At 68.6% G+C, this 54,373-nt stretch carries 58 protein-coding genes and 1 tRNA gene (2 of these 59 only partly in view); 23 read left to right on the forward strand and 36 right to left on the reverse strand.

The annotated features are described in order from the left end of the window. Nucleotides 1–257, forward strand: the 3' end of a protein-coding gene (locus HMPREF1529_RS14695) for a polyprenyl synthetase family protein (protein WP_016465369.1). It extends 832 nt beyond the left edge of the window; 257 of the gene's 1,089 nt are visible here — the last part of the coding sequence; its start codon lies beyond the left edge, outside the window; it ends in the stop codon at nt 255–257. Nucleotides 258–269: 12 nt separating this feature from the next. On the opposite strand, the gene HMPREF1529_RS14700 is transcribed toward HMPREF1529_RS14695, so the two are convergent. Further along, on the reverse strand, nt 270–617 hold the full coding sequence (locus HMPREF1529_RS14700) for an Rv2175c family DNA-binding protein (RefSeq protein ID WP_005049107.1): 348 nt from the start codon (nt 615–617) through the stop codon (nt 270–272). Nucleotides 618–783: 166 nt separating this feature from the next. Between HMPREF1529_RS14700 and HMPREF1529_RS14705 the strand changes: the two genes are divergently transcribed. Next, nucleotides 784–1,797, forward strand: coding sequence for a LysM peptidoglycan-binding domain-containing protein (locus HMPREF1529_RS14705; RefSeq protein ID WP_016465370.1), 1,014 nt, complete (start codon nt 784–786; stop codon nt 1,795–1,797). A gap of 90 nt (nt 1,798–1,887) precedes the next feature. After that, entirely contained in the window at nt 1,888–3,813 is a 1,926-nt protein-coding gene (gene pknB / locus HMPREF1529_RS14710; RefSeq protein ID WP_016465371.1) for a Stk1 family PASTA domain-containing Ser/Thr kinase, read from the forward strand. A 90-nt stretch (nt 3,814–3,903) separates the two neighbouring features. Here pknB and HMPREF1529_RS14715 read toward each other — a convergent pair whose 3' ends face one another. From HMPREF1529_RS14715 to HMPREF1529_RS14725, 3 genes are all read right to left on the reverse strand, one after another. Further along, on the reverse strand, nt 3,904–5,241 hold the full coding sequence (locus tag HMPREF1529_RS14715) for a class II 3-deoxy-7-phosphoheptulonate synthase (protein ID WP_005049099.1): 1,338 nt from the start codon (nt 5,239–5,241) through the stop codon (nt 3,904–3,906). Between the two features lie 51 nt (nt 5,242–5,292). Then, on the reverse strand, nt 5,293–5,976 hold the full coding sequence (locus HMPREF1529_RS14720) for a lysophospholipid acyltransferase family protein (protein WP_016465372.1): 684 nt from the start codon (nt 5,974–5,976) through the stop codon (nt 5,293–5,295). A 66-nt stretch (nt 5,977–6,042) separates the two neighbouring features. Next, nucleotides 6,043–6,981, reverse strand: a complete 939-nt coding sequence (locus tag HMPREF1529_RS14725) for an ROK family glucokinase (RefSeq protein ID WP_005049094.1) — start codon at nt 6,979–6,981, stop codon at nt 6,043–6,045. 191 nt (nt 6,982–7,172) lie between these two features. On the opposite strand from HMPREF1529_RS14725, the gene HMPREF1529_RS14730 reads away from it, so the two are divergent. Beyond that, nucleotides 7,173–9,008: an AMP-dependent synthetase/ligase gene (locus HMPREF1529_RS14730; RefSeq protein WP_005049092.1), complete on the forward strand. Its 1,836-nt coding sequence runs from the start codon at nt 7,173–7,175 to the stop codon at nt 9,006–9,008. 61 nt (nt 9,009–9,069) lie between these two features. Here the strand turns inward: HMPREF1529_RS14730 and HMPREF1529_RS14735 are convergent, their stop codons facing one another. Genes HMPREF1529_RS14735 through HMPREF1529_RS14745 form a run of 3 tightly spaced genes read right to left on the reverse strand, consistent with a single transcriptional unit; the run spans nt 9,070 to nt 14,498 of the window. Further along, nucleotides 9,070–9,561 (reverse strand): peptide deformylase, encoded by a 492-nt coding sequence (locus HMPREF1529_RS14735; RefSeq protein ID WP_016465373.1) that lies wholly within the window; start codon nt 9,559–9,561, stop codon nt 9,070–9,072. After that, nucleotides 9,561–11,057, reverse strand: a complete 1,497-nt coding sequence (locus tag HMPREF1529_RS14740; RefSeq protein WP_016465374.1) for a MinD/ParA family ATP-binding protein — start codon at nt 11,055–11,057, stop codon at nt 9,561–9,563. The genes HMPREF1529_RS14735 and HMPREF1529_RS14740 overlap by 1 nt, the downstream gene beginning before the upstream one ends. 33 nt (nt 11,058–11,090) lie before the next feature. Next, nucleotides 11,091–14,498 carry a pyruvate carboxylase gene (locus tag HMPREF1529_RS14745; protein ID WP_016465375.1) on the reverse strand — a complete coding sequence of 1,136 codons (3,408 nt, stop codon included), beginning with the start codon at nt 14,496–14,498 and terminating at the stop codon, nt 11,091–11,093. 116 nt (nt 14,499–14,614) lie between these two features. Here HMPREF1529_RS14745 and HMPREF1529_RS14750 point away from each other — a divergent pair, with 116 nt between their 5' ends. Then, complete coding sequence (locus HMPREF1529_RS14750) at nt 14,615–15,421, forward strand: ParA family protein (protein ID WP_005049082.1); 807 nt, start codon at nt 14,615–14,617, stop codon at nt 15,419–15,421. 66 nt (nt 15,422–15,487) lie between these two features. On the opposite strand, the gene HMPREF1529_RS14755 is transcribed toward HMPREF1529_RS14750, so the two are convergent. From HMPREF1529_RS14755 to HMPREF1529_RS14765, 3 genes are all read right to left on the reverse strand, one after another. Beyond that, entirely contained in the window at nt 15,488–16,033 is a 546-nt protein-coding gene (locus HMPREF1529_RS14755; protein WP_005049079.1) for a MerR family transcriptional regulator, read from the reverse strand. A 103-nt stretch (nt 16,034–16,136) separates the two neighbouring features. Beyond that, on the reverse strand, nt 16,137–16,820 hold the full coding sequence (gene ftsR / locus HMPREF1529_RS14760; protein WP_016465376.1) for a transcriptional regulator FtsR: 684 nt from the start codon (nt 16,818–16,820) through the stop codon (nt 16,137–16,139). Then, nucleotides 16,817–17,311, reverse strand: coding sequence for an FHA domain-containing protein (locus tag HMPREF1529_RS14765; RefSeq protein ID WP_183043632.1), 495 nt, complete (start codon nt 17,309–17,311; stop codon nt 16,817–16,819). The genes ftsR and HMPREF1529_RS14765 overlap by 4 nt, the downstream gene beginning before the upstream one ends. Before the next feature lie 206 nt (nt 17,312–17,517). Here HMPREF1529_RS14765 and HMPREF1529_RS14775 point away from each other — a divergent pair, with 206 nt between their 5' ends. Continuing rightward, nucleotides 17,518–17,862: a hypothetical protein gene (locus HMPREF1529_RS14775; protein ID WP_005049071.1), complete on the forward strand. Its 345-nt coding sequence runs from the start codon at nt 17,518–17,520 to the stop codon at nt 17,860–17,862. Between the two features lie 22 nt (nt 17,863–17,884). On the opposite strand, the gene HMPREF1529_RS14780 is transcribed toward HMPREF1529_RS14775, so the two are convergent. After that, nucleotides 17,885–18,286, reverse strand: coding sequence for a hypothetical protein (locus HMPREF1529_RS14780; protein WP_016465377.1), 402 nt, complete (start codon nt 18,284–18,286; stop codon nt 17,885–17,887). Nucleotides 18,287–18,387: 101 nt separating this feature from the next. Here HMPREF1529_RS14780 and HMPREF1529_RS14785 point away from each other — a divergent pair, with 101 nt between their 5' ends. Together HMPREF1529_RS14785 and lpdA are read left to right on the forward strand one after the other, a co-directional pair. Beyond that, the gene (locus tag HMPREF1529_RS14785; RefSeq protein ID WP_005049066.1) at nt 18,388–18,966 is read left to right on the forward strand and encodes a copper resistance CopC family protein; all 579 of its coding nucleotides are present in this window, start codon (nt 18,388–18,390) and stop codon (nt 18,964–18,966) included. A 9-nt stretch (nt 18,967–18,975) separates the two neighbouring features. Continuing rightward, on the forward strand, nt 18,976–20,376 hold the full coding sequence (gene lpdA / locus HMPREF1529_RS14790) for a dihydrolipoyl dehydrogenase (protein ID WP_016465378.1): 1,401 nt from the start codon (nt 18,976–18,978) through the stop codon (nt 20,374–20,376). Nucleotides 20,377–20,566: 190 nt separating this feature from the next. Here the strand turns inward: lpdA and HMPREF1529_RS14795 are convergent, their stop codons facing one another. From HMPREF1529_RS14795 to HMPREF1529_RS14810, 4 genes are read right to left on the reverse strand one after another with little or no spacing between them, the layout of a single operon-like run. After that, nucleotides 20,567–21,211: a CYTH domain-containing protein gene (locus HMPREF1529_RS14795; RefSeq protein WP_005049059.1), complete on the reverse strand. Its 645-nt coding sequence runs from the start codon at nt 21,209–21,211 to the stop codon at nt 20,567–20,569. Continuing rightward, nucleotides 21,208–21,435 (reverse strand): hypothetical protein, encoded by a 228-nt coding sequence (locus HMPREF1529_RS14800; protein WP_005049057.1) that lies wholly within the window; start codon nt 21,433–21,435, stop codon nt 21,208–21,210. Before HMPREF1529_RS14800 ends, HMPREF1529_RS14795 begins: the two co-directional genes overlap by 4 nt. A 53-nt stretch (nt 21,436–21,488) precedes the next feature. Continuing rightward, a complete protein-coding gene (locus HMPREF1529_RS14805) occupies nt 21,489–23,018 on the reverse strand; it encodes a CoA-acylating methylmalonate-semialdehyde dehydrogenase (protein ID WP_005049056.1) in 1,530 nt (509 codons plus the stop codon). A 39-nt stretch (nt 23,019–23,057) separates the two neighbouring features. Continuing rightward, nucleotides 23,058–23,993: an NAD(P)-dependent oxidoreductase gene (locus tag HMPREF1529_RS14810; RefSeq protein WP_016465379.1), complete on the reverse strand. Its 936-nt coding sequence runs from the start codon at nt 23,991–23,993 to the stop codon at nt 23,058–23,060. Nucleotides 23,994–24,193: 200 nt separating this feature from the next. Here HMPREF1529_RS14810 and HMPREF1529_RS14815 point away from each other — a divergent pair, with 200 nt between their 5' ends. Continuing rightward, nucleotides 24,194–25,045: a LysR family transcriptional regulator gene (locus HMPREF1529_RS14815; protein ID WP_016465380.1), complete on the forward strand. Its 852-nt coding sequence runs from the start codon at nt 24,194–24,196 to the stop codon at nt 25,043–25,045. After that, a complete protein-coding gene (locus HMPREF1529_RS14820) occupies nt 25,042–25,773 on the forward strand; it encodes a glutamine amidotransferase (protein ID WP_005049048.1) in 732 nt (243 codons plus the stop codon). The genes HMPREF1529_RS14815 and HMPREF1529_RS14820 overlap by 4 nt, the downstream gene beginning before the upstream one ends. 222 nt (nt 25,774–25,995) lie before the next feature. Here HMPREF1529_RS14820 and HMPREF1529_RS14825 read toward each other — a convergent pair whose 3' ends face one another. The 4 genes from HMPREF1529_RS14825 to HMPREF1529_RS14840 form a co-directional block, all read right to left on the reverse strand. Beyond that, nucleotides 25,996–28,500 carry a glycogen/starch/alpha-glucan phosphorylase gene (locus HMPREF1529_RS14825; RefSeq protein WP_016465381.1) on the reverse strand — a complete coding sequence of 835 codons (2,505 nt, stop codon included), beginning with the start codon at nt 28,498–28,500 and terminating at the stop codon, nt 25,996–25,998. A 93-nt stretch (nt 28,501–28,593) separates the two neighbouring features. Then, nucleotides 28,594–29,610, reverse strand: coding sequence for a YihY/virulence factor BrkB family protein (locus HMPREF1529_RS14830; RefSeq protein ID WP_016465382.1), 1,017 nt, complete (start codon nt 29,608–29,610; stop codon nt 28,594–28,596). Nucleotides 29,611–29,670: 60 nt separating this feature from the next. Further along, nucleotides 29,671–30,150, reverse strand: a complete 480-nt coding sequence (locus HMPREF1529_RS14835; RefSeq protein ID WP_016465383.1) for a prepilin peptidase — start codon at nt 30,148–30,150, stop codon at nt 29,671–29,673. Beyond that, complete coding sequence (locus HMPREF1529_RS14840; RefSeq protein WP_005049039.1) at nt 30,143–30,439, reverse strand: DUF1905 domain-containing protein; 297 nt, start codon at nt 30,437–30,439, stop codon at nt 30,143–30,145. The genes HMPREF1529_RS14835 and HMPREF1529_RS14840 overlap by 8 nt, the downstream gene beginning before the upstream one ends. Before the next feature lie 204 nt (nt 30,440–30,643). On the opposite strand from HMPREF1529_RS14840, the gene HMPREF1529_RS14845 reads away from it, so the two are divergent. After that, nucleotides 30,644–31,384, forward strand: coding sequence for a hypothetical protein (locus tag HMPREF1529_RS14845; RefSeq protein WP_016465384.1), 741 nt, complete (start codon nt 30,644–30,646; stop codon nt 31,382–31,384). Here HMPREF1529_RS14845 and HMPREF1529_RS14850 read toward each other — a convergent pair. Together HMPREF1529_RS14850 and adhE are read right to left on the reverse strand one after the other, a co-directional pair. After that, entirely contained in the window at nt 31,375–32,283 is a 909-nt protein-coding gene (locus tag HMPREF1529_RS14850; RefSeq protein WP_232212139.1) for a hypothetical protein, read from the reverse strand. The genes HMPREF1529_RS14845 and HMPREF1529_RS14850 overlap by 10 nt on opposite strands. An 82-nt stretch (nt 32,284–32,365) precedes the next feature. Further along, entirely contained in the window at nt 32,366–35,086 is a 2,721-nt protein-coding gene (gene adhE, locus HMPREF1529_RS14855) for a bifunctional acetaldehyde-CoA/alcohol dehydrogenase (RefSeq protein ID WP_005049030.1), read from the reverse strand. Between the two features lie 193 nt (nt 35,087–35,279). Here adhE and nrdI point away from each other — a divergent pair, with 193 nt between their 5' ends. Further along, the gene (gene nrdI, locus HMPREF1529_RS14860; protein WP_005049028.1) at nt 35,280–35,720 is read left to right on the forward strand and encodes a class Ib ribonucleoside-diphosphate reductase assembly flavoprotein NrdI; all 441 of its coding nucleotides are present in this window, start codon (nt 35,280–35,282) and stop codon (nt 35,718–35,720) included. 9 nt (nt 35,721–35,729) lie between these two features. Here the strand turns inward: nrdI and HMPREF1529_RS14865 are convergent, their stop codons facing one another. The 3 genes from HMPREF1529_RS14865 to HMPREF1529_RS14875 are packed head-to-tail and all read right to left on the reverse strand — an operon-like array spanning nt 35,730 to nt 37,791. After that, nucleotides 35,730–36,929: a cation:proton antiporter gene (locus HMPREF1529_RS14865; protein WP_016465387.1), complete on the reverse strand. Its 1,200-nt coding sequence runs from the start codon at nt 36,927–36,929 to the stop codon at nt 35,730–35,732. A 4-nt stretch (nt 36,930–36,933) separates the two neighbouring features. After that, entirely contained in the window at nt 36,934–37,320 is a 387-nt protein-coding gene (locus HMPREF1529_RS14870) for a hypothetical protein (RefSeq protein ID WP_016465388.1), read from the reverse strand. Between the two features lie 45 nt (nt 37,321–37,365). Further along, on the reverse strand, nt 37,366–37,791 hold the full coding sequence (locus HMPREF1529_RS14875; protein WP_005049021.1) for a hypothetical protein: 426 nt from the start codon (nt 37,789–37,791) through the stop codon (nt 37,366–37,368). A gap of 151 nt (nt 37,792–37,942) precedes the next feature. Here HMPREF1529_RS14875 and HMPREF1529_RS16215 point away from each other — a divergent pair, with 151 nt between their 5' ends. Continuing rightward, complete coding sequence (locus HMPREF1529_RS16215; protein WP_005049019.1) at nt 37,943–38,107, forward strand: hypothetical protein; 165 nt, start codon at nt 37,943–37,945, stop codon at nt 38,105–38,107. Here the strand turns inward: HMPREF1529_RS16215 and HMPREF1529_RS14885 are convergent. From HMPREF1529_RS14885 to msrB, 3 genes are read right to left on the reverse strand one after another with little or no spacing between them, the layout of a single operon-like run. After that, a complete protein-coding gene (locus HMPREF1529_RS14885) occupies nt 38,073–38,537 on the reverse strand; it encodes a hypothetical protein (protein WP_005049017.1) in 465 nt (154 codons plus the stop codon). The genes HMPREF1529_RS16215 and HMPREF1529_RS14885 overlap by 35 nt on opposite strands. 60 nt (nt 38,538–38,597) lie before the next feature. Continuing rightward, nucleotides 38,598–39,146 (reverse strand): peptide-methionine (S)-S-oxide reductase MsrA, encoded by a 549-nt coding sequence (msrA, locus tag HMPREF1529_RS14890; RefSeq protein WP_016465389.1) that lies wholly within the window; start codon nt 39,144–39,146, stop codon nt 38,598–38,600. Then, a complete protein-coding gene (msrB, locus tag HMPREF1529_RS14895) occupies nt 39,143–39,622 on the reverse strand; it encodes a peptide-methionine (R)-S-oxide reductase MsrB (protein ID WP_016465390.1) in 480 nt (159 codons plus the stop codon). The genes msrA and msrB overlap by 4 nt, the downstream gene beginning before the upstream one ends. Before the next feature lie 201 nt (nt 39,623–39,823). Here msrB and HMPREF1529_RS14900 point away from each other — a divergent pair, with 201 nt between their 5' ends. After that, nucleotides 39,824–40,426: an HD domain-containing protein gene (locus HMPREF1529_RS14900; RefSeq protein ID WP_016465391.1), complete on the forward strand. Its 603-nt coding sequence runs from the start codon at nt 39,824–39,826 to the stop codon at nt 40,424–40,426. Nucleotides 40,427–40,474: 48 nt separating this feature from the next. Here HMPREF1529_RS14900 and HMPREF1529_RS14905 read toward each other — a convergent pair whose 3' ends face one another. From HMPREF1529_RS14905 to HMPREF1529_RS14915, 3 genes are all read right to left on the reverse strand, one after another. Next, a complete protein-coding gene (locus HMPREF1529_RS14905) occupies nt 40,475–40,984 on the reverse strand; it encodes a ClbS/DfsB family four-helix bundle protein (protein ID WP_016465392.1) in 510 nt (169 codons plus the stop codon). Continuing rightward, nucleotides 40,959–41,492 carry a GNAT family N-acetyltransferase gene (locus HMPREF1529_RS14910; RefSeq protein WP_016465393.1) on the reverse strand — a complete coding sequence of 178 codons (534 nt, stop codon included), beginning with the start codon at nt 41,490–41,492 and terminating at the stop codon, nt 40,959–40,961. The genes HMPREF1529_RS14905 and HMPREF1529_RS14910 overlap by 26 nt, the downstream gene beginning before the upstream one ends. A 72-nt stretch (nt 41,493–41,564) precedes the next feature. Then, a complete protein-coding gene (locus HMPREF1529_RS14915) occupies nt 41,565–42,401 on the reverse strand; it encodes an SDR family oxidoreductase (RefSeq protein WP_016465394.1) in 837 nt (278 codons plus the stop codon). Nucleotides 42,402–42,488: 87 nt separating this feature from the next. Between HMPREF1529_RS14915 and HMPREF1529_RS14920 the strand changes: the two genes are divergently transcribed. Further along, nucleotides 42,489–43,190 (forward strand): TetR/AcrR family transcriptional regulator, encoded by a 702-nt coding sequence (locus HMPREF1529_RS14920; protein WP_036283607.1) that lies wholly within the window; start codon nt 42,489–42,491, stop codon nt 43,188–43,190. Between the two features lie 32 nt (nt 43,191–43,222). Here HMPREF1529_RS14920 and HMPREF1529_RS14925 read toward each other — a convergent pair whose 3' ends face one another. After that, nucleotides 43,223–43,579: a winged helix-turn-helix transcriptional regulator gene (locus HMPREF1529_RS14925; RefSeq protein ID WP_016465396.1), complete on the reverse strand. Its 357-nt coding sequence runs from the start codon at nt 43,577–43,579 to the stop codon at nt 43,223–43,225. A 78-nt stretch (nt 43,580–43,657) separates the two neighbouring features. On the opposite strand from HMPREF1529_RS14925, the gene HMPREF1529_RS14930 reads away from it, so the two are divergent. Beyond that, the gene (locus HMPREF1529_RS14930) at nt 43,658–44,314 is read left to right on the forward strand and encodes an FMN-dependent NADH-azoreductase (protein ID WP_016465397.1); all 657 of its coding nucleotides are present in this window, start codon (nt 43,658–43,660) and stop codon (nt 44,312–44,314) included. Nucleotides 44,315–44,466: 152 nt separating this feature from the next. Here the strand turns inward: HMPREF1529_RS14930 and HMPREF1529_RS14935 are convergent, their stop codons facing one another. Then, the gene (locus HMPREF1529_RS14935; protein WP_016463282.1) at nt 44,467–45,768 is read right to left on the reverse strand and encodes an ISL3 family transposase; all 1,302 of its coding nucleotides are present in this window, start codon (nt 45,766–45,768) and stop codon (nt 44,467–44,469) included. Between the two features lie 296 nt (nt 45,769–46,064). On the opposite strand from HMPREF1529_RS14935, the gene HMPREF1529_RS15755 reads away from it, so the two are divergent. Together HMPREF1529_RS15755 and HMPREF1529_RS15455 are read left to right on the forward strand one after the other, a co-directional pair. After that, nucleotides 46,065–46,301, forward strand: coding sequence for a tyrosine-type recombinase/integrase (locus HMPREF1529_RS15755; protein WP_084675261.1), 237 nt, complete (start codon nt 46,065–46,067; stop codon nt 46,299–46,301). 23 nt (nt 46,302–46,324) lie between these two features. Then, entirely contained in the window at nt 46,325–47,248 is a 924-nt protein-coding gene (locus HMPREF1529_RS15455; protein WP_016465399.1) for a toll/interleukin-1 receptor domain-containing protein, read from the forward strand. Between the two features lie 10 nt (nt 47,249–47,258). Here the strand turns inward: HMPREF1529_RS15455 and HMPREF1529_RS15995 are convergent, their stop codons facing one another. The 3 genes from HMPREF1529_RS15995 to HMPREF1529_RS14955 form a co-directional block, all read right to left on the reverse strand. Further along, nucleotides 47,259–47,891, reverse strand: a complete 633-nt coding sequence (locus HMPREF1529_RS15995) for a DUF2510 domain-containing protein (protein ID WP_016465400.1) — start codon at nt 47,889–47,891, stop codon at nt 47,259–47,261. 25 nt (nt 47,892–47,916) lie between these two features. Next, complete coding sequence (locus HMPREF1529_RS14950; protein WP_016465401.1) at nt 47,917–48,645, reverse strand: hypothetical protein; 729 nt, start codon at nt 48,643–48,645, stop codon at nt 47,917–47,919. A 112-nt stretch (nt 48,646–48,757) separates the two neighbouring features. Then, nucleotides 48,758–48,831, reverse strand: a tRNA-Pro gene (locus tag HMPREF1529_RS14955). A gap of 92 nt (nt 48,832–48,923) precedes the next feature. On the opposite strand from HMPREF1529_RS14955, the gene HMPREF1529_RS14960 reads away from it, so the two are divergent. Further along, complete coding sequence (locus tag HMPREF1529_RS14960; RefSeq protein WP_016465402.1) at nt 48,924–49,502, forward strand: GNAT family N-acetyltransferase; 579 nt, start codon at nt 48,924–48,926, stop codon at nt 49,500–49,502. 33 nt (nt 49,503–49,535) lie between these two features. Then, nucleotides 49,536–49,922, forward strand: a complete 387-nt coding sequence (locus tag HMPREF1529_RS14965) for an RNA-binding S4 domain-containing protein (protein WP_016465403.1) — start codon at nt 49,536–49,538, stop codon at nt 49,920–49,922. Between the two features lie 8 nt (nt 49,923–49,930). Here HMPREF1529_RS14965 and HMPREF1529_RS14970 read toward each other — a convergent pair whose 3' ends face one another. Beyond that, nucleotides 49,931–50,824 carry an NUDIX hydrolase gene (locus HMPREF1529_RS14970; RefSeq protein ID WP_016465404.1) on the reverse strand — a complete coding sequence of 298 codons (894 nt, stop codon included), beginning with the start codon at nt 50,822–50,824 and terminating at the stop codon, nt 49,931–49,933. A 165-nt stretch (nt 50,825–50,989) separates the two neighbouring features. On the opposite strand from HMPREF1529_RS14970, the gene HMPREF1529_RS14975 reads away from it, so the two are divergent. The 3 genes from HMPREF1529_RS14975 to HMPREF1529_RS15765 all read left to right on the forward strand — a co-directional run. Next, entirely contained in the window at nt 50,990–52,819 is a 1,830-nt protein-coding gene (locus tag HMPREF1529_RS14975; protein ID WP_016465405.1) for a ribonucleoside triphosphate reductase, read from the forward strand. Then, the gene (locus tag HMPREF1529_RS14980; protein ID WP_016465406.1) at nt 52,789–53,523 is read left to right on the forward strand and encodes an anaerobic ribonucleoside-triphosphate reductase activating protein; all 735 of its coding nucleotides are present in this window, start codon (nt 52,789–52,791) and stop codon (nt 53,521–53,523) included. Before HMPREF1529_RS14975 ends, HMPREF1529_RS14980 begins: the two co-directional genes overlap by 31 nt. Nucleotides 53,524–53,697: 174 nt before the next feature. Further along, nucleotides 53,698–54,373, forward strand: partial view of an IS481 family transposase gene (locus HMPREF1529_RS15765; protein ID WP_084675221.1) — the 5' portion only. It continues 284 nt past the right edge of the window; the window shows 676 of its 960 coding nt (coding positions 1–676); the start codon lies at nt 53,698–53,700; the stop codon falls past the right edge of the window.

Consider the following 54,373-nt stretch of genomic DNA (forward strand, 5'->3'; position numbering starts at 1 on the left):
CCTACACCCGAGAGGGACTGACCGGCGACGCGCGTGCCGCGCTCGACAAACTCATCGGCGACTCCGCACTCACGGCGGAGCAGATCGCTCAGATCCAGGAGACCATCGTCGCCACCGATGCGCTGCAGCGGGTCGAATCCGCGATCAGCGCTTACGCCGCCGAAGCGGAGCGGGCGCTGCACGATGCCCGACTGTCTCCGTCAGCGGTGGACGAGCTGCGCGAACTCGCGGAGGCATCGATCAGCCGCACGGCGTGAGACGCGTCAGCGTCAAGCGAGCGTCTGCGCGACGCGGCGGACCTCGCTCTTGCGCCCCTGCCGGAGTGCCGAGATCGGCGCCTGGCCGATGGAGTCCTCCTCGCTCAGCAGCCAGTCGATGGCCTCGTCGTCGGTGAACCCGGCATCCTGCAGCACGATGATCGTGCCGCGCAGCGACGAGAGCGGGTGCCCGTCGACGATGAAGATCTCCGGCACCGCGAACGCGCCGCCGCGGCGCGAGCCGATCAGGTGCTTGTCGTCGAGCAGTCGACGCACGCGGCCGAGCGGTTCGTCGAGAACCTCGACCAGGTCGGGGAGAGTGAGCCAGCGGGTGGACGCGGGGACGATGTCGTCGGTCACCCTTCCACTATCGCATCTCGCGAGCGCACCATTGGTGCGTTCATCGCCATCGACACGATTCTCACTTCTGTCACAGCAGTCACTTCTTATAGCACCCGTTGACATGAATTTACTTCCATGACACGGTGGCGACGGTACGAATCGGGTGAGCAGAAGGAGAAGAACGTTGTCACGACTCGACCCCCGCCCGGGCACCGCGCGCGTCGCCACGACCGGCGTGATCGGCACGATCGGCACACTGGCGTTGACGCTGAGCGTCTCCCCCGCCTCGGCGGCGACAGCCGATCCGCGCCCGACGACCCGCGATCAGACGCGCATCGACGCGCCGACGTTGACTCCCGTTCCGCGGCACGCAGCCTCACCGGCGACGTACACGGTGCACAGCGGCGACACGCTGTGGGACATCTCCCAGCGGGTCGGAATCGAGCTGTCCGCCCTGCGTGCGGCGAACGGCCTCGAGGCCAGCACGCTGATCCACCCCGGTCAGGTGCTGGTTCTTCCCGGCAGCGGCGCGCGCACCGCAGAGTCTTCCGCGCCGGCGGCGACCGCGGCCTTCACGCCGGCGGCATACGGAGTGAGCGCGGGCGACACCCTCTGGGCCATCGCCGACGCGCACGGCGTGAGCCTCGACGCGCTCCTGCAGGCCAACGGGCTGGGACGGGACGCCATCATCTACCCCGGACAGACGCTCACGATCCCCGGCGCGGATGCCGTGCTCCGAGCGACCCCCGCCGCGGTCGAGACGCCCGTGCCCACGGCGGCGCCGGCCACCGATCTCGATGCGGAGCAGATCGAGAACGCGCGGACGATCATCCGGGTCGGGCGCGAACTGGGCGTCCCCGATCGCGGCATCGCGATCGCTCTGGCCACGGCGATGGTCGAGTCGTGGATCCGCAACCTCGATTGGGGCGACCGCGACTCGCTCGGGATGTTCCAGCAGCGACCCAGCACCGGATGGGGAAGTCCCGACCAGGTGCGCGACCCCGTGCTCTCGACCACCGCGTTCTTCGAAGGGGTTTCGGGCCCCGACGGTCTCATCACACGCGGACTGCTGGATGTGCCCGGGTGGGAGTCGATGGACTTCGGCGCCGCCGCCCAGGCCGTGCAGGTCTCGGCGTATCCGGAGCGCTACGGGCCGTGGGAGCAGACCGCCTACGCCTGGCTCGCGGCACTCGGCTGAGCGCCCGCGCGCCACGGCTTTGCCTGCGCACATGCCGCGAGGGGTGAGCCGCTCCCGGACCGGAGCGTTCCGGCTCCCTAGAATCACAGGGTGAGCACGAGCCAGCAGACCGACCCGCTGATCGGCCGTCTGGTCGACGGACGGTACCGCGTCCGGGCTCGCATCGCTCGCGGGGGGATGGCGACGGTGTACGTCGCGACCGACCTGCGCCTCGAGCGCCGCGTCGCCCTGAAGGTGATGCACAGCCATCTCTCCGATGACACGGTCTTCCAGAGCCGTTTCATCCAGGAGGCGCGGGCGGCGGCCCGTCTCGCCGATCCCCATGTGGTCAACGTCTTCGACCAGGGCCAGGACGGCGAGATGGCGTACCTGGTGATGGAGTACCTTCCCGGCATCACCATGCGCGAACTGCTGCGTGAGCAGAAGCGTCTCAGCATCCCACAGACGATCACGATCATGGATGCCGTGCTCTCCGGTCTCGCGGCCGCGCACCGCGCGGGCATCGTCCACCGCGACGTCAAGCCCGAGAACGTACTGCTCGCCGAGGACGGTCGGATCAAGATCGGCGACTTCGGACTCGCGCGCGCGACCAGTGCGAACACGGCCACCGGGCAGATGCTCCTGGGAACGATCGCCTACCTCGCGCCCGAGCTCGTCACCCGCGGAACCGCCGACGCACGCAGCGATATCTACGCCCTCGGCATCATGCTCTACGAGATGCTCGTCGGCGAGCAGCCGTACAAGGGCGAGCAGCCCATGCAGATCGCCTACCAGCACGCGACCGACTCGGTCCCGCGCCCGAGCGCGCGCAATCCCGGCATCCCGGAGCAGTTCGATGAGCTCGTGATGTGGGCGACCGAACGCAACCCCGACGACCGGCCGGTCGATGCGCGCGCGATGCTCGAGCGTCTGCGCGAGATCGAGAAGGAACTCGGCGTCTACCCGCATGTCGTCCGAGCGCCGGCCGCCGGCGTGGTCGCGGTCGACGACGGGGCAGACTCGGGTGAGCTCACCAAGGTCATGCCGGGGACCTTCACGGCTCCGACGGTCACCGAGACGGTGGACAACTCCACGCGCCTGCGGCTGCGCAGTCGACGCCGAGCGCGACGGGGCGGATGGCTGGTGGTGCTCGTACTGCTGCTCGCGGCGCTCGCGGGCGGAGCCGGCTGGTGGTTCGGGTCCGGACCGGGTTCGCAGGTCGGCGTTCCGGACGTGTCGGGGCGCACCCTGGACGAGGCGACGACTGCCCTCGCCGCCGAAGGGCTGACCGCGCTGCCCGCCCAGGATCACAGTCGCGACGTGCCCGTCGATCTCGTCATCCGCACCGACCCCGGCGCCGGCGCCCGCGTCGACAAGAACAGCGCCGTGAACGTCATCATCTCGCTGGGCCCGGCATCCCACGACATCCCCGCTCTGGCGGGACAGAGCCTGCAGGCGGCGACCACCTCCCTCGGCACGATCTACATCGCTCCCTCGGGCGATCCGACGCAGATCTTCACCGATGCTTCCGCGGGCACCGTGGTGAGCGCGTCGATCACTCCGCCCGGCGGCGGCACTCCGGTGGACTGTTCGAAGGGCTGCACGGCACTGGAGGGGTCGACCGTGGCGTTCGAGACCTCCGCGGGGCCCGTCCCGGATGTGGCCGGCAAGACCGTGGATGCCGCGACGGCGGCGCTGTCGGCCGTGAACCTGAACGCCACCACGACGCAGGCCTACGACGACGAGGTCGCGGAGGGACGCGTGATCCATATCGCCGACAAGGACGGCGGCGCACCGTTCCGCCCCGGCGACACCGTCACCCTGGTGGTCTCGAAGGGGCCGCAGCCGATCGCCGTCCCCGACGTCACCGGCAAGACCGTCGCGCAGGCCATGGACCAGTTGAAGCAGGCGGGCTTCGAACCGGGAACGGCGCTCCCCGAGATCGTCTGGGGCATCTTCACCGTGTCGAGCACGAGCCCTGCCGCCGGCACCATGCAGCTCCCCGGAACCAAGATCACGGTCCGCTCCACCGGCTGAGCTGGAGCGCTCATGGCGCACACACGACCGCACCCGCTGCAGAGGATTCGGCAGCGGGTGCGGTCGTCTGCAGCAGGGCGCTGCCGCGGATCAGCGCTTCTCGAGCTCCTCGGCGACGAGGAACGCGAGCTCGAGGCTCTGCATGTGATTCAGGCGCGGGTCGCACAGGCTCTCGTAGCGCGTCGCGAGAGTGGCCTCGTCGATGTGCTCCGATCCGCCGAGGCACTCGGTCACGTCGTCGCCGGTGAGTTCGACGTGGATGCCGCCCGGGAAGGTGCCGACGGCGCGGTGCGCCTCGAAGAAGCCGCGCACCTCGTCGACGACGTCGTCGAAACGACGCGTCTTGTAGCCGGTCGGGGTCGTGATGCCGTTGCCGTGCATCGGGTCGGTGACCCACAGCGGCGTGGCTCCGGAGTCGCGCACGGCCTCCAGCAGCGGCGGGAGCGCGTCACGGATCTTGCCCGCACCCATCCGTGTGATGAAGGTGAGCCGGCCCGGCTCGCGCTCGGGGTCGAGCTTGTCGATGAGTTCGAGCGCCGTCTGCGGAGACGTCGACGGCCCCAGCTTGACGCCGATGGGGTTGCGGATCTTGGAGAAGTAGTCGACATGGGCGCCGTCGAGCTCGCGCGTGCGCTCACCGATCCACAGGAAGTGCGCCGACGTGTTGTAGGGCGTGCTCGTTCGCGAGTCGATGCGCGTCATGGGGCGCTCATAGTCCATCAGCAGACCCTCATGACCCGTGTAGAACTCGACACGGCGAAGCTCGTCGAAGTCGGCGCCGGCCGCCTCCATGAACTTGATGGCACGGTCGATCTCGGTGGCGAGACGCTCGTACTGCTGGTTGGCGGGGTTCTGCGCGAATCCCTTGTTCCAGCTGTGCACCTCGCGCAGATCGGCGAAACCGCCCTGCGTGAAGGCGCGGATGAGATTGATCGTCGAGGCCGCCGTGTGGTAGCCCTTCAGCAGGCGCTGCGGATCGGCCGTACGGGACGCTTCGGTGAAGTCGTAGCCGTTGACGATGTCGCCCCGGTAGGCGGGCAGCGTGATGTCGCCGCGGGTCTCGGTGTCGCTCGAGCGGGGCTTGGCGAACTGGCCCGCCATCCGTCCCATCTTCACGATGGGCATCGATGCACCGTAGGTGAGCACGACAGCCATCTGCAGCACCGTCTTGATGCGGTTGCGGATCTGCTCCGCGGTCGCTCCGGCGAACGTCTCCGCGCAGTCACCGCCCTGCAGGAGAAAGGCCCGGCCGGATGCCGCGCGCGCAAGGCGTTCACGGAGGTTGTCGACCTCACCGGCGAAGACCAGCGGCGGCAGCGTCGCCAGCTCATCGGACACCGCGGCGACGGCATCCAGGTCGGTCCAAGAGGGCTGCTGCTTGATCGGGAGCGTGCGCCAGTGATCGAGATCGGCGTGCAGGGTGGGCATCCGCTCAGTCTAGTGGCGCCCTGGACGGCGGGGATGCCGCATGACGACGGCTCACGCGCGCGCTGCGCGTTCCTTCACGGTGGAGGCGTACACGTCGTCGTACTGCTGCTCGCCGAGGCGCTGCAGAGCCACCATGATTTCGTCCGTCACCGAGCGCAGCACGTAGCGATCCGATTCCATGCCCTGGAACCGCGAGAAGTCGAGCGGTTCGCCGATCACCATGCCCACCCGGCCGACGCGCGGGATGGTGCGGCCGATCGGCATGACGGCATCCGTGTCCACCATGACGACGGGGATGACCGACACCCGTGCTTCCAGGGCCATGCGCGCAAGCCCGGTGCGCCCACGGTAGAGCTTGCCGTCCGGGCTGCGGGTGCCCTCCGGGTAGATGCCCAGGAGGTCTCCCCGCCCGAGCACCTGCAGTCCGGTGTTCAGCGATGCCTCCGACGCCTTGCCCCCGGTGCGATCGACGGGGATCTGGCCGGTCGCCTTCATGAACATGCGGGTCGCCCAGCCCTTGAGCCCCGTGCCGGTGAAGTAGTCGTTCTTGGCGAGGAAGCTCATCGGACGGTCGATCATGAGCGGCAGGAAGATCGAATCGCTGACCGAGAGGTGGTTGCTGGCGAGGATGGCCGCCCCCGACGACGGGACATTCGTCCGGCCGACGATCCACGGTCGGAAGATCGCTTTGACGATCGGGCCGATCACGATGTACTTCATGACCCAGTAGAACATCAGGCGGGACTCACCTCTCTGTGACGATCGTCCGTGTCCACGATGCGACGAGGATAACCCGACGGCTCACTGACTGCGCAGTCCCGCGAGATCGGCGACGCCCACCATCCCCGCGTCGTTGCCGAGCGTCGCCGTGACGAAGCGCGCGGTCGGCCGATTGCCGAACCCGGGCAGCGAGGTCTCGTAGGCCAGGCGCGTGGGCTCGAGCAGAACCTCACCGAGGTCGGCGACCCCGCCGCCGATGACGTAGAGGTCGGGATCGAGAACGGCCTGGAACGCCCCGCAGGCCTCACCGAGCGCGGTGGCCACGCGGCGCACCGCCTCGACGGCGCCGGGGTCGTCCTCGGCGAGGAGTCGGGCCAGGTCGGGCCCGTGGACGATGCCGTCCGCGTCGCGGTGTGCGGCCAGCCGCTCGCCGATGCCCCCGGCCTCGGCGATGTCACCCAGTTCGCGCTGCAGGGCGCGTCCCGATGCGTACTGCTCGAGGCAGCCGTTCTGACCACAGCCACATGGGCGACCGCCACGGACGAACCGCAGATGACCGAGCTCTGCCGCGCTGCCGTTGGCACCGATGAGCAGACGGCCGTCGTTGATGACGGCACCGCCGACCCCGGTGCCGAGGGTCACCATCACCATGTCGGTGGATCCCTGTCCTGCACCGAAGCGGTACTCGCCCCAGCCCGCGGCGTTGGCGTCGTTCTCCAGCGTGACCGGACGGCCGATGCGCGCTTCGAACTGGGCGCGCAACGGCTCGTTGTGCCAGTCGATGTTGGGTGAGAGCAGCATCACCGAGCGGCTGCGGTCGATGTAGCCGGCGGCGGCGACGCCCACCGCGGAGACCTCGTGACGGGAGGCCAGCTCGTGCACCATCGCGGCGACGGCGTCGGCGAGCTCGCCGGTGTCGACTGGCGTCGCGACGCGCGCACGCTCGATGATCGCGCCCGTGTCGTCGACGACACCCCCGGCGATCTTCGTCCCCCCGATGTCGATGCCGACGTTGAGCACGGCGCTCCCTTCCGGCCGGCCCGGGCGGCACGGCATCCGAGAGTCTAGTGTGGACAAGACAGACCCACGGTCGGGGCAGGCCGTGCTTTTCGGCCGACGCTGTCTTCCATGGGACTGAGTTCCACCAGGAGTTAGACTCGATTCCAGCCGTCGATCGCCGACGCCACCCGGTACCGAAGGAGTTGCCGCCCATGAGCGCCGTACAGTTCGAAGTCCCCGCCGTCGTCGCCGCCGACCCGCAGGGCAACATCGCCGATCTTCTCGTCGAGCGCGTCAAAGCGACCCCGTCGTTGGCGCTGTTCGCCGTCCCGGACGGTGACGGCTGGCGCGACATCACCGCCGCCGAGTTTGAACGAGAAGTGATCGCGCTGGCCAAGGGCTTCGCCGCTGTCGGCATCGCTCCCGGCGACAAGGTGGGCTTCATCGCCCGCACCACCTACGAGTGGACGCTCGTGGACTTCGCCCTCTTCTTCGCCGGCGCCGTCATGGTGCCGATCTACGAGACGAGCTCGGCCGCGCAGATCAGCTGGATCCTCTCCGACTCGGGCGCGATCGCGGTGCTCGGCGAGTCCGCCGAGCACGCGGCGCGCATCGCCGAGATCCGCTCCGAAGTGCCGCTCGTCCGCGACGTCTGGTCGATGGAGGCCGGCGATCTCGACACTCTCCGCGCCGGCGGCAGCGCCGTCGAGGATGCCGAGATCGAGCGCCGTCGCCGCATCGCCGTCGGCTCCGACATCGCCACACTGATCTACACCTCGGGCTCCACAGGGCGACCCAAGGGGTGCGTCCTGACCCACAGCAACTTCGTCGAACTCTCCCGCAATGCCGCCAAGGCCCTCGCCGAAGTGATGAACACGCCCGGCGGCGCGTCGACCCTGCTGTTCATCACGACGGCGCACGTCTTCGCCCGCTTCATCTCGATCCTCGACGTCCACGCCGGCGTGAAGACCGGTCATCAGCCCGACACCAAGCAGCTGCTGCCGGCCCTGGGCTCGTTCAAGCCGACCTTCCTTCTGGCTGTACCCCGCGTCTTCGAGAAGGTGTACAACTCGGCGGAGCAGAAGGCGGAGGCCGGCGGCAAGGGCAAGATCTTCCGCGCCGCGGCTCACACCGCGATCGAGCACTCGCGCCTGCTGCAGGAGGGAAAGAAGGTCCCGCTGGGCACGAAGGTGAAGTTCGCCCTGTTCGACAAGCTCGTCTACAGCAAGCTTCGCGAAGCCATGGGTGGGCGCGTCACGTACGCCGTGTCGGGATCGGCCCCTCTGGGCGCCCGTCTCGGCCACTTCTTCCACAGCCTCGGCGTGACCATCCTCGAAGGCTACGGACTGACCGAGACGACGGCGCCGGCCACCGTCAACCTCGCGACGAAGTCGAAGATCGGCACCGTGGGCCCGGTGCTCCCCGGCGTCGGCGTGCGTCTGGCCGACGACGGCGAGATCGAGGTGCGTGGCGTCAACGTCTTCAAGGAGTACTGGCGCAACCCCGAGGCGACCGCCGCCGCGTTCGACGACGGCTGGTTCAAGACCGGCGATATCGGGGCCTTCGACACCGACGGGTTCCTCACGATCACTGGACGCAAGAAGGAGATCATCGTCACCGCCGGCGGCAAGAACGTCGCCCCGGCGGCGCTGGAAGATCCCATTCGGGCGAACCCGATCGTCGGTCAAGTGGTCGTGGTGGGAGATCAGAAGCCGTTCATCTCCGCACTGATCACGCTCGACCCCGAGATGCTCCCGGCATGGCTGGCGAACAACGGCCTGGCGGCAGACATGTCCCTCTCGGATGCCGCGAAGAACCCCCAGGTGCGAGCCGAGGTCCAGCGGGCGGTCGACATCGCCAACAAGAACGTCTCGCGCGCCGAGTCCATCCGCAAGTTCACCATCCTCGACACCGAATGGACCGAGGCGAGCGGGCACCTCACGCCCAAGATGAGCATCAAGCGCAACGTGATCCTGACCGACTTCGCGAACGAGATCGAGGACATCTACACGGTGCCGGTGACCACGACCAACGTGTCGTTGGGCTGATCGGGCGCAAGCGACGACGGGGCGGGCCGGACGGGCCGCCCCGTCGTCGTTTGTCCAGCGGTCAGAACCAGGAGGACTCGCGGATGCGACGCATCGCGACCTTGCGCTCCTCGGGACTGAGCCGGGAGATGTAGAGCATGCCGTCCAGGTGGTCGGTCTCATGTTGCAGCGCCTGCGCCATGAGCCCCTCGCCCTCGAGCACGAGTTCGTTACCGTCGAGGTCGATACCGACAACGCGAGCCCAGGGATAGCGCAGCGTCTCGTGCCAGAGATCGGGCACAGACAGGCATCCCTCTCCGACGAGGACCGGCTCACCCGACACCTCCGTCAGCACCGGGTTCAGCACGTAGCCGATGTCGCCGTCGATGTTGTAGCTGAACGCGCGCAGGCCGACGCCGATCTGCGGGGCCGCCACCCCCGCACGTCCGGGCAGCTCGACCGTGTCGAGCAGGTCCTGGACGAGTGAGCGGATGCCGTCGTCGATCACGTCGATCGTCGCACTGGGCGCGCGAAGGACCGGGTCGCCGAACAGCCGGATCGGACGGACGGCCATCAGGCGGCGACCCGCTGACGCAGGCTTTCGACGACGATGGCGGCGAGTTCGCGCGCGGCCTCGCGTGTCTCGGGCTGCAGGTCGCGGAAGACGATCGCGCTGCCCGACGCGATGTGCGCGTCGTACGGCACGCGGACGACGTGACCCACGCGCGTCTGGAAGTGCGACTGGAGTTCGCCGGCGCGCACGAGCGCAGCTCCCGGGCGCGCCGTGTTCAGCACGACGACCGCGGAGCGAACGAGGTCGGCGTAGCCGTTGCTCTCCAGCCAGGTCAACGTCTCCGAGGCCAGGCGCGCCTCGTCCACGCTCAGACCCGCGACGACGATGAGCTGGTCGGCGCGCTCGAGGGTGGCCGCCATGACGGAGTGGACGATGCCCGTGCCGGTGTCGGTGAGCACGAGGGAATAGAAGTGTGCGGCGACATCGGCCACCGCGTCGTAGTCGCTGTCGTTGAAGGCTTCCGACACATGCGGGTCGGTGTCGGAGGCGATGATGTCGAGCCGGGTGTGATCGCGCGCGACGATCTCCGAGATGTCGTTGAACCCCTGGACGTCGGCGTGGGCTCGGACCAGATCGCGGACCGTCTTGCCGCTCGAGCGTCCGATGCGCTCGGCGAGGGTGCCGCGGTCCGGGTTCGCGTCGACGGCGATCACCCGGTCCTCACGGGCGTCCGCAAGCGCCATGCCCAGCAGCGTCGTGATCGTGGTTTTTCCGACGCCGCCCTTTCGCGAGAGGACGGGGACGAACTTTGCTCCCCCGTGCAGCGGTGCGGCGATGCGCCGGTCGAGAGCCTTGCGCGCACGTGCGCGCTTGCTGTCGCCGAGGTTGATCCGACGTCCCGACAGCGTGTAGACGAGGTGCTGCCACGCTCCGTCCGGCTCCGGTCGTACCGCGTGGGCGGGATCGAGCAGCCGGTCGGGGGTGAGCAGGTCGGAACTCTCCCGTCCCGCCTCGAAATCGCCCAGTCGGCGCGACTGCAGCGCGATCTCGGACGTGCGGGGACGCAGGCGCTCGTGCTGCGCGGCGTCTGCGGTCGCGACCGGGGCCGACGTCAGTGCGACCGCTGCGGCATCGGCCACCCCTGCCCCGTTCGTCTCCTCGACGTCCTCGACGTCCTCGACGTCCTCGACGGCATCGACGACGAGAGCGGATGCCGCGGCGGCATCCGGCCGTTCGACGAGACTCCCGTGGATCTCCGCATCATCGTCGAGCACGACATCGTCGTCGAAGTCGTCGTCGTCGACCGCGACGGGCAACGCGACGTCGATCTGCGCGGTGGCACCGTCGACGATGCCGATCCCGGTGGTCTCGACGCCGGTCACACTCTCCAGCACGCCGTTGTCGGCGTCCTCGCTCGCAGTCTCGTTGCGGTCAGGCACGGCTACACACTCCAGTTCCGGGCCGTCGCCGTCGGGCTCCGGCCGATTCGGGTCGTCCTCGGGACGGCGCAGCCGCGGCGTCACCGCCGGGCCGCGGGGCGGGGTCCCGACCCCCATGGCTCGCGGGACGACTCACGCCCCCGCTCCAGGCTACTCGGAGGGTCGGACCACCAGCAAAAGATCGCCGGCCTCGACCGGTGTCGCCGCCCGGACGACGAGACGCTCGACGACGCCATCCACCGGTGCAGCGATGGCCGCCTCCATCTTCATCGCCTCGATGGATGCGACCGGCTGCCCCGCCGAGACCCGATCACCCACCGCGGCCTTCGGCGTGACGACGCCGGAGAACGGAGCAGCGACATGGCCGGGCACGGCCGTATCGGCTTTCTCCGCCTGACGCACGTCGACCGTGATGGAGCGGTCGCGCACGAACACCGGACGCAGCTGCCCGTTGAGCGTGGTCATCACGGTGCGCATGCCTCGATCGTCGGCGTCGCCGATCGCCTCCAGCCCCACGTACAGCTGCACGCCGCGCTCGATCTCGACGACGTGCTCGGTTCCGGGTGCGAGTCCGTACAGGTAGTCCGCCGTGTCGAGGACGCTCAGGTCGCCGTATGCGTCGCGGATCTCACGGAAGGCCACTGTGGGGGCGGGGAACAGCAGCGAGTTGAGCGTGGCGCGCCGGGTCGCACTGCCGGCCTCGAGGTTCGCGGCATCGACGTCGGAGATCTCGGTGATCCCGGTGCGGATCTCGCGCCCGCGCAGCACCTTGGTGCGAAACGGCTCCGGCCAGCCCCCCGGAAGCTCACCCAGCTCCCCCGCCATGAAAGCGACGACGGAGTCGGGGATGTCGTAGGTGTCGGGGTTCTCGGCGAAGTCGGCGGGGTCGGCGCGCACGGCGGCGAGATGCAGAGCGAGGTCGCCGACGACCTTGGAGGAGGGCGTCACCTTCGGGATGCGTCCGAGGATCGCGTCCGCGGCGGCGTACATGTCCTCGATGAGCTCGAAATCCTCCGACAGGCCGAGAGCGATCGCCTGCTGGCGCAGATTCGAGAGTTGACCGCCGGGAATCTCGTGCCGATACACGCGTCCCGTCGGCCCGGGAAGACCCGACTCGAAGGGGCGATAGAGGCGGCGCATCGCCTCCCAATACGGTTCGAGTTCCGAGACGGCGCCGAGGTCGAGGCCGGTGTCGCGCTCGGTGTGCGCGAGCGCGGCGACGAGCGCGGACAGCGAGGGCTGGCTCGTCGTTCCTGCCATCGGGGCCGCGGCGGCATCCACGGCATCGGCGCCCGCGGCGGCCGCGGCCAGCAGCGTCGCGAGCTGTCCGCCGGCGGTGTCGTGCGTGTGCACATGCACCGGGAGCTCGAAGCGGTCGCGTAGTGCCCGCACGAGGCGCGCGGCGGCGCCCGGGCGGAGCAGCCCGGCCATGTCCTTGACGGCGAGCACGTGCGCCCCGGCATTCACGATCTGCTCGGCCAGCCGCAGGTAGTAATCGAGGGTGTAGAGGTCCTCGGTCGGTGACAGCAGATCGCCGGTATAGCAGAGGGCGACCTCCGCGAGCGTGGTGCCGGTGTGCAGCACGGCGTCGATCGCGGGGCGCATCTGGGAGACATCGTTGAGGGCGTCGAAGATGCGGAAGATGTCCACGCCGGATGCCGCGGCCTCCGAGACGAAGGCATCGGTCACGCGCGTCGGGTAGGGCGTGTACCCCACCGTGTTGCGGCCTCGCAGGAGCATCTGGATCGCCACGTTCGGCAGCGCGGCGCGCAGGGCGTCCAACCGTTCCCAGGGGTCTTCGCCGAGGAAGCGGAGCGCGACGTCGTAGGTGGCGCCGCCCCAGGCCTCTACCGAGAGCAGCTGGGGTGTGAGCCGGGCGACGTAGGGCGCGACCGTCACCAGGTCTCGGGTGCGCACGCGCGTGGCCAGCAGCGACTGGTGCGCGTCACGGAACGTCGTCTCGGTGACGGCGAGAGGCGTCTGCGCGCGCAGCGTCGCCGCGAACGCGGCGGGTCCTTGTGCGAGGAGCCGCTGTCGCGAACCCGCGGGAGGGGCTACCGAGAGGTCGACGGGCGGTAGCTTCACGCGCGGGTCGACGATGGCGGGGCTCTCTCCGTGCGGACGGTTGACGGTCGTCTCGGCCAGCCAGGCGACGATCTTCGACCCTCGATCCTTGGACGCGCGACCGCGCAGCAGCTCGGGGCGCTCGTCGATGAACGACGTGCTGATGTCGCCCGCGACGAATGCCGGATCGTCCAGCACGGCCTGAAGGAAGGGGATGTTGGTCGAGACCCCGCGGATGCGGAACTCGGCGAGGGCGCGTCGCGACCGCACGACCGCGGCGCCGAAGTCCCGTCCGCGGCACGTGAGCTTGGCCAGCAGCGAATCGAAGTGCGGGCTGACCTGCGACCCTGCGGCTGTCGTCCCCCCGTCGAGGCGGATGCCGGCGCCGCCCGGCGAACGGTATGTGGTGATCTTTCCCGTGTCCGGGCGGAAGCCCTGCGTCGGGTCCTCCGTCGTAATGCGACACTGCAGCGCCGCCCCACGCAAGCGGATCTGATCCTGACGCAGTCCGAGGTCGGCGAGCGTCTCCCCCGCGGCGATCCGCATCTGTGATTGCACCAGGTCGACGTCGGTGACCTCTTCGGTCACGGTGTGCTCCACCTGGATGCGCGGGTTCATCTCGATGAAGACGACCTCGCCGGCGCGGGGGCCCGCCGTCTCGAGCAGGAACTCCACCGTTCCCGCGTTCTCGTAGGCGATCGACCGGGCGAACGCGATCGCGTGCGCGTGCAGCGCCGCGGCGATCTCGGGGGCGAGATTCGGCGCCGGCGCGATCTCGATGACCTTCTGATGGCGCCGCTGCACCGAGCAGTCCCGCTCGTACAAGTGCACCGTTTCGCCCGCCTTGTCGGCGAGGATCTGCACCTCGACATGGCGCGGCCGCTGCACGGCCTGCTCGAGGAAGACGCGGGCGTCGCCGAACGCGGCATCGGCCTCGCGCATCGCCTCCGCGATCGCCGGGGCCAGCTGCGCCGCGGTCTCGACGCGGCGCATGCCCCGTCCGCCGCCGCCGGCGACGGCTTTCACGAAGATCGGGAAGCCGATCCCGTCTGCGTGCGCGACGAGAGCGTCGACGTCATCGGACGCGGGCGTCGAGCGCAGCACCGGCACGCCAGCCGCGATCGCGTGCTCCTTTGCGGTCACCTTGTTGCCGGCCATCTCGAGCGCGCGGGACGGCGGGCCGATGAAGACGATGCCGCTGCGCGCGGCTGCCGCGGCGAGCTCGGGGTTCTCCGAGAGGAAGCCGTAGCCGGGGTAGATGGCGTCCGCGCCCGACTCCTTCGCCACGCGGATGATCTCATCGACGTCGAGATACGCGCGGACGGGCTGGCCGACGGTGCCGATCTGGTAGGCCTCGTCGGCCTTCAGACGGTGCAGGGAGTAGCGGTCTTCGTAGGGGTAGACCGCCACCGTGCGCGCGCCGAGTTCGAAGGCGGCACGAAACGCCCGGATTGCGATCTCTCCGCGGTTGGCCACCAGGATCTTGCGGAACATGCGAACCTCTTCTCCGAGCGGCTCCCGCGTGCCGAGAGACCAGATTCCCCGACGAGCCCCCTTTTCACGAGGGCCTGAGTGTCCTCACAGCCTAGAGGACGGTAACGTAGAGCCTCGTGCACGTACTCTCCGTCTCCTCGCTCAAGGGGGGTGTCGGCAAGACCACCGTGACTCTCGGCCTCGCCTCCGCGGCGTTCGCCCGAGGGGTGCGGACTCTCGTCGTCGACCTCGACCCTCAATCTGACGTGTCGACGGGCATGGACATCCAGGTGGCCGGCCGGCTGAACGTGGCCGACGTGCTCGCCAACCCCAAGGAGAAGGTGGTCCGCCAGGCCATCACCTCAAGCGGCTGGGCCAAGGTGCACCCGGGCACGATCGACGTCATGATCGGCAGCCCGTCGGCGATCAACTTCGACGGCCCGCACCCGAGCGTGCGCGACGTCTGGAAGCTGGAAGAGGCTCTGGCCACCATCGAGGCCGACTACGACCTCGTGCTCATCGACTGCGCGCCCTCGCTCAACGCGCTGACGCGCACCGCGTGGGCGGCTTCTGACCGGGTCATCGTGGTGACCGAACCGGGCCTGTTCTCGGTCGCCGCGGCCGATCGCGCGCTGCGCGCGATCGAGGAGATCCGTCGCGGTCTGTCTCCTCGCCTGCAGCCTCTCGGAATCGTCGTGAACCGCGTGCGGCCGCAGTCGATCGAGCACCAGTTCCGCATCAAGGAACTGCGCGACATGTTCGGGCCGCTCGTCCTGTCGCCGCAGCTGCCCGAGCGCACGTCGCTGCAGCAGGCGCAGGGCGCCGCGAAGCCCCTGCACATCTGGCCGGGCGACTCGGCTCAGGAGCTCGCCGGTGACTTCGACGCGCTGCTGGACCGCGTCATGCGCACAGGCCGGATCACCGCCGGCGAGCAGCGCGCCTGAGCCTCACCCGCACACCCACAGCGCTCGTCGAGCGAAAGCGCACACAGCGCCCGTCGCGACGCCGCGTCAGGCGGACTTGACGGCGCGACGAGCGGCGAGCTCGTCGACAGGGTCCGGGGCCTGCGGGTCGAAGTCGAGCAGCGTCGATTCCACCTCGTGCAGCACCTTGCCGACAGCGATGCCGAACACGCCCTGACCCCGGCTGACGAGGTCGATGACCTCGTCGTTCGAGGTGCACAGGTAGACGGAGGCCCCGTCGCTCATCAGCGTGGTGCCGGCCAGATCACGGATGCCGGCGACGCGAAGCTGCTCGACCGCGGTGCGGATCTGCTGGAGAGAGATGCCCGTGTCGAGCAGTCGCTTGACGAGCTTGAGCACCAGGATGTCGCGGAAACCGTACAGACGCTGCGATCCGGAGCCGCTGGCTCCACGGACCGTGGGCTGCACCAGTTCGGTGCGCGCCCAGTAGTCGAGCTGGCGGTAAGTGATACCGGCAGCGCGTGCGGCGACCGCACCGCGGTAGCCGACCTCGTCATCCATCTGCGGCAGACCGTCGGTGAACAAGAGCTCGGTGGCGAAGCGGACCTCATCAGGCGCATCGTGCGCAGTCATGCTCGCCTCCACGGGGACAGTCTGTCGTTTCCTCCACGGTAGATCAGCGCCGTGCCTGCGGCAACGACATCCGCATCCCGACCCCCGGCGTGTCGCGTCACCGTCACGGCGCGATGCGGTCCAACGCCGCGTGCGCGAAAGCGGCGCGCACTTCGTCCAGACGACGAAGCAGCTCGGGCGCGAGCTCGCTCGCGCGTGCGCGCGACACCGCATCCGAGCGCCGCAGCAGAGGTGTCAGAGCGCTCTCTACGAGCGCGACCTCGCGCTCCGCGGCCTGCCGGATGCCCCGCACGTGCCGGGGTTGGATGCCGTGTCCGTCGAGGGCCACGAGTGCACGCAGCACGCTAAGCGTCTTCTCGTCATAGCTCTCGGCTGCCGCGATGAGCCCCGCGCGCACCGCGTCGTTCAGCAATGCCGCCGACGCGCCTGCCGTCCGCAGCAGTTCCTCGCGGCGGTAGCGACGCGGGGCGGTGACGATCGACGCCGTCGCCGGGGGCGCGACGGCGCCGCCGTGCTGTTCGTCGAGGTAATCACGGATACGCGCCAGAGGCATGTAGTGGTCGCGCTGGAGCGTGAGTGCGGTTCGCAGTCGCTCGACATCGATCGGCGAGAACTTGCGGTACCCCGATTCGGTGCGAAGCGGCGTGACGATGCCCTGCACCTCGAGGTAGCGCAGTTTGCTCGCGCTGAGATCGGAGAACTCCGGCGTCAGGCGGGCGAGCACCTGACCGATGCTGAGATAACCCGAGGACGACGCGCGTCCACGGGGCGAGGCAGCCGGGCTCACCCGCTCGTCACCTGACCGCGGTCGGCCGGCGACGCGAAGAAGTTGAGACGGAACTTTCCGATGCGCACCTCGGAGCCGTCGACGAGCACGGCGCGGTCCACACGCTCGCCGTTGACGTAGCTGCCGTTCAGGGAACGCTGATCGACGAGCTCGAAGACAGCGCCGGTACGCGTGATCTCCGCGTGACGGCGAGAGACGGTCACGTCATCGAAGAAGATGTCGGCCTCGGGGTGGCGCCCGACGGTGGTGACGTCGGTGTCGAGCAGATAGCGCGCGCCCGCCGTGGGGCCAGAGCGGACGAGCAGCAGCGCGGCGCGCGACGGAAGCGCATCGATCGCCTCACGCTCCACGTCCGTCAGATCTGTGCCGAACGGCACGAAGGACAGGTCGGAGTCGTGACCGAACGTCTGGGTGGTGTCGGCGGAGCCGCCACTCCCGGCGTCACGTCGGATACCGCTGACACCAGCGTCTCGAGCGTTCTCTTCCACCATGGCCTCCTTCCCCTTCACCCTAACGGATCGGCCCGGGCTGCGAACCCCCGCGCACGACGCGGTTTCGCGTAGCGTGCTCCCCGATGTCGCCGAGCGGTGAACACGGCGGCGTGTGTCGATGTGTGACGACGCCCGCGCGGCCGGCGATCCGCCCGACGTAGCCTGATCGCACCGCCGACACCGGCGGCATCCACGAGAGGAACCCCGTGTCCGCGAAGCAGAACCGCCTCACGCCCGACCCGGTGCGTCAGGATGCCATCTGCATGTGCGCGACAGGAGGATCCTGCTCCTCGTTCGCCGCCGGTCACGCCGTCCACCTGATCCAGTCGAGGCTGGTGTCGGCCACGCCCAGCGAGTGGGTCGACGCGATCGCGGTGCACTCCACGACGGATGGCACGCTCACCGTTCTCACTCTGGAGGGCCGCGAGATCGAACTGTGGAACGGATCCGGGGCCGCGGCGTCCGTGCCGCAGGGCGCGCCCGTGGCACTCCACCCGCGCTATCACGCCCTCCACGCAGGGGGACGACTCTACAACGTGCTCGTGGGCTGAGCCGCGAGAGACAGAGGCCCGCTCAGGCGGCCGCCATCATCGCGTCCTTGACGGCCATGCACGCGTCCATGCAGGCGCGGCAGGAGTCCGCGCACATGGCGCAGACGGCGCTGTCGTCAGCGTGCATCATGCACATGTCCATGCAGGTCTGACACATCGCGATGCAGGCGTCGAGCATCGCCATCATCGACGCCGGGGTCATGCCCGGCATCCGCAGCATCGCACGCATCATGGTGTTGCACATGTCTGCGCAGTTCATGCACGACGGGGCACAGTCCATCATCTGCATCGAACACACCGTGCATGCCTGCTCGCAGCCGGCGCAGGCGTCCATGCAGGCCTGCATGACCGCGGCATCCACCGCGGGCATCTCGGCCATCGACATCATCTCGCCGGCCATCGCGTCCATCATCCTGGCGTCCATCACGCACCGTCCTTCCGGTCACCGCGAGCGAGACGCTCGCCTGCCGCCATGCTAGGACTCTGATCCCGCGCACAACAGGCGCGGTTAGTGTCGAGGACGTGATGTCACACAGAGTTCACACGTTCCGTTCGGTTCTCGTCGGCCTCGTCGCACTCCTGCTCGGAGGGCTCTCCATCGCCGTGGCCTCTCCTGCCTGGGCACATGATGAGCTGATCGGCGCCGACCCGAGCGTCAATGCCGACGTCGGCGCGCTGCCTGCCCAGATCACCATGACATTCAGCGGCGTGCTGATGGATGAGCCCGGCGCGACGCAGGTCGTGGTCACGGATGCCGCGGGGGCTTCGCTCACCGACGGCGAACCCACGCTGGACGGCACGCACCTGACGCAATCGCTCAGCGGCAGCGCGTCCGGCCCGGTGACCGTCACGTGGCGCGTCGTCTCCAGCGATGGTCACCCGGTCTCCGGCCAGTACACCTTCACGGTCCAGGCAGGCCCGTCGCAGACGGTCCCACCCGGCGAGACGACGACCACGCAGACGCTGACGGCGACGCCGACATCGAGCGGCGACGGAGGCGTCCCGGTGTTCGTCTGGGTGCTGCTCGGGCTGGTGGTCGCCGCCGCGCTCGGCGCCCTCGTGGCGATGCTCCTGCGGAAGTCGCGAGCCACCCCTGAGGACTAGGCTGGGAGCATGCCTCATTTCAACGTCGTCGTCCTCGGTGCCGGCCCTGGTGGCTATGTCGCGGCGGTCCGCGCCGCCCAGCTCGGCCAGTCCGTCGCCATCATCGAAGAGAAGTATTGGGGCGGTGTCTGCCTCAACGTCGGCTGCATCCCCTCCAAGGCGCTTTTGAAGAACGCGGAGATCGTCCACACCCTGAAGCACAAGGCCGACTTCTTCGGCATCTCGGGTGAGTTCACGCTGGACTTCGGCAAGGCGTGGGACCGTTCGCGCGTCGTCGCCGACGGCCGCGTCAAGGGCATCCACTACCTGATGAAGAAGAACAAGGTCACCGAGTTCGAGGGCCGCGGGTCGTTCACGGGCCCCAAGGCGATCACCGTGACGAAGACGGACGGATCGACCGAAGAGGTCACCTTCGACAATGTGATCATCGCGACCGGCTCGACGGTGCGTCTGCTTCCGGGCGTGACCTTGAGCGAGAACGTCGTCACGTACGAGGAGCAGATCCTCACGCGCGAGCTGCCCGGCTCGATCGTCATCGTCGGCGCCGGCGCGATCGGCATGGAGTTCGCCTACGTGCTGACGAACTACGGCGTGAAGGTCACGATCATCGAGTTCCTCGACCGCGCCCTCCCCAACGAAGACGCGGACGTCTCGAAGGAGATCGCGAAGCAGTACAAGAACCTCGGCGTCGACATCCTCGTCTCCACCAAGGTCGAGTCGGTCGTCGACTCCGGCGACAAGGTCACGGTGACCTACACCGACAACAAGAGCGGCGCACAGGGCTCGATCGAGGCCGACAAGGTGCTCATGTCGATCGGCTTCGCTCCCCGCGTCGACGGGTTCGGCCTGGAGAACACGGGCGTCAAGCTCACCGACCGCGGTGCCATCGAGATCGACGACTTCATGCGCACCAACGTCGAGGGCATCTACGCGATCGGCGACGTCACCGCGAAGCTGCAGCTCGCGCACGTCGCGGAGGCGCAGGGTGTCGTCGCGGCCGAGACGATCGGCGGCGCGGAGACGATGGCGCTGGGCGATTACCGCATGATGCCGCGCGCGACGTTCTGCTCGCCGCAGGTGGCGTCGTTCGGCTACACCGAGGCGCAGTACAAGGAGACCGGCCGCGAGTACAAGGTCGCGACGTTCCCCTTCATGGCCAACGGCAAGGCGCACGGCCTCGGCGAGCCGGTCGGCTTCGTGAAGCTCATCGCGGATGCCGAGCACCTCGAGCTCGTCGGCGGGCACCTCATCGGCCCCGACGTGTCGGAGCTGCTGCCGGAGCTCACCCTCGCCCAGAAGTGGGACCTGACCGCTCTGGAGCTTGCCCGCAACGTGCACACGCACCCGACGCTGTCCGAGGCCCTGCAGGAGGCCTTCCACGGTCTCGCGGGACACATGATCAACCTCTGAGTGCACAGCGGCCGTTTCTGTGCTGACCATGTGAATGCATGGATCACAGGAGTACGCTGACACCTACGACTGACGCCGCCCCAACCGAAGCCGGGGGCGGCGTCAGTGGTTTCCGGCATCCGAGTGACCTTCGTCGGTCCCTTCTCGACGTCATCCGCAGGCGGAAGCGACCGGACGGGACCGACGAGCGTCAGAGTCCGAGGGTGCGGGCAAGTTTCGAATCGGATGCCGCGGGGCGTCCGCCGACCGCCGCGACGGCGGCGGTGACGGCGTCGAAGAGCGCGGTGCGAGCACCGCCAGTGGGCGCCGCAGGACCCAGCTCGAACTCCCACTCGCGCCACGTCGTCTGCACACCGCGGACCTCGTCGGTCGCGACGACGTGGTCGTCGACGAACTCCGCGACGAGCGCGCCCACCTCGTCGCGGAGGGCGTAGGCATGGCGGTCGTTGACGATGCGGGCAATCGGCGCCAGCTCTCCGGCGGCGATCTCGGCCACGGCGGTGGCGACGGCATCCGGGACGGTCACCTCACCGGCGGGCGCGCTCGCTGGAGCCTCATCGAGCGGCCAGTGCGTCTCGATCCGTCCGCCGTCGGCGGTCTTGGGCCCCTTGATGTGCCACCCCTCGTCCGGTCCTCCGGTGCGGCGGCGCACCGCGTAGCCCGCGCGTCCCAGGGCGAAGCCCGGCACGTCCAGGTACCAGGCATCGAGATCACGATGCGCGGGCCCATCGACGACGGCGACACCCGGCAGACCCGACAGGTCGGGCAGCGGGGTGTCGCCGTGGACGTCGAACGTCAGCTCGATCTCGAGCGCGCGCTGGGGCTGCGGTGTCACTCGTCCCGGCCGTCGAGGTCGGGATCGATGTCGTCCTCCGCCTCCACGAAGTGGAACTCGGCGGACGTCGGGCCGTCACCCTCGCCGGTGTTCTCGGCCGCGCCGGCGCGCTCGTAGACGATCTGGGTCTCACTGTAGGGCAGGATCAGCCGGTCCTGGCTCTCGTCGTCCAGGGGAAGGACCTGCCCGTCCAGCGGGCCTCCGTGCAGTCGTGCGATCGCCATGGTGTACCTCCGACGATGGAGCGGATATGGAATCCCAGCCTATCCTGGACGATTCAGTGGGTCGGGAAGCCCAGGCTGATCTGGCTCTCGCTGGGGTCGGGCCACCGCGTCGTGACGACCTTCCGGCGCGTGTAGAAGTTGAACGCCTCCGGGCCGTACATGTGCGTGTCGCCGAACAGCGAGTCCTTCCAGCCGCCGAACGAGAACGCCCCGATCGGCACGGGAATGGGGACGTTGACCCCGACCATTCCGACCTCGATGTCGTACTCGAACTGGCGGGCGGTCTTGCCGTCGCGGGTGAACACCGCGGTGCCGTTGGCGTAGCGGTTGTCGTTGATCAGCGCAACGGCGTCGTCGTAGGAGGCGACACGCACGACCGAGAGCACCGGCCCGAAGATCTCCTCGTCGTAGACGCGCATGCCCGGCGTCACGGCGTCGACGAGCGACGGTCCGATGAAGAACCCGTCGCCGTCCACCGCGAGCTCGCGGCCGTCCACCACGATGCGGGCGCCCTCGTCCGCAGCTCCCGCGACGAAGCCGCGGACACGCTCGAGGGCATCGCGCGTGATCAGCGGGCCCATGTCGCTGTCGGGGTCGGTGCCGTCGCCGACGACGAGTCCGCCGATGCGCTCGGCGACCTTCGCGACCAGCGGGTCGGCGACGTCGCCGACCGCGACGACGACCGACACGGCCATGCAGCGCTCCCCCGCCGAGCCGTAAGCCGCCGAGACCGCGGCATCCGCGGCGGCGTCCAGATCGGCATCGGGCATGACGATCATGTGGTTCTTCGCTCCGCCCAGCGCCTGCACGCGCTTGCCGTTCTCGGCGGCACGCGCGTAGATGTACCTGGCGATCGGGGTCGAGCCCACGAACGACACGGCGCGCACGACCGGGTCGTCCAGCAGTGCGTCGACCGCCTCCTTGTCGCCGTGGACGACGTTCAGGATGCCGTCGGGAAGCCCCGCCTCGGCGAAGGCCTCGGCCAGCCACACCGCCGCCGACGGGTCGCGCTCGCTGGGCTTGAGGATCACGGCGTTGCCGGCGGCAATGGCGGTCGTCACCATCCACAGCGGCACCATCGCGGGGAAGTTGAACGGCGTGATGCACGCGACCACACCCACCGGCTGACGCACCTGGTGCACGTCGACGCCCGACGCGACCTGCTCGGAGTAGTCGCCCTTGAGGTGGTGCATCAGACTGGTGCAGAACTCGACGTTCTCGAGCCCTCGAGCCACTTCGCCGAGGGCATCGTCCACCGTCTTGCCGTGCTCGGCGGTGATGATGCGGGCCAGCTCCTCGGCGCGGGAGGCGACGATCTCGCGGAGGCGGAACATCACCTGCTGACGTTTGCCGAGGCCGGTGTCGCGCCAACCACGCTGAGCGGCCTGGGCGCGGCGGGCGGCCTCGTTGACGAACGCGGCCGAGGCCAGGGCGACCTCTCCGCTCTGCCGGCCCGAGGCGGGGTTGAAGACCGGACCGGTCCGGCCTTGGGGGCTGACGCGTTCTCCGGCGACGATGTGCGGGATCACGGTGACCGAGCCGGTGGGATCGGCGGAGGTCTGCGGTGCGGATGCGGTGGTCATGGATTGCCCTCTCGATCGGGGTGTGCAGGGGATGGCGGGTCAGGCGGCGGACGCGCCGTCGCGGGACGGGTCGTAGCCGCGGAGGGTGCCGTCCGGCGAGGCGAACCGCGCGACCAGCGTGCAGTCCTTGCCCCCCAGGCCTTCGGCGATGAGGTCGTCGAGCTGGCCGAGCGCGAGACGCGCCGCCGGCAGGTGCACGCCGGTGTCGTCTCCGGCCTGTACGGCCAGTGCGCAGTCCTTGCGGGCGAGCTCGACGGAGAAGGTCGCGTCGAAATTCTTGTTCGCCGCCGCCTTCTCGACGATGCCCGGCACCGGATACCAGGTGCGCAGCGCCCACGAGTCGGCCGACGAGACGCGGGCGACGTCCCAGAACACCTGCGGATCCAGACCGAGCTGCTCCGCGAGTTGCGAGCCTTCCGACACGGCCATGACCGAGATGAAGAGCATCATGTTGTTGACGAGCTTCGCGGCGATGCCGGCTCCCGCCTCACCGCAGGCGATGACGTTGCCCGCCATCGGCGCCACGACCTCCCGCGCCCTCTCCACGTCGGCGGCACCTCCGCCGAGCATGAACGTCAGCGTGCGCGCCTCCGCGCCCGCGGTTCCGCCGGAGATCGGCGCATCCACGAACGACAGACCGCGCTGCTGCGCTCCGGCGTGGCACCAGCGCGATGTCTCCACGTCGACGGTCGAGGTGTCCAGCAGCAAGGTCGACGGCGCCGCGTGCGCAAGGATGCCGTCGATGCCCCCGTACACGCCGCGGACGTGCTCGGGCTTGGGCAGCGAGGTGATCGCGGCATCCGCGCCGTCGAGGGCCTCGGCAACCGAGGAGACGATCTGCACTCCCCGCTCGGCGGCGGCCGCCGCAGCAGCGGGGTTGAGGTCGACGCCATGGACGGTGTGCCCCGCGGCAACGAGGTGCGCCGACATGGGCGCACCCATGTGACCCAATCCGATGAAGGCGATCGTGGACATGAGACTCCCTTCGACACCGGCGACGGTCGTCGTCGCGGGCAGTGGCCGCCGTCGTCCTCGACGTCGCCCGTGGCCAGCGTAGGCACCGCGTGACCGTGGATCAATGCACACACTCGCCGCAAACTTGCACCGCAGGTGTGCACTGGTGCACACTCGTCGGCATGCCTGCCGCTCCCCCGGATCCCCCACTGGACGCGCTGATGACATTCCTGTCGGTCGCGCGCCTGGGTCGCTACACGGCCGCCGCCGAGGTTCTCGGGGTCAACCACTCCACGGTGTCCCGTCGGGTCACGGCGCTCGAGTCCGCGATGGGAGGACGTGTCCTGGTCCGCACCGCCGGCGGCTGGGAGGTCACCGATCTCGGTCACCGTGCGGTGACGATCGCCGAGCGCATCGAAGCGTCACTGCGCGAGCTCATCGACGGGGAGAACGCCGATGCCGTGCACGGCATGGTGCGCGTCTCCGCCCCCGATGCCTTCACCTCGGTCTTCCTCGCACCGGCGATGACCGCTCTGCGACGCGAGCACCCGCAGCTCGCGGTCGAGCTGCTCTCGGCGACGCAGCGTGTCCGCCAGAACCGCTCCGGCGTCGATCTGGAGATCGTCGTCGGTCGACCCCAGGTGCTGCGGGCGTACGCGACGCCGGTCTGCGCGTACGCGCTTCGTCTCTACGCGACACCCAACTATCTCGACGAGGCGGGTAGGCCCGACTCGATCGCCGAGCTGGCCGCACACCCCCTCGTGTACTACGTGGAGAGCTCGCTGCAGGTCGATGAGCTCGACCGCGCGCTGCAGGAGCTGCCGGACTCGCCGGCATCCGTCCGTTCGACGAGCGTCTTCGCACACGTCGAGGCGACGGCGGCCGGAGCGGGCATCGGCATCCTGCCCGATTTCCTCGGCGACGCCGACCCGCGCCTGATCCGGGTGCTGGACGGCGCCTACGCGCACCCTCTCGCCTACTGGGCCGTCGCTCGCGACGAGGGGCCTCGAAACCCCGCCGTCGCCGCCACCTTGGAAGCCCTCATCTCGTACATCGAAACGGTCCGAGGATGAAGCCGTTCCTGCTGCTCGGGACCCGGGCGGAGGACGTACCCGCCGACGAGGAGTACCGCCTCTTTCTCCGCTTCACCGGGCTGTCGCCGGACGAGCTCGTCCGCGTGCGGATGGAGGCAGGGCCCCTCGGAAAGGTGGACCTGGACGCGTACTCGGGCATCTTCGTGGGCGGCGGGCCGTTCAACGCGTCGGATCCGATCGAGAAGAAGTCACCCGCGCAGCGGCGCGTCGAGACGGAGATCGCCGCCCTTCTCGACGAGGTGGTGGCGCGGGACTTCCCCTTCTTCGGCGCCTGCTACGGCGTGGGAACCCTCGGCGCACATCAGGGCGCTGCCATCGACGGCACCTACCGGGAGCCCATCAGCGTCATCGAGGTCGACAAGACCGGCGCCGGGCACGACGACCCGCTGCTGGCCGGCCTGCCCGACCGCTTCGCGGCATTCGTCGGCCATAAGGAGGCGATCTCCGCACTGCCGGCGACGGCGACACTGCTCGTTCGAGGCGAGGCCTGTCCCGTGCAGATGTTCCGCGTGGGCCGCAACGTCTACGCCACACAGTTCCACCCGGAGTGCGACGTCGAGGGCATCAGCACACGCATCCGGGCGTATGCCGACTACGGGTACTTCGGAGCGGACGAGCTGGATCTCACCCTCGCGGCGGTGCGCCGGCTGCCGGTCGTGCACACGGGCGGCATCCTGCGTGCGTTCGTCGAACGCTACTCCCGCTGACACCGCGTGCGCAGGCGCGAGCCCAAATGCAAGGGATGCCGCGCGACACGCCGCCGCATCCCTCGCGGAGGCGGCGTGCCGGTCAGCACGCCTTGCAGTTGCGGACGGGCAGGGCGAGGCGCAGCGGCGCGTTTCGACTCGCCGCTGCGCTCCTCGCTCAACGACCGGGACGCGCGGCGGGCCGGTCGTCGAGGGAGCGCAGCGAGTCGAAACGCGCCCGCGTCAGAGCAGTGGCGGAGTGTGCCAGATGCGCTCGATGTAGTCGCGCATCGAGCGGTCGGACGAGAAGAAGCCGGAGCGCGCGACGTTCAGGATCGCGGACCGGGTCCACGCATCCTGGTCGACGTAGGCGGCATCCACCCGCTCCTGCGCCGCGAGGTACGACGAGTAGTCGGCCAGCACCATGAAGCGATCGTCGTAGAGCAGGTTCGACACGATCGGCTCGAACACGCTGCGATCGCCGCCCGAGAACGCGCCGGAGGCGATGAGGTCCATCGCCCGGCGGAGGTTCTCGTCGCCCTGGTAGAAGTCGGCGGGCTTGTAGCCGCGGGCCCACAGCGCCTCCACCTCGGGCTCGCTCATGCCGAAGAGGAAGAAGTTGTCATCGCCCACGAGCTGACGGATCTCGACGTTCGCGCCGTCGTCGGTGCCGATCGTCAACGCCCCGTTGAGCGCGAACTTCATGTTGCCCGTGCCCGAGGCCTCCTTGCCCGCGAGCGAGATCTGCTCCGACAGGTCGGCGGCCGGGATGAGGCGCTCGGCGAGCGTGACGTTGTAGTTCGGCGGGAACAGCACCTTCAGGCGCCGTTCGACGCGTGGATCGGTGTTGACGACCTCTCCGACCGCGTTGATGAGGTGGATGATGCGCTTGGCCATGGCATAGCCGGGGGCCGCCTTCGCGCCGAAGATGACGGTGCGCGGGAGCACGTCGGATGCCGCGACCCGCCCCGACACGATGCTCTCGTACTGCGTGACCACGTGAAGGAGCTTGAGCATCTGCCGCTTGTACTCGTGCAGACGCTTGACCATCACGTCGAGCATGTGGCCGTCGCTGATCTCGAGGCCGTCGCGCGCGCGCAGCAGATCGCCCAGGCGACGCTTGTTGGCGGCCTTGACCTCGGCGAACGCCTGACGGAACTGGGGATCTTCGGCGTACGCCTCGAGCTCCCGGAGACGCTCGAGGTCGGTGAGCCAACCGGTGCCGATCGCCTCGGTGATGAGCCCCGACAGCCCGGGGTTGGCCAGCCGCACGAATCGGCGCGGCGTGATGCCGTTGGTGACGTTCGTGAACTTGCCCGGGAAGAAGTCGTTGAAGTCGGGCAGCACCTTGTCGCGCAGCAGCTGCGAGTGGAGCTCCGCGACGCCGTTCACCTTCGCCCCGGCGACCGTGGCGAGGTACGCCATCCGGACGCTCCGCTCCGGGAACTCCCCGATGATCGACATGTTGCGGATACGCATCTCGTCATCGCCGTAGCGTTCGCGCACCGCCTCGAGGAACTCCTCGTTGATGCGGTAGATGATCTCCAGGTGGCGCGGCAGGAGGCGTCCCAGAAGGTCGACCGACCACACTTCGAGCGCCTCCGGCAGCAGCGTGTGGCACGTGTAGGCGAAGCACTGCTGCGTGATCGCCCACGCGGCATCCCACTCGAGCTTGCGCTCGTCGACGAGCACGCGCATGAGTTCGGGAACACCGATCACCGGGTGGGTGTCGTTGAGCTGGAAGATGACGCGGTCCGGGAGCTTGTGGATGTCGAAGTCGGCCGGGAGAGTGTGCTCCAGGAAGTCGCCGATGGATGCCGCGACGAAGAAGTACTGCTGCTGCAGACGCAGCTCCTTGCCCTGCGGCGTGGAGTCCTCGGGGTAGAGGACCTTGGAGATGTTCTCGGCGAACGTCTGGGCTCGGACGGCCTCCTCGTAGTCGCCGGAGTTGAAGACGCGCAGGTCGAACGAGTCGGTCGCCTTGGCACTCCACAACCGCAGCGTGTTGACGCGCCCGTTGAGGTAGCCGGGCACCATGTAGTTGTAGGGGACGGCGAGCACGTCCCAGCCCGGCACCCAGCGCGACCGGGTGACGCCGGCGTCGTCGTAGGTCTCGGTGTGGCCGCCGAAGGAGATGCGGCGTGCCGCCTCGGGGTGCGGGAACTCCCAGGGCGAACCGAGCGTCAGCCACGCGTCCGGCTGCTCGACCTGCTGGCCGTCGACGAACGTCTGCCGGAAGATGCCGTACTCGTAGCGGATGCCGTAGCCGATGTTGGGCACGCCCATCGTCGCGAGCGAGTCGATGAAGCAGGCGGCGAGGCGCCCGAGGCCGCCGTTGCCGAGACCGGGCTCGACCTCCTGTGCACGCAGCTCCTCGATGTCGATGCCGCAGGCGGCCATCGCCTCGGTCGCGATCTCCGTGAGGCCGCTCGCGAGCAGATTGTTGTCGAGCTGGCGGCCCAGCAGATACTCGGCGGAGAGGTAGCAGACGCCCTTGGCCTGGACGACACGCTGTCGGCGGAGGTCCTCGAGCCAGCGCGCCATGAGGTAGTCGCGGACGGTCATCGCGAACGCGAAGTAGCGGTCGTTCGGGGTGGATGCCGACAGCGGCACGCCCCGCTCGTAGTTGAGGTTGCGCAGGAACTGGCGCACGAACCCGTCGACAGAGCTGGCCGGGCCGGTCACCGGCGCGAGGGCCAGCGGGTGGGTCGCGTTCAGCGGGTGGTGCGCGGGAGCAGGAGCGGTCACGGCTTCGGGTTCTGACACAGATCACACGCTAACGTGCGCCCCCGCGGGATGCACATCGGCGGGAGTCATCTTCACGAGGCGCTTACCTCGTCGTTACACGGCATCCTCTGGAGCGCTGGCGCGCTCGCGCTCATCCTGCTCCGCGCGCCGCGCCGCATCCAGGTCGGCGGCGGCCCGCGCGAGCGCGTTCTCGGCTGTCTGCACGCGGCGCTGCGCGAACGTCGACGCGCCGTAGCGGGTTCGGACCCGGTCGTCCTGTTCCTCGACGAGCGTGAAGACGTAGGCCGTAGCGATGAGGATCACCTGCGCGGAGAGATTGATCCAGAGCAGCAACGCGATCAGCGCGGCAAACGATGCCAGAAGGGGGTTCGCCGACGCGCCGCCGACGAACAGACCCGACAGCAGCTGAAGGACCGTGAGCCCGACGGCACCGAGCACCGCGCCCGTCCAGAGCGCCTTCGCCGGGGCGCGTACACCCGAGAGCACACGGAACAAGACCGCGATGACCGCGGCATCCAGCACGAACGTCACGAGGATCGCGAGCAGTCGCGTGCCCCAGGCGATGGCCACACCGTCGCGGGCAACACCGAACCACTGTGCGACCAGATCGAGGCCGGCCGTACCCAGCATCGTGACGAGCGCCGAGGCGACCAGAGCCACCCCGACGACGACGGCGAGCGCGACGTTGCGCAGCAGGACGAGCCAGAAGGGCACGTCGTCCGTCAGCTTGTCGCACATGATCCGCATCGCGGCGCGCAGCGACCCCATCGCACCGATCGCCGCCCCCACGAGGCCGACGAGCGAGACGATGCCGGCGATCGACAGACCGATCGACACATCGATCTCATCCACCTTGATCAGGCCGTTCTCCCCCACGAGACCGGGGATCGTGCGGTCGACCGACGCGATCAGCGCCTGCCATGCCTCCGGGTTGCCGGAGAGCCAGAGGGCAGCGGCGGAGAAGCCGAGCAGTGCCGCGGCGAACACGCTGAACAGCGTGCGATAGGTGACACTGTCGGCGAGCATGGCGCCGCGGCGCTCGCTGTAGCGGAGGAACGCGCGAACGGGCGTCAGCGACAGTGCGCGAGCGACGACGCGAGAGATGTCCATGGCGCCCAGACTATGCGGCCGCACCGTCGCGCCGGGGGGCCTTGACAGCGCCCACCGCGGTCAGAGGGCGGCGGCCAGCAGTCCGATCCACGTCCCCGCGACGAGGAAAGGACCGAACGGGATGCGCGTCGAGCGCGAGGCACGTCGCGTCAGCAGGAGGACGATGCCGACGACACCGCCCAGCAGGAAGGCGGCGACGACGCCGAGGAGGACAGCCGACCAGCCGACCCAGCCGAGGAGCACCCCCACGAGCGCAGCGAGTTTCACGTCGCCGCCGCCCATCGCGCCCCGCCCGATGATGCGCAGCATCAGGAAGAAGGCGAACAGCACCGCCCCGGCCGCAGCCGCCCGCAGGAACGCCGCCCAGGGGGCACCGACCGCACAGGATGCCGCGAACAGCGCGAGCGTGACGGCGAGCGCGGGAAGCACGAGGGCATTGGGCAGGCGGTGGGTGCGCAGATCGACGATCGTGAGGATCACGCCGACGACCGCGGCGACGACGAAGGCGGCCGCGGCGAGGGCGGCGGCCGGATCACCCATCCTGCACCTCGAGGTGGACGTGGACCGGGGCTGCGAGGTCGATGGCTTCCGCTTCGCGCACCGAGCGTTTCAACGGCAGCACGTAGCGCCCGCGCTCGGCGTCGGGGAAGACCGAGGTGCGCCAGCGCGACCCACCGATGCCGACCTGCACGCGTACCGCGCCGAACCCGCGCGGCGGTCGTGGCAGCTCGCGGATATCGGCGCTGGCCTCGGCCGGCAGCTCGACGAAGTACCAGTCCTCCTGTCGGGCCGACCAGCGGAAGATCTCACCGTCGAACTCGAAGCGCACCCGGTCATCGTAGCGATCGCACGCTCGACGCGAACGGCCCCTGTGGAGGGCGCTCCTCGCCGGCACGGGGCCCACCGCGGCGACCAGCGGATGACGCGGAGCGGGTGTCGGGGCCCCGCGAGAGCATCCCGTATGCGAACCGATCCGATGCGACCGCCCGGCTCACCCCGCGACGAGGTGCCTCCACCTCCGCGTCGACTCCCGGTGTTCGACGACGAGTTCCACGACGGCATCGACGAGCGACGGTGGATCCCCGCCTACCTGTCGCATTGGACCACGGCGCGGCGCGCGGCCGCACGCACGCTCTCCGTCGCAGACGGGCTCGAACTGCGCATCGAGAGCGATCAGCCCGATTGGCGGGCCGAGGACGCACCGCTGCGCGTCTCCAACCTGCAGACCGGCGCGTTCTCCGGCCCGGTCGGCTCGCCGAGGGGAACACACCGCCATCGCGGCGACGGGCTGCTCGTGCGCACCCACACGCCCACACGACTGCTCTTCGCGCCCTCTCGCGGCCGCATCGAGATCACGCTGAGCGCAAGCACAGATCCGGGCTGCATGACAGCGGCCTGGCTGGTGGGAACCGAGCATCGCGCTCCCACGGAGGCGGGAGAGATCTGTATCTTCGAGATCGATGCGGCGGCGGTCGGCATGCCGACGACGGTTCGCACCGGCATCAAGAGCCACCACGACCCGCGGCTGGTCACGGAGATGCGGGAGATCGAGGTGCCAGTGGATGCCGCGGCGGCGCACACCTGGACGGTGATCTGGGACGGGCGCGAGACGCTCATCGGCTGCGAGGGCAGACTGGTCGGGCGATGGGCGCAGTCTCCCTCCTATCCCGTCTTTCTCATGCTCGATCTCTTCGAACTGGGCGGGAGCGGCGGCGCTTACCCCAAACGCGCAACGCTTCATCGCGTTCGGGGGTGGGACGTGCCCTACGGGTAGACGACCACGGGGGTCCTCGGCGGCAGCTGCGCGAGCCGATCGGTGGCCGGGCCGTCGAGGTAGATGCAGCCGAACGAGTTCGCTCCGGAGCGCTCGCGGTAGTAGTGGAAGGCGGTCACGGCGACCGTGCCGCCGTCGAAGCCCGCCATCGTCGCGGACTGCACCCCGAGATACACGAGCGGATGGCCCTGTGTGTAGGCGAACTCCGGGACGACGCGCGTCAGCATCACGAACGTGCGCCCCACGGGCGTCGGCGTCGACGGCTGGCCCCACGCGAAGTCGCTGGCGACCCGTTCCACACCGGATGCGGAGACGATATCGATCGTGTGGTCCGCCAGGTGCACCTCGACATAGGCGGTCACGGGCGTCAGCTCGATATCCGCGGCGCGAAGCCAGCCGACCGCCTGCGCGGGGTTGCCGTCCGGCGGAACACCCTGCCGGCCGGCGAGCAGGACCTTGACCCAGTGCGATTGGCGCTCGACGACGGGAACGACCGTGCCGCCGTACGCGGCGTCGCGCGGCAGGTACCCGAGCGGCTGTCCGGCGGGGTCGGCGAAGATGGGAGCCGCCGTCAGCGGCGTGGCGAGCTCACCGGTCGTCGGCGCGAACGGCGCGTCATCGACGGGGATGCCGGGCGTCACCGACCACACGTCGATCTGCCGAAGCGCGGCGATGTCGTACGCGGTCGTGTTCTCGGGGGCTCCGACCCGGGCCGCCGTCGGCGACGCCGAACCGGGTGGCGCCGCCGCTGCTGCGGTCTCCGCTCCGGGCGGCGTCGCGGGAGCCGCGGCACCCGCCCCCAGCGCGACCAGCCCCAGGACGATCGCTCCGATGGCGGCGAGCGCCGTCACGGCCCAGGGGGCGATGTCCCCGAACCGCAGACGGCGTGGCATGTGCATGCCTCCAGGGTACGGAGATCGAGCGGGCGCGGAGAAGGGGGCCGGGTATGCTCCCCCGGCCCCCCTCGTTCCGCAGCGTCGGTCAGGCGCTGGTCTTGGCCTTCTTGGCCGTCGCCTTGGCGGGCGCGGTGCGGACGGTTCCCGTCACGGCCTCGCTCTCGGCGTGGGCGACCTTGCGGGCCGCACGGACCTCCTCGAAGGACGTGCCGTAGTACGCGGCCTCCATGAGGGTCTTCATGTCATCGATCATCGGCATCCGCGGGTTCGCCGGGGCGCACTGGTCGCGGTAGGCGGCCAGGGCGAGCTCCTGCAGGCCCGAGATGAAGGTGGTCTCGTCGACACCCTGCTGCTGGAAGGACCGCTCGATGCCGACCCGGTCGCGCAGCTCCTCGACGGCGCGGGCATAGCTCTCCACGCCCTCTTCCGGCGTGGATGCCGGAAGGCCCAGGTGCTTGGCGATCTCCTGGAACCGCTCGGGCGCGATGTAGCGCTCGTACTTCGGCCAGCTCGTGAGCTTGGTCGGCACGGTCCCGTTGTAGCGGATCACGTGCGGCAGGTAGACGGCGTTCGTGCGGCCGTGCACCAGGTGGTAGGTCGCGCCGGTCACGTGCGCCATCGCGTGCACGATCCCGAGGAAGGCGTTTCCGAAGGCCATGCCCGAGATGGATGCCGCGTTGTGCATCTTCTCGCGGGCCTTGATGTCCTCGGCATCCGTCGAGTTCGGCTGGGCCTTCGTGCTGCGCTCGATGTTCTCGAAGATGAGCTTGATCGCGTGCAGGCACAGGCCGTCGGTGTAGTCGTTGGCGTAGACGGAGACGAACGCCTCGGTGGCGTGGGTCAGGGCGTCGAAGCCGGCGTCGGCGACGAGGAAGCCGGGCAGCACCTTGGTGAGCACGGGGTCGATGATCGCCACCGACGGGGTCAGGGCGTAGTCGGCGAGCGGGTACTTCATGCCCGTTTCGTCGTCGGTGATGACGGCGAACGGGGTCATCTCGCTGCCGGTGCCCGACGTGGTCGGAATGCAGACCAGCTTCGCCTTCTTGCCGAGCTCCGGGAACTTGAATGCGCGCTTGCGCACGTCGAAGAACTTCTCGCACATGTCGGAGAACTCGATCTCGGGGTTCTCGTAGAGCAGCCACATCACCTTGGAGGCATCCATGGGCGATCCGCCGCCGAGGGCGATGATCGTGTCGGGCTGGAACTGACGCATCAAGTCGGCGCCGGCACGGACCTCAGAGACCTTGGGCTCCGGCTTGACCGTGTTGATCAGCTGCACCTGCACACGGTTCTCGCGGCGGTTCAGCACATCCATGATGCGGTCGACGTAGCCGAGCTTGGTCATGGTCTCGTCGGTAACGATGGTGACGCGCTCGAGACCGCGCATGTCGCCGAGGTAGCGGATCGCGTTCGGCTCGAAGTACGTCTTCGCGGGGATCTTGAACCACTGAAGGTTGTTGTTGCGACGCCCGATGCGCTTGACGTTCAAGAGATTCACCGCCGAGACGTTGTTGGAGACCGAGTTGTGACCGTAGGAGCCGCAGCCGAGGGTCAGTGACGGCATGAAGGCGTTGTAGATGTCACCGATGCCACCGAGCGCCGACGGGCTGTTCTCGATGATGCGGACGGCCTTGACGACCTTGCCGAACTCGGCGATGACGTCCTGGTCGTTGGAGTGGATGGCGCCGGAGTGGCCGAGACCGTCGAAGTCGACCATCTGGCGGGCGAGGTCGATGCCCTCCGCCGGCGTCTTCGCGCGCAGCACCGCAAGCACCGGGGCGAGCTTCTCACGCGTCAGCGGCTCGTGCGGGCCGACACCGGAGACCTCCGCGAGGATGATCGACGTGTTCTCGGGAACCGTGAAGCCGGCGTGCTCGGCGATCCACTGCGGCGACTGGCCGACGACGGTGGGGTTGAGCTTGGCGCCGGCGCAGTTCTCGCTGCCCGCGGTGACGCCGAAGATGAACTCCTCCAGCATCCGCTTCTCGTCTGCCGTCGCCATGTAGGCGTGCAGTCGCGCGAACTCGGCGAGCGCCTCGGCGGCGATCGGCTCGTCGAGGATGACGGCCTGCTCGCTCGCACACACCATGCCCATGTCGAACGACTTCGACAGCACGATGTCGTTGACGGCGCGTCCGACCTTCGCGGTGCGCTCGATGAAGGCGGGCACATTGCCGGCGCCGACGCCGAGGGCGGGCTTGCCACAGGAGTAGGCGGCCCGGACCATCGCGTTGCCACCGGTGGCGAGGATGAGGGCCACGCCCGGGTGGTTCATCAGCTCGCCGGATGCCTCCATCGAGGGCTCCTCGATCCACTGGATGCAGTTCTCGGGGGCGCCGGCGGCGATCGCCGCATCGCGGACGATCTTCGCCGCGGCCACGGAGCACTTCTGGGCGGCGGGGTGGAAACCGAAGACGATGGGGTTGCGGGTCTTCAGCGCGATGAGCGACTTGAAGATGGCGGTCGAGGTCGGGTTGGTGACGGGGGTCAGCGCGCAGATGACCCCGACCGGGTCGGCGATCTCGGTGATACCGGTGATCTCGTCGTGCGAGATGACGCCGACGGTCTTCTGGTTGATGATCGAGTTCGTCACGTGCTCGCACGCGAACATGTTCTTCACGGCCTTGTCTTCGAACAGACCGCGACCGGTCTCTTCGACCGCCATGAGCGCAAGTTCGCCGTGGAAGTGCAGGGCCGCGACGCTCGCCTTGCGGACGATGTGGTCGACCTGTTCCTGCGTGAAGGATGCGTACTCTGCGAGCGCGGCTTGTGCGCCTTCGACCAGAGCATCGATCGAGGTGGACATTGTGGGTTCTCCTACCCGGCGCGGACACGGTGTCCGCGTCATCGCTTTCCGGGTCCGAGGGCTCTCGGGCCTGTCTGAGATCAGTATGACATATGTGGTCAGACCACACAAGCGACGTGGATGCCGCCGCCGCCGAGGGTTTGTCACGCCGATGCGGCGAGCGGACGCGGCGGCATCCGATCAGACTGTCGACATGCGGAAGATCCCCGTGTACTACTACTCCTCCTCGTCGAACCTCACCGGCCGGTTCGCGGAGGCTCTCGCGCGGATCGACGGTCGGCGGGTGCTCAATCTCGCCCGCTCCGACGTGAGGCGCGGCGAGCCGAGCGGCCCCTGGGTCCTGCTCACGCCGTCGTACAAGGCCGGCAACGCCGACGAGGTCACCCTGCCCGCCGGCGTGCGGGCGTTCCTGCGCTCGCCCATGACGCGACGACGAATGGTCGGGATCATCGGATCGGGCAACCGCAACTTCGGCGACTACTATCAGGCCGCCGCGCGGCAGCTGTCACAGACGTCGGGGCGCCCCGTCCTGTTCGAGTTCGAGCTGGCCGGCACCCGCGAGGATGTGGAGCGGTGCGCGGCCATCCTTGCGACGCTGGATGCCGCGCTGGACGAGGTCCGCAACGCAGGTTGAACCAGCCGATCAGGTCGGCGGGCGCCCCGAGCGCGTCACCGACCCGGGCGCGGCGCCCGCTGCCTGCGTTCCCGTCGGCGAGAACGACGCGCGGCCCGACGCGACCGCGGCGGCGGCCGCGAGGGCTCCAATGGTGATGATCGCGCCGAGCACGAGCGCAGCCTGCTCCCCCGCGGCGAGCGCGCCCGTCTCGGCGCCGATCGTCGCTGCGGCGATGGGAACGCCGAGTTGCGCCGCCGCGATGACGGCCCACAGTGGATGCTGGTGCATCAGCGCGCCGACGAGGTGCGCGATCAGTGCACCGACGCCGAGCAGCAGTCCGAGCAGGAGGTACGACGGCGACGCCAGGAGACTGCCCAGCGAGAGCGACGATCCCAGCCACACGAAGTAGAGCGGCGACAGGAACCCCTCCGTCACCGCGAACAGCTGGCGCGCGAGCCGCCGCGGCTCGCCGGCGCTGGCAACAGCCAGGCCCCCGGCGAACCCGGCCAGCAGCACGGAAACGTGCGACACCGTCGCGAGCGCGCCGAGGCTGCAGACGAGGATCAGGCTGACGCGCAACTCGATCGCAAGCTCATGCGCTTTGCTCGTCTCGCGCAGACGCTTCCACCGGTCGCCACGATCCGCCCACCTCAGGGCGAGGGCGAGCAGCGAAGCGACGGCGGCGATCCCGAGCGCACCGACGGCGGCGACCGGTGCGCGCGCGGGATCCATCGCCAGCGGCAACGCGACGATGCAGGCGGTGTCGGCGATCGCGACCTGCGCGATCGTGGGCAGGAGCTGCGCACCGCCCAGGCGCGTCTGCTGCACGGCCGGCAGCACGAGCGCGGCGGAGGAGGAGGCCATCACGACGGCGTAGATGGCAGCGTGGCCCGTGTCGAAGACAGCGGCGAGGGCCCACCCCGCACAGGCCGCAGCGATGCCGACGACGATCGCGTGCAGCGCGCCGCGGCCGAGGGCGGGCCGCAGACGGGCGTCACGCAGAGGCACATGCGTCCCCGCGACGAACATCGTGAGACCGAATCCGAGCGTCGCCAGAAAGCTGAACGTGGCGTCGGTGGTGTCGACCAGATGCAGGCCCGACGCACCGATGATCATGCCGGCGACGAGCTCGCCGATCACGACCGGCACGCGCCATCGCGTGCCCGCTGACAGGAGGGGGCCGAGCAACGCGACCGCGCCGACGAGCGCGAGCGTCTCCAGGGTCATGCGCTCACGCCGCGGCGTCGGGACCGACGATGCGGCACGGGATCTCGGTGTTCTCGTCGAGATACCAACTCGCGCAAACCCGGTGATAGCCGTCGGCGATCTGTGCGGGAAGACCGCGCGTGAGGTCCCCGTGCACGATAAGCACGGGCGACAACGGCTTTCCCGCACGGACCTTGCGGAGATCGTCGGCGACGTGCGGGTTGTCCGTGGGGAGAATCGGCAGACCCGCCGCACGGAGGATGTCCTTCGCCTTCTTCGTCACCGTCGCCCTTGTCCGCAGAGCGGCGACGAGAGAACCTGCGCGCTCAGGGGCGGCGATCAGGCGGAGATAGTCCTCCGCCGCGGGGAAGTCGTGCTCGTCGGGGTCGTTCTTCCAGATCGGGTCGGCCATGAGGACATTGTGCTCCGCGGCAGCGTCAGAGCCGGGTGCGACGCGTCATGAGTCGTGCGCGCGACGTTTCCCGTCGCGGTGCACGGCGAAGTCGGCGAGCGCCGTCGAAGTCGGCAGATCCACCCACAGCCGGAGGCTTCCCGGTCGGGACCCGACGCCGTTGATGAGAGCGGCGCCTCCGAGGCGGTGCAGGATCGGTGCGACCGAGACGGCGACCTCGTGCGGCAGTGAGCCGACACCTCGCCCGTTGGAGGAGACGGCGACCGAAGCGACGTCGTGCCGGGTCGGTGCGACGTGGCGCATGACGTAGGTGCGCCGCTCATCACCGCGCCGCTCGCGGTCGTTGACCAGGAAATGCGTCTTCTCGAGCGCGACCCGACGCGTCGCGAGCCCCCGCAGATCGGGCAGATCGTCGTGTCGGCTGACACGACCGGTCACGATGTGCACCATCTCTTCCCACCAGGCAGGCATGGCACCGTCCCTTCAGGTCGGTATGCCATCACCGCAGTGGAGCATGTCCCCACCATCTCACAGCGGCCTGTGGGAGTGCTGACCGCGCCTCTCGGGCGCCGGTCCGCACGATCCGGCCCGCCGGGCGGGAAAGGCGCGTAGGGTCGGGACCATGTGGACCGTACTCATCATCCTGCTCGTCGCCTGGGCAGTACTGTCCATCGTCGGCTTCGCCTTCCCGGGCCTGCTGTGGCTCGCCATCATCGGCATCGTGCTGTTCATCGGCACGATCGTCTTCGGCATCATCCGGCAGCGTTCGCGCCGGCCCCGAAGCTGACCGAGGCGGCGAGGGCGACGACGGCCGCGGCTCGCTCGCGCTCGCTCTCCGCCGTCTTCTCGTCGCGCCGCGCGGCCGCATCGCGACGCTCGTGCGCGTGGTCACTGATGGCGGCGAGACGTTCGGCGAGCACGCTGCCCAGGCCGTCGCGGAGCTCTTCGAGAGTGGTGTTCGCGATCTCCAGCCGACGGTCGGAGACCGTGAGCTCGACCGTGGGATACCCCTCACGGACGAGGGTCTCCCGCGTCTCATCGCCGAGGATCTCGGCGATCTCCTCACGCTGCGGGCGCCGAGTGAACACCGCCTCGACGGTGTAGCGGGCGGGGGCGTCGGCAGTCATCAGCGCGGACGGCAGAGAACCGACCAGCACCGATCCGAGGCCGAGGGGGGCGCTGGCGGACGAGGTCGTGGTCGTGCTCGGTGTACTCATGGCCTGACGGTACGCCCCGAAGATGTGCGGCTCACAGCTTCGAGGCGCACGGACCGTCGATCAGGCGTCAGCGCGGGACGGCAGCACCCAACCCGCTCGCGGGAAGTGGCAGGTGTAGCCGTTCGGATAGCGCAGCAGGTAGTCCTGATGCTCGGGCTCCGCCTCCCAGAACGATCCAAGGGGCTCGATCGTGGTGACGGCGGGAGCCGGCCACAGGCCGGAGGCGTCGACGTCGGCGATGGTGTCACGAGCGACGCGCTCCTGCTCGGGCGTGACGGGGAAGATGGCCGAACGGTAGCTCGTACCGATGTCGTTGCCCTGGCGGTTCAGCGTCGACGGGTCGTGGATCTGGAAGAAGAACGCCAGGATGTCACGGTAGGTGGTCGCGCTCGGGTCGAACACGATCTCGACCGCCTCGGCGTGACCGGGGTGATTGCGGTAGGTCGCATGGTCGTTCTGACCTCCCGTGTACCCCACGCGGGTGCTGATCACTCCGGGCTGGCGACGGATCAGATCCTCCATTCCCCAGAAGCAGCCGCCCGCGAGAATCGCGGTCTCGGTGCCGGCCGGCTGGGTGATCGCTCCGGTGTCGCTGGGTCCGCTGGTCATGCTGCATCCTCCTCGGAAGTGGGGCTGTCGGGGGTGGGGAAAAGGCCGAGATACTCACCGTAACCCTGGTCTGCGAGCTCATCGACGGGCACGAAGCGCAGCGACGCCGAGTTCATGCAGTAGCGCAGTCCGCCCTCGGCGCGCGGGCCGTCGTCGAAGACGTGACCGAGGTGGCTGTCCGCGCCGGAGGAGCGCACCTCGGTGCGTGTCATCCAGAGCGTCCGATCGGTGGTCGTGACCACGGCATCCGGATCGATCGGGCGGGTGAAGCTCGGCCAGCCGGTGCCGCTGTCGAACTTGTCGCTCGACGAGAACAGCGGCTGTCCCGAGACGACATCGACGTAGATGCCGTCCTCGTGCAGATCCCAGTAGGCGTTGCGAAACGGCGGCTCGGTGCCGTCGTCCTGCGTCACGGCGTACTGCTGCTCGGTGAGGCGACTGAGCGCCTCGGGGGTCTTGCGGTAGTCCTTCGACATGGTGTCTCCTCTGCGACACCGCTGGCTGCGGCGTCACTGGTTCCAACAGAGGATGCGCCGGTTTTGGTCCCATGAGGCTGGGTGCCGGCTGTGAGTTGTGCTGTCGGGGTCTTTCGACTGTGAGCGGCATTGGCAGGAATGCGACGAGGCTCGGCTGCTCACGGCATCCGCCCCCGGTGCCGCGATCGCGAAACTGAAGGCATGCACCTCACGGACTTCCGCGCGCCCGACACCCTCGCCGCGCGGGGTGCACTCGAGCTCGCCCGGCAATACCAGTCACCCGCCCTCACCGCGCACGCGCTGCGCTCGTGGATCTGGGCCGAAGCCTTCGCGCGCGTCGACGGCATCGCGGATGTCGATCACGAGCTACTGTATGTCGCCGCGGTGCTGCACGACATCGGCACCGTGACCGCGTTCGACAACCACACGATCTCGTACGAGCACGCCGGCGGTCACGTCGGTGTCGCACTCACGGTGGGCGCGGGATGGCCCGCGGAGCGTCGCGCCCGCGTGCTCGATGTGATCGTGCGTCACAACTGGCCGCGGGTCGATCCCGCGATGGATGCCGAGGGCTACCTCCTGGAGGTCGCGACGGGGCTCGACATCTCGGGTGCCAGGCCGGAGGCGCTTCCCGAAGCGTTTCACCGCGAGGTGCTCGCGGTCTATCCCCGGGGAGCGCTCGCCGCGGAGTTCGGCGCCTGCGTCGTCGACCAAGCCACACGCAAGCCCGACACCGCCGCCCGGCGCCTCGTCGAGGGCGGTGTCGTCGCGAAACTGGCGGCCAACCCGCTCGAGCGGCTGTAAGCGCGGCATCGCGGCGAGCTCTGATCGGGTGCCGCGGAGTGCATCAGGTCAGAGCCCGTTCTCGCGCAGCCAGGCGCGGATCCGCCGGCGCGCATTGGCGTACGGCGACGACGTATTGAGCTGGATCATCCGCCCGGCCGTGTACGTTCCGTACCAGTTCGCTCCGTAGAGATCGCCATCGCTGAGTCTGCGGATCAGCGCGACGATATCGTGGTTCGCCTTCTCGAATCGGATCAACAGCTCCTCCCACGACAGTGTCGAGCAGTCGGCGTAGAACCGATGCGCGAGCTGTCCCAGATGATTCCACGCGAAGCCCTCTGCCGGGAGGGAGGGCTCCATGCCGGCATCGCCCTGACGATGCCACCGCAGAACGAGCTCGTTCCAACCGATGAGGTAGGCGACCAGATCGGCCGGGCTCATCATCGTGTCGGCGACGTGGCCCGGCATCGTCAGATCTCGAGCCCGTTCCGCTGGGACGCGATCCAGGTCGCGCGCGAGCCTCTCGTACCCATCGACGACCGCCTCCAGCAGCTCAGCCTTGGTCGTCGGAACCGTCACGTCGTCCTCCGCGTCCCGTGAGATCCTGACCGAAGCACACAGACACCTCGGAGCCGATGTACGCGCCGAAGAGCGGGATGGGCTCGTACCCCTCACGCCGGTAGAAGCGCATCGCATCGGGCTGCGCCGTACCGGTCTCGAGGACGATGCGCTGTGCTCCGAGACGTCGCGCCTCCTCCTCCAGACCGCGCAGGATCGCGGTGGCGACCCCTGTCCCACGCGCCGACGGCGCCGCGTACATGCGCTTGATCTCCACGACTCCGGGACCGAGCACGTCGTCCGACAGCGGGCGCAGTCCGCCGCAGGCGATCGGGCTGCCGTGTTCGTCGCGCGCGACGAGGAAGACCGGCACGTCGCCCGCCGATGGCGCGACGCCCGGTTCGTGATCGTCGGACCCGTAGCGCGCGTCGAGCTCCTCCCGCTGGGCGCGACGCAGGCGGTCGGCGTCGGCGTCATCGAACGGGGTGAGCGCGAGAGTCCAGAGCAAGAAAGCCTTTCGATCATCCACCGAGCAGCTGCTGCACGCTCTCCATCAGATTCTGGCCCATGTTCTCACCGCGTGATCACGAGGGGCGGCTGCTCAGCGGAAGAGGTCGACATGATCGCGGGCCCATGCCCGGAAGGAGCGGGCACGGCGACCGGTGATGCGGGTGTATTCGCCAGAGATGTCCGGCACGGCGCCGACGGCTTCGCGCCAGTCTTTGATGATCTGACGGACCCATACTTCCGGCACATGGCGCGACAACAGCGCAGCCGCTTCGGCTTCGGTCTGTTCGACGACAACGAGGTGTCGACCGATCTCGGCACCGATCGCGGCGACTTGCTCCCGCAGACTGAGCCGCGCGGGCCCCGTCAGCACGGGCGTGGCCCCGATCAGGGAGTCGCCCGTGAGTGCCGCGACAGCGACATCTGCGATGTCCGCCTCATGAACCGGCGCTTGCACGGCGTCCGGGTAGGGCAAGGCCACGATGCCGTCCACCTTGATGCTCCACCTCCACCGCGCGGCATTGCTCGCAAACCCGCCCGGACGCACGAAGGTGTAGTCCACGCCCGATCCGCGAACCGCCTGCTCGACACGCAGAAACCTCGAGGCGTTGAAATCGCCCTCCGCGTCCGGAGACGTGACGGATGAGGACGACAGCAGCACGACATGCCGCACGCCCGACCGTGCCACGTCGAGAGCGACGGCCTCGGGATCATCGACATCCGCATAGAGGAAGAGACGCTCCGCGCCGGTCAAGGCGGCGCGGAGCGACGCCGAATCGTTCACGTCGGCGGCGACCACCGACACGCCCCGCGGCACAGCCAGCTTCTCAGGATGACGACTCGTCGCCCGCACGTCCACTCCCCGCTCCCACAACCCCGCGAGCACCGCTCCCCCGACCGCACCGCTTGCACCTACGACCACAACCGTCATCGCGTCCCATCCTTCTCATTTACGAACAGCGTTCGCGAACAATGTTCGTCTAGAACGTCGATCGCGTCAAGCCGCTACGCTCGGTGCATGCGATCACGCGCGGAGCCCACCTCGCGGCGGAGCCGACCCGCGAAAACGCCTCTGTCGCGGCAGTCGATCCTCGATGCGACGATGGCGCTCATCCGCGAGCGCGGTGTTGAGGCGGTGACCTTGCGAGATGTCGCAAAGTCAGTGGATACCGGAGCTGCGTCGCTCTACGCGTACTTCGACAACCGCGATGTGCTGCTCGAGTACGCACTCGACGCCGCCTACGCCGAGGTGCCGCTGGTCGAAGCAGCGGAGGGCGACTGGCGAGGCGCATTGGCCGCCACCATCACGAGCACGATCACCACGCTCGAGTCCTATCCGGGCCTCGGCGCGGTGGCGTTGGGGTCGATCCCCACGCACCTCGGTGCGCTGCGACTGGCGGAGCACGAGCTCGCGCTGATGGAGCTCGGGGGGCTGGATCCCCATGCAGCGGCGTTAGCGATCGACCTGATCGCGCAGTTCGCGGCAGCCACGGCCGTTGAGGGCACCGGGCGGCGCCGTCTGGCGCGCGCCGACCGCTACCGAGCCGCGGCGAGGTCGGTATATGAGAGCGCCGGCGCTCAGCAGTTCCCTCGCGTGGCGGCGCTCGCGACCGCGTTGACCGGCGCCGATGCCCAATCTCGACGCGACTTCGCGATCGAGGTCATCCTCAGCGGATTGGCGCAGGCGTCGGCCTCCGATCACCCGCACCACGACGCGTAGATCTCGGGCGCGGTCCCGCTCAGGGCCCTCGCCTACCGGTCGTCGCTCGCCCCGGCCGGAGTCAGGCTGTCGCGAGCCCAGGCGCCGAGATCGTCGAGCACGGGCAGCAGGCGGCGACCCGCGTCGGTCAGTTCGTACGAGACCGAGATGGGCGGGCCGGGGTCGACGGTGCGCACGGCGAGCCCCGCCCCAGCGAGTTCCGTCAAACGGTCGGAGAGCACCGCGTCGCTGATGCCCGATACTGCCCGGCGCAGTCCGACGAACGTCGTCACTCCCGCCCCCAGAGACGACAGGATCATTCCGTTCCACCGTTTGCCGAGCACCGAGAAGGCGAGCGTCACCGCAGCGTCGCACGCCCCGTGCTCGCCATCGCCCGTTGCGTCGTCCATCAGCCCATCCTAGTCGTGCTACATTCTCGCTAGTCGCTTCGTTTTTCCTAGCAACTCTCATTTTACGATCGGAGTGATATGTCGCTGTTCCGTCTGGATGCCAGCATTCTGCCCGCCACGAGTGCCAGCAGGTCGCTCGCCGACCTGGTCGAGCGTGAGTGGCTTACCGCCCACCCCGATTCGGTCGTCACGCGACGCGATCTCGCCGCCGACCCGATCCCGGCGACCGCGTGGGCGGATGCCGTCACCGCAGGATTCGTCGGCGACGACGAGCGCACCGAGCGGCAGCGCGAGGCGCGAGCGCTCGCGGCGACGCTGGCGGATGAGCTCATCGGCGCCGAAGCGCTGCTCTTCGCGATTCCCCTCTACAACTACGGCATCTCGCAGCACGTCAAGACGTGGTTCGACCTGGCGTACACCGACCCGCGTATCGATCCTCAGGGAACCGCACTGCGGGGAAAGCCCGCGACCCTCGTCACGGTGCTCGGCGGCAACTACGCGCCGGGAACGCCGAAAGAAGGCTGGGATCACTCCACGGCGTGGCTGCGCCGCGTGCTCGCCGACGTGTGGGGACTCGATCTGCGCGTCGTCGAGCGCCCGTTCACGCTCGTCGGTGTGAACCCGGCCCTGGACGCGTTCACGGATGCCGCCGCGGCCCTCAAGGCCAAGGCGGAAACCGACGCCGTGGCGTACGGGCGCGAGGTGGCCGCGACGAGGCGCTCCTCGGCCGCCTGACGGCGGCGTGGAGGCGCGGGGTGGGGGCCGTCGGGTGCGCGGCCCCACCCTCGCCGGGCAGCGATGTCACGGGGCAGGTCAGCGCCGGAAAGATCTGTCGGCAGGCGGACCCAACGGTCCGAAGATCACGAAGACAAAGAGGCTCTTCGGAATTAGGGGTGTAGCGCGGGTCTGAAGCCTCCGGCTTCGAGCAGTGATCTCGCGATGTAGTGGGTGAGGTTGCGGAAGCCGAGGGCGGAGCCGCGAAGGTGCTCGAGCCGGCCGTTGATGGCCTCCGTTGGGCCGTTGCTCGTTCCGGGGCGGTCGAAGAACGCGAGGATGTCCGCGGCGCGCTGCTTCAGCGTGCGGCCGAGGCGACGGACCTCTTTGAGCAGCGCGGGAACGCCGTTGCTGACAGAGTCAATCACCGCCCGCATCATCTCCTTCGCCTTGTTCTTGTCGGGTTCGCGGTAGGCGGCGACGATGCGCTGGTAGATGCCCCAGGTCGCTTCGACCTCGACGTGCTCCTCGGCGGCGAACACCGCGTCGAGCCGCGCGGTCTGCTTCTCGGTGAGGAAGCTCGCGCCGGTGTGGAGGGTGCGGCGGACCCCGTAGAGCGGGTCGCCGGCGTGACCGCGGTGCCCGAGAGTGTCCTGCTGAACCCTCTGCCGGCAGCGGTCCAGCGCGTCGCCCGCGAGACGGACGACATGGAACGGGTCCATCACCGGGACCGCGTCGGGGAGCTCTTCGGCCGCGGCGGTCTTGAACCCGGAGAACCCGTCCATCGCGACCACCTCGATCCGGCTCGACCACTCCGCAGGCCGGGCGGCGAGCCACTCCTTGAACACCTGCTTCGAGCGGCCCTCGACCATGTCCAGCAGCCTGGCCGGGCCCGTCTTGTTCCTCGCGGGGGTGAGGTCGATGATCACGGTCACGTACTTCTCGCCAAACCGTGTGTGACGCCAGACGTGCTCGTCGACACCGATCGTGGTGACCCCGTCGAACCTCGCCGGGTCGTCGATCAGGCGACGCTTGCCTTCGGCGATGATCGCGGTGTTCGCGGTATGCCACGACACCCCGAGCCCTGCTGCGGCGCGGGAGACGGTGAGGTGGTCGACCACGATCGCCGTGAGTGCCCACCCGATCCCGCCGCGGGAGATCTTCGCCCTCGGCGCCGCCGCCTTCGACGTGTCCTGCCGCCAGGTCCGGCGGCAGTGCGTGCACCGGTAGCGGCGCACCCGGACCAGCAGCGTCGTCGGCCGATGCCCGAACGGCTCATGCGCCAGCGGCCGCGTCACCGTGTCACGCGGCACGCCCTCCGCGCCGCACTTCCGACACCACGGGTCGTCCTCGACGACGCGGCACTCCAGCACCGCCCGATCAGGCTCGAGCAGCTGCCCGACGGCTTGAAGGCCGAGCTCGTCAAGACGGCAGAACGTGGTCAGGTCAGGGGTCGCGAACGTAGGGTGGTGCAAGTCGAGGTCTTCCGGCGGATGGTGAGCGTGAGAACTTCCATCCTGGAAGACCTCGACGCCCATCCGCGAACCAGCCGGCGGTCCCGGGCTACACCCTCAACTGCGAAGAGCCGACAAAGAATCACGCCCACGAAACGACAACCACCGCCCACATCACGCGCTGGTACCAGCCGACGGTGACGAGGCCGCGCGAGCACTCCGCCCCGTCAAGACTTCCCGGACCATCATCAGAACGAAAGCCAAAAAACTAAGGGGAATCGCAAAAAGAGAGAGCTCAGTGATGATCCCGGGCAGGACTGACCGGGCTGGTCTTTCACGAGCTACGCCACACCTTCGCCACGCTCGCGCTGGAGTCGGGACAGCTCTCGATGTACGAACTTTCGGTGGCGATGGGCCACGAGTCTGAAGCCGTCACGAACAAGGTCTACGCACACCTGCGCAAGCGCGACCACAGCGCCAAGCGTGCGGCGTTCTCTGCGTTCCTCGCGCAGCAGAGCACGACACCCGCGCCAGTGGCCGCCATCAGAGGGTAAGCCGCTCACAATATGATCGGCGCATGCCACTCAACCGTCGCGACAGGTTCGCACTGAAGAGCCAGATGGTCGACGTGATCAATGAGGATCGGGACTGGACATTCCAACGCACCAATATGTTGCTGACCGAATACGGATGCTCCGCGCTAAGTCCCTACGACAACGAGGGCGAGTTCACATTCGCGGACAGCATCAAAGACCTAGGCGATGCCGACCTGTTGGAGATGTTCTCGCTAGTCACAGGCGTCGAGCCTGAAGCAGTTCAGAGTCAGATTGAGACCGTCGACTCGTCGCTTTGGAAGCCTGGGTATGTGCGCCTGTTCGTCTCCCACTCCGCGGTGCACAAGAAGTTCATTGGGCAAGTGGCCGATGAACTGGCGGTGTCCGGCATCCACGCTTTCGTCGCTCACGACACGATGGAAGTTGAACAGCCCTGGCAGGACCAAATTGAAGTGGCTTTGCGATCGATGCAAGCATTCGTCGCCGTGATCCATCCCGAGTTCCTGCCGAGCGCGTGGTGCCAACAAGAAGTTGGATGGGCGCTAGGTAGAGGAGTCCCGCGCTACGTCGTCCGGTATCCCTCGGATCCGGCTGGATTCATCAGCCGGACTCAATGGCCGCAGGGCACCGCAATGAATCATCGGCAAGTTGCGGGTCTCATCCTGGAGTGGGTGAGCCGGATTCCGGAGTTCTCCGATCAGATCGTGAGCGGCCTGCTGGCTGCGCTTAGGACGGCTGGAAACTACATGGATGCCGGATCCACCGCGAGCCGGATAGCCACGATCAACACGCTGACTCCTGAGCAGTGGTCAGAGCTTGCCGACATATTCCACACCAACGACCAGGTCGGCGGGGGCGTCCTCGCTCGTCGTGCCTTGGAGCCGTTCTACACCGAGCATGGACAGGACTGGCCACCCGCGGACCCGGCCGCACCCGACCCCTTCTGACCCTGCCGATCTAGATCGGATCAGCCGTCACGACACCATCGTTGGAGACGTGTTCGGTCCAGCGCGCGCCGTCCCACCAGCGGTGCTGGTGTCGACCATGCGGGTCGGTTGCCCATTGAGCCGGGACCGGAGGCGGGGGCGGCGGCGGAGCGCTCGGAGGCGGCGATGGATGAGAGGCGACCTCGGCCTCTTGTGCCGTTGAGGCCGACGGCACAGACTTGCCTTCACGCAGCCTCGCAGCCTCGTCGGCGACGTCGGCCTTGGCTCGGTCGATGGTTGCGATGGCACGGTCTACGTTCATCTTTGCCTGAGCGTAGGGCTGCAAGGCGCTGGCCTGGTTGCCCGCCAGCTTGCGCCCCTGAGCCGCTCGCCCACGTGCCATTGCTGCGCGGGTTTTGCTACCCATGAACATTCCGACTGTCTGGCCGGACTGTCGATTCGCCAGCTTCGCGTCCTGGAACTGCTCACGAATAGAACGCTCAGCCTCGGTGAGCTCGCGCTTGTAGTCGCGCAGGTCGCGGACACCCGCCGAGAGGACACGCTTTGCCTCTGCCAGATCACCCGCGTCTGCCGCTCGTTGCGCCTCTGCCTCCGTCGCAGCCGCGATGTCGAGGATGCGCTGGTTCAGGTCGTTCTTCGCCACAGGCACATCCTGGCAGAAGCAGCGACTAGTCCTCGAGAATCTGCCTGCCTACATTCTTGATGTCGTGGCCCCACGCTTTGCCGCGCTCACCAAGCACCCCTTGAATTGATGCCATTGAGACAAGGTCAAGCCATCTCTGGAGGCTGTCAGCTATCCGCTCGTTCAGTCGTCGGTAGAACTCGTCCGAGAGCGAGTAGTCCTGCAGCATTCGTTGCCAAAGATCCTTCAGCTCGGGATCACTGTCGAGCGCTGCCGCCTCTGCGGCATCCCAGAACACCTGCGGGCTCTCCTCCCGCTGCGGGTTGTCGGCCAGCGCGTCGAGATGAAAGAAGCGACCTTCTTGTCCGTACCGGTTCAGCGCAGCCACGACAAAGGGCCACACGGGATCGTTGTCTAGCGCCGCGAGAGCTTCGTCGACCCAGTAGCGGTGTGTGGCACGGACCGCATTCTGACGAATGGCATCGCGGAGTAGTTCTTCCATCTTGATGAGATCGTGGCGGTACTCGTTCTTCAAAACTCGCGCCGGTATCCATACCCGCTGCGCCTCGACATGAAGCAATCCCAGAGACAGTTTGAGGAGCTTCTCTACGCCGATGGAGAGCATCGTCATGATCGGGTCGCGCGTCGTCTCAATGAAAGCCGCCGTTCGCAACGTTCGCACCCCGTAGGCGGCTAGGTGCTTCGCAGAATCGGACTCCTGGATGAGGTTGGTTTCCTGGAGCATTGACAGATCGTCGTCGTAGCGATTCGGCATGGCGTCATTCTGGCTGACACTTGCGGAAAGCCGGAGTCCTTCCGGAGTCCCACCCTGTTTCGGGCAAAGACAGAGCCCCGGCAGATCCTCAGATCTACCGGGGCTTTCTCTGTCGGGATGACAGGATTTGAACCTGCGACCCCTTGACCCCCAGTCAAGTGCGCTACCAAGCTGCGCCACATCCCGGTCTGCTGTCCGCTCGCGGACAACTCCCCTATCCTACCGGTTCCGCGGGGTGCTCGCGAACGCGTGTCGCAGGTCTGGAGTACGGTCTGGCCATGAGCCAGATCGAGATCGTCCCGGCATCCGTCGATCGCTTCGCCGACGCGGAGCACGCTCTCACCGGCGGAGGCGACGGCGCCTCGTGCTGGTGCCAGTGGTGGATGCTGCGCAACAAGGACTTCCAGGCCGCCACCACCGACGAGCGTCGCGAATTGCTGCGGGGCGACCTCGCCGCTTCCCCGGCCTCCGCGCTCATCGCGTACCTCGACGGCGTCGCCGCCGGGTGGGTCAAGGTGTCACCGCGACCGGATCAGCCGCGTCTGGCCGCCACGCGCGCTTTCCAGCAATCGCCAGAGCCGTTCGACGACGAGTCCGTCTGGGCGATCACGTGCTTCGTGGTGCGTAAGGAGTTCCGCGGCGAGGGGCTCGCCGGTCAGCTCCTGGACGCCGCCGTCGACCACGCCCGTACCCACGGTGCGCGCGTCATCGAGGGCTACCCGGTCGACGCCAGCGCGCGAAAGACGTCGTCGAACGAGCTCTTCCACGGCGCTCTCTCGAGCTTCGTCGACGCGGGGTTCGTCGAGGTGGCCAGACCCGGCCCCACACGACCGATCGTCTCGCTCACGGTGGCGTGACTGGGCACCAGATCGACACGGCAGAATCGAGGGATGAGCGAGCCGTCCGTCCGCATCGACAGCTGGCTGTGGGCCGTGCGCGTCTACAAGACCCGTTCCGCCGCAACCACGGCATGCCGCGCCGGCCACGTGCGCATCGGCGGAGAGAAGGCGAAAGCCTCACAACCCGTGCGTATCGGCGATGAGATCCGCGTACGCATCGCCGGCTTCGACCGGATGCTGGTCGTCCGACAACTGCTCACCAAACGTGTCGGAGCGCCGATCGCCTCCGTCGCCGCCGAAGACCGCACCCCGCCGCGGGAGCCCGTCGCCCTGCTCGCCGTCCGCGATCGCGGCGCGGGAAGACCCACCAAACGCGAGCGCCGCGACATCGATCGGCTGCGCGGACGCGACGATCCCACTCCCGACACCGCCGACTGACCGAGGACCTACTCGGCCGACAGCCACGACGGGCCGTGGGTCGCGGCACCCAAAGCCGTCACCCGTTCACGCAGCGCGCGATCGCTCGTCACGACCGTCACCGACCGACCGGCTTCGATGAGCATCGTCGTCTCGTCGACGATCGTGTCGTCGCCTTCGCCCGCCGCACGCACGACAACGAGCTCGGCGACATCGTCGACGGCACGAGCCTGCCCCTCCACCACCACGCAGACCTCCGGGAACCACACGTCAGCGGGGAGGCCCAACCGACCGGCATCCAGTCCGTCCTCGGCAAGGCTGCGCAGCCGTTCGAGCAGCCGCGCCGTTGCGCCCGCGCGGTCCTTCCACCACCCGTCGGGCACCGGCCCCACGACGTTCGCGGCATCCACGACGACCGCGGGCCGCACCGCCAGCAGCGACCGCAGCAGCGGCCACGACGCGGCGAAGCCGGGATGCAGCGGATACGAGTCGACGGCATCCACCGGCACCCACGCCAACTCACGGCTCTCCGGATCGCTGATGACCGCTTCGAACGGCTCGACGACATCCGCGACGACGGTCGCGTAGCTCCAGACGCCGACGTCGTACAGGCTGATCAGCCGGGGCCGGACAGCGGATGCCGGCACGCCCGCCTCCTCCGCCGATTCCCGCAGCGCGGCCTCGCCCGCCGACTCGTTCTCGTGACGCGCCCCGCCGGGCAGACCCCAGGTGTCGCCGAAGTGGCTCCACGCCACGCGATGCTGCAGCAGCACCCCGCGATCGGGGTCGAACGCGAGGAGACCTGCCGCGCCGAAACGGCCCCAGTACTTCGTGCCGTCGTCTGCGATCACCCACGCATCACCGGGATCGCGCGGCCCATCCGGGCGGCGCGGCTCTCCGGGAGCGGGAGGCACGATCGTCACTCGCCCAGCCTGTCACACCGCGATGCGAGCGAGAGCCGCGAGGCGCGGTTTTGCACGGCGCATGACTCCGCGACACGCGCATATCTAGGGACGACAGCACCCCGCACCCCCACATATTGTGGTCAGACCAAGCCCACCCCACCACATATCGAAGGCAGGCTCATCATGACCTCCCCCCGTTCCGTCTCCGTCGCCGAGACCATCGACGAGTACCTCGCACGCGCCGACTGGCGGGTCAACGCGAACGCGAACCAGGGGTATTCGCTGGGCGGGATGATCCTGAACGCCGCGGGAAAGCTCATCGCCAACTACTGGCTCGACGAGGTGTACGCGCCCGAGGCGGGCACCGCCCATCGCGAGGGAGACCTGCACATCCACGACCTCGACGTGTTCGCGGGCTACTGCGCCGGCTGGTCCCTGCGGATGGTGCTCGAACAGGGCTTCAACGGGGTGCCCGGAAAGATCGCGTCGGCTCCTCCGCGACACTTCTCCAGCGCCCTCGGTCAGCTCGTCAACTTCCTGGGGACGCTGCAGAACGAGTGGGCCGGCGCGCAGGCGTTCAGCTCGTTCGACACCTACCTCGCACCTTACGTACGCCTCGACGACCTGACCTACGCCGAGGTGCGCCAGGCGATGCAGGAGTTCATCTTCAATCTCAACGTGCCGTCGCGCTGGGGCACACAGACCCCGTTCACCAACCTCACCTTCGACTGGGTGTGCCCCGACGACCTCGCCGATCAGCATCCCCTCGTCGGCGGACAGGTGCAGGCCTTCGCCTACGGCGACCTCGCCGAGGAGATGGCCGTGATCAACCGCGCCTTCATCGACGTGATGACCGGCGGCGACCAGGACGGACGCGCCTTCACGTTCCCCATCCCGACCTACAACATCACGAAGTACTTCGACTGGCACGGCCCTAACACCGACGCCCTGTTCGCGATGACGGCGAAGTACGGCCTGCCGTACTTCCAGAACTTCGTGAACTCCGACCTCGACCCGCACATGATCCGCTCGATGTGCTGCCGTCTGCAGCTCGACCTCACCGAGCTGCTCAAGCGCGGCAACGGCCTGTTCGGCTCAGCAGAGCAGACCGGCTCGATCGGCGTCGTGACCATCAATTGCGCACGCCTCGGCTTCGTGCACTCCGGCGACGAGGACGCCGTCATCGCACGCCTCGACGAACTGCTCCAGATCGCCCGCGACACTCTCGTCGCCAAGCGCGCCGTCATCGGCCACCACCTCGACGGCGGCCTGTTCCCGTACACGCAGCGCTACCTCGGCACCCTCGACAACCACTTCTCCACGATCGGCGTCAACGGCCTCAACGAGTACGTGCGCAACTTCACGCGCGACGCCGACGACATCACGACGCCTGCGGGAGCAGCGCTCGCGACCCGCCTGCTCGATCACGTCCGCGCCCGGATGGTGGAGTTCCAGGAGCAGACCGGGCACATGTTCAACCTCGAGGCGACACCGGCCGAAGGAACGACCTACCGGTTCGCGAAGGAGGACATCGCACGCCTTCCCGGCATCCGTCACGCCGGCACCGCGAACAACCCGTACTACACGAACTCGTCGCAGCTGCCGGTCGGCTACACGACCGATCCGTTCCTGGCGATGCAGATGCAGGAGCCGCTGCAGGCCAAGTACACCGGCGGCACCGTGCTGCACCTCTACATGGGCGAGGCGATGCCGTCGGCCGAGGCCTGCCGCGAGCTCGTCCGGCGCTCGCTCTCACGCTTCCGCCTGCCCTACATCACCATCACGCCCACGTTCTCGATCTGCCCCGCGCACGGCTATCGCTCGGGTCACCACGACCAGTGCCCCGATTGTGGCGCCGCCTGCGAGGTGTGGACGCGCGTGATGGGTTACTTCCGGCCGATCGCCAGCTTCAATGTCGGCAAGAAGGGCGAAGCTGAGGAGCGGGAGTACTTCTCCACCGTCCTTCCCGCCGAGGAGGCAACATGGTCCGCACCGCTGCAGCCTGTGAACTGAACATCGCGGGGGTCACGCCGTTCTCCACGGTCGACTGGCCCGACACGATGACCGCGACGGTGTTCCTGCAGGGATGCCCGTGGAACTGCTTCTACTGCCACAACCCCGCGCTCATCGACCCGCGCGCCGAAGGGACGGTGACGTGGTCGGACGTGACCGATCTGCTGTGCGACCGGATGGGGCTGCTCGACGGCGTCGTGTTCTCCGGCGGCGAGCCCACGCTGCAGCACGCACTCGTTCCGGCGATGCAGATGGTGCGCTCGCTCGGCTTCCGCGTGGGCCTGCACACGGCGGGCGCCTATCCGGGGCTGCTGGCTCAGGCGCTGCCGTTCGTCGACTGGGTGGGCCTGGACATCAAAGCCACGCCCGACGACTACGCCAACGTCACCGGGCGCGCTCCCAGTGGAGCCCATGCGTGGCGATCGTTGGAGCTCGTGCTCGGCAACCGGCTGCTGCGCGCGGGGTCGGATCACCCGCTCGACTACGAGGTGCGCACGACCGTGCACCCGGCGGCGATCGACGACGCGGCACTCCGCGAGCTCGGATGCCGTCTCGCCGACGCGGGCGTCGACACGTGGGCCGTGCAGCGGTTCCGCGAAACGGGAACGCGTCAGCCGCTCCCCCGTGTTGCGGATGCCGAGGCACCGGCGCTCCGCTTGGATGACCTGCCGGTGGAACGGTTCCGGTCGCTGGTCGTCCGCTGAGGGGGCGCGTTTCGACTCGCGGCTGCGCCGCTCGCTCAACGAGTCGAAACGCCCTCCCTCAAAGGCGCCCTAGGTGTACCGGGTCAGGACGTTGGTGGCTGGTTGGGGCTTGTGGATGGGGAGAACCTCCGGCTGAGTGGAGATGTCTGACGTCTTCACAAACCGGAGGTTCTCGTGCCCCACCGTAATGCTCGGCTGACTCCGCGGGGTCGGTTGCTGATCGTTGAGCGTGCTGCTGCAGGCTGGAAACATGCGCATATCGCTGCCGCGATGGGTGTCTCCCGTCGCTGCGTGCAGCGTTGGATCGCTCGACATCGATCCGAGGGCGTCGCCGGATTGAACGACCGGTCGTCTCGACCGGTGTCGTCGCCGTCACGTACCCCGGAACGCGTCGAGATTGAACTGCTCCGGTTGCGGCGGGAGCAACGCTGGGGCCGTGACGAGCTCGCGGCAGCGGTCGGAGTATCGCCGCGGACCGCGTCACGGGTCCTGGCTCGTCGCGGTCAGCCGCACCTGTCCCGGCTCGACCCGATGACCGGCGAGGTGATCCGAGCATCGAAGACGACCGCGGTCCGATACGAACGCGACCGCCCAGGCGAACTGGTCCACATGGATGTGAAGAAGCTCGGCCGCATCCCCGACGGCGGCGGTTGGCGCTCCCTCGGCCGCGCCGTCGCCGACCGGCACCGGGACACGCCGGTCGGGTTCGACTACGTCCACTCCCTCGTCGATGACCATTCCCGGCTCGCCTACTCCGAGATCCTCCCGGACGAGAAGGGTCCGACCTGCGCGGGATTCCTGGAACGCGCGATCGAGTACTTCGCCGAGCACGGCATCGCCCGCATCGAGC

It is taken from the genome of Microbacterium sp. oral taxon 186 str. F0373 (assembly GCF_000411455.1).
Taxonomy (GTDB): Bacteria; Actinomycetota; Actinomycetes; order Actinomycetales; family Microbacteriaceae; genus Microbacterium.

Bases quoted from the DNA above. Each gene is read 5' to 3' on its own strand.
- msrB (WP_016465390.1), bottom strand. From the start codon at position 39,622: ATGTCGAAGGACTACCGCAAGACCCCCGAGGCGCTCAGTCGCCTCACC.
- HMPREF1529_RS14765 (WP_183043632.1), bottom strand. From the start codon at position 17,311: ATGGTGGAAGAGAACGCTCGAGACGCTGGTGTCAGCGGTATCCGACGT.
- HMPREF1529_RS15455 (WP_016465399.1), top strand. From the start codon at position 46,325: ATGCCACTCAACCGTCGCGACAGGTTCGCACTGAAGAGCCAGATGGTC.
- HMPREF1529_RS14805 (WP_005049056.1), bottom strand. From the start codon at position 23,018: ATGACCACCGCATCCGCACCGCAGACCTCCGCCGATCCCACCGGCTCG.
- HMPREF1529_RS14800 (WP_005049057.1), bottom strand. From the start codon at position 21,435: ATGGCGATCGCACGACTGCACGGAGGCCCGCTGGACGGGCAGGTCCTT.
- HMPREF1529_RS14740 (WP_016465374.1), bottom strand. From the start codon at position 11,057: ATGGGGGTCGGGACCCCGCCCCGCGGCCCGGCGGTGACGCCGCGGCTG.
- HMPREF1529_RS14885 (WP_005049017.1), bottom strand. From the start codon at position 38,537: ATGAGTACACCGAGCACGACCACGACCTCGTCCGCCAGCGCCCCCCTC.
- HMPREF1529_RS14950 (WP_016465401.1), bottom strand. From the start codon at position 48,645: ATGCCGAATCGCTACGACGACGATCTGTCAATGCTCCAGGAAACCAAC.
- HMPREF1529_RS14745 (WP_016465375.1), bottom strand. From the start codon at position 14,498: ATGTTCCGCAAGATCCTGGTGGCCAACCGCGGAGAGATCGCAATCCGG.
- HMPREF1529_RS14980 (WP_016465406.1), top strand. From the start codon at position 52,789: ATGGTCCGCACCGCTGCAGCCTGTGAACTGAACATCGCGGGGGTCACG.
- HMPREF1529_RS14715 (WP_005049099.1), bottom strand. From the start codon at position 5,241: ATGCCCACCCTGCACGCCGATCTCGATCACTGGCGCACGCTCCCGATC.
- HMPREF1529_RS14830 (WP_016465382.1), bottom strand. From the start codon at position 29,610: ATGGACATCTCTCGCGTCGTCGCTCGCGCACTGTCGCTGACGCCCGTT.
- HMPREF1529_RS14900 (WP_016465391.1), top strand. From the start codon at position 39,824: ATGCACCTCACGGACTTCCGCGCGCCCGACACCCTCGCCGCGCGGGGT.
- msrA (WP_016465389.1), bottom strand. From the start codon at position 39,146: ATGACCAGCGGACCCAGCGACACCGGAGCGATCACCCAGCCGGCCGGC.
- HMPREF1529_RS14755 (WP_005049079.1), bottom strand. From the start codon at position 16,033: ATGACTGCGCACGATGCGCCTGATGAGGTCCGCTTCGCCACCGAGCTC.
- HMPREF1529_RS14785 (WP_005049066.1), top strand. From the start codon at position 18,388: ATGTCACACAGAGTTCACACGTTCCGTTCGGTTCTCGTCGGCCTCGTC.
- HMPREF1529_RS14975 (WP_016465405.1), top strand. From the start codon at position 50,990: ATGACCTCCCCCCGTTCCGTCTCCGTCGCCGAGACCATCGACGAGTAC.
- nrdI (WP_005049028.1), top strand. From the start codon at position 35,280: ATGCGGAAGATCCCCGTGTACTACTACTCCTCCTCGTCGAACCTCACC.
- HMPREF1529_RS14870 (WP_016465388.1), bottom strand. From the start codon at position 37,320: ATGGCCGACCCGATCTGGAAGAACGACCCCGACGAGCACGACTTCCCC.
- HMPREF1529_RS14730 (WP_005049092.1), top strand. From the start codon at position 7,173: ATGAGCGCCGTACAGTTCGAAGTCCCCGCCGTCGTCGCCGCCGACCCG.
- HMPREF1529_RS14835 (WP_016465383.1), bottom strand. From the start codon at position 30,150: ATGGGTGATCCGGCCGCCGCCCTCGCCGCGGCCGCCTTCGTCGTCGCC.
- HMPREF1529_RS14780 (WP_016465377.1), bottom strand. From the start codon at position 18,286: ATGGACGCCAGGATGATGGACGCGATGGCCGGCGAGATGATGTCGATG.
- HMPREF1529_RS14925 (WP_016465396.1), bottom strand. From the start codon at position 43,579: ATGGACGACGCAACGGGCGATGGCGAGCACGGGGCGTGCGACGCTGCG.
- HMPREF1529_RS14810 (WP_016465379.1), bottom strand. From the start codon at position 23,993: ATGTCCACGATCGCCTTCATCGGATTGGGTCACATGGGTGCGCCCATG.
- HMPREF1529_RS14930 (WP_016465397.1), top strand. From the start codon at position 43,658: ATGTCGCTGTTCCGTCTGGATGCCAGCATTCTGCCCGCCACGAGTGCC.
- adhE (WP_005049030.1), bottom strand. From the start codon at position 35,086: ATGTCCACCTCGATCGATGCTCTGGTCGAAGGCGCACAAGCCGCGCTC.
- HMPREF1529_RS14920 (WP_036283607.1), top strand. From the start codon at position 42,489: ATGCGATCACGCGCGGAGCCCACCTCGCGGCGGAGCCGACCCGCGAAA.
- HMPREF1529_RS14850 (WP_232212139.1), bottom strand. From the start codon at position 32,283: ATGCACATGCCACGCCGTCTGCGGTTCGGGGACATCGCCCCCTGGGCC.
- HMPREF1529_RS14815 (WP_016465380.1), top strand. From the start codon at position 24,194: ATGACATTCCTGTCGGTCGCGCGCCTGGGTCGCTACACGGCCGCCGCC.
- HMPREF1529_RS14720 (WP_016465372.1), bottom strand. From the start codon at position 5,976: ATGTTCTACTGGGTCATGAAGTACATCGTGATCGGCCCGATCGTCAAA.
- lpdA (WP_016465378.1), top strand. From the start codon at position 18,976: ATGCCTCATTTCAACGTCGTCGTCCTCGGTGCCGGCCCTGGTGGCTAT.
- HMPREF1529_RS14735 (WP_016465373.1), bottom strand. From the start codon at position 9,561: ATGGCCGTCCGTCCGATCCGGCTGTTCGGCGACCCGGTCCTTCGCGCG.
- HMPREF1529_RS14915 (WP_016465394.1), bottom strand. From the start codon at position 42,401: ATGACGGTTGTGGTCGTAGGTGCAAGCGGTGCGGTCGGGGGAGCGGTG.
- HMPREF1529_RS14960 (WP_016465402.1), top strand. From the start codon at position 48,924: ATGAGCCAGATCGAGATCGTCCCGGCATCCGTCGATCGCTTCGCCGAC.
- HMPREF1529_RS16215 (WP_005049019.1), top strand. From the start codon at position 37,943: ATGTGGACCGTACTCATCATCCTGCTCGTCGCCTGGGCAGTACTGTCC.
- HMPREF1529_RS14875 (WP_005049021.1), bottom strand. From the start codon at position 37,791: ATGCCTGCCTGGTGGGAAGAGATGGTGCACATCGTGACCGGTCGTGTC.
- HMPREF1529_RS14820 (WP_005049048.1), top strand. From the start codon at position 25,042: ATGAAGCCGTTCCTGCTGCTCGGGACCCGGGCGGAGGACGTACCCGCC.
- HMPREF1529_RS14865 (WP_016465387.1), bottom strand. From the start codon at position 36,929: ATGACCCTGGAGACGCTCGCGCTCGTCGGCGCGGTCGCGTTGCTCGGC.
- HMPREF1529_RS14965 (WP_016465403.1), top strand. From the start codon at position 49,536: ATGAGCGAGCCGTCCGTCCGCATCGACAGCTGGCTGTGGGCCGTGCGC.